The sequence below is a fragment of the Curtobacterium sp. PvP017 genome, from assembly GCF_054060195.1.
The window spans coordinates 340,143-391,094 of sequence record NZ_JBSSCY010000003.1 but is presented as its reverse complement, the minus strand read 5'-3'; the positions used below and the strand labels follow the sequence as shown (position 1 = coordinate 391,094).

48 protein-coding genes and 1 tRNA gene (1 of these 49 cut by a window edge) are annotated in these 50,952 nt (G+C 71.6%); 30 read left to right on the top strand and 19 right to left on the bottom strand.

Annotated elements, in window-relative coordinates:
- Positions 1–234: 234 nt before the first annotated feature.
- On the bottom strand, positions 235–834 hold the full coding sequence (locus ACVKXF_RS09410) for a biotin transporter BioY (protein ID WP_456795553.1): 600 nt from the start codon (positions 832–834) through the stop codon (positions 235–237).
- A gap of 115 nt (positions 835–949) precedes the next feature.
- On the opposite strand from ACVKXF_RS09410, the gene ACVKXF_RS09405 reads away from it, so the two are divergent.
- Positions 950–2,548, top strand: coding sequence for an ABC-F family ATP-binding cassette domain-containing protein (locus ACVKXF_RS09405; RefSeq protein ID WP_123312558.1), 1,599 nt, complete (start codon positions 950–952; stop codon positions 2,546–2,548).
- A 321-nt stretch (positions 2,549–2,869) separates the two neighbouring features.
- Here ACVKXF_RS09405 and ACVKXF_RS09400 read toward each other — a convergent pair whose 3' ends face one another.
- From ACVKXF_RS09400 to ACVKXF_RS09390, 3 genes are read right to left on the bottom strand one after another with little or no spacing between them, the layout of a single operon-like run.
- A complete protein-coding gene (locus tag ACVKXF_RS09400; protein WP_123312560.1) occupies positions 2,870–3,850 on the bottom strand; it encodes an SURF1 family cytochrome oxidase biogenesis protein in 981 nt (326 codons plus the stop codon).
- Positions 3,847–4,155, bottom strand: coding sequence for a hypothetical protein (locus tag ACVKXF_RS09395; RefSeq protein ID WP_374114431.1), 309 nt, complete (start codon positions 4,153–4,155; stop codon positions 3,847–3,849). The genes ACVKXF_RS09400 and ACVKXF_RS09395 overlap by 4 nt, the downstream gene beginning before the upstream one ends.
- Positions 4,155–4,577 carry a DUF3099 domain-containing protein gene (locus tag ACVKXF_RS09390; RefSeq protein ID WP_123312561.1) on the bottom strand — a complete coding sequence of 141 codons (423 nt, stop codon included), beginning with the start codon at positions 4,575–4,577 and terminating at the stop codon, positions 4,155–4,157. The genes ACVKXF_RS09395 and ACVKXF_RS09390 overlap by 1 nt, the downstream gene beginning before the upstream one ends.
- Before the next feature lie 165 nt (positions 4,578–4,742).
- On the opposite strand from ACVKXF_RS09390, the gene fabG reads away from it, so the two are divergent.
- Positions 4,743–5,456 carry a 3-oxoacyl-ACP reductase FabG gene (fabG, locus tag ACVKXF_RS09385; protein WP_027465673.1) on the top strand — a complete coding sequence of 238 codons (714 nt, stop codon included), beginning with the start codon at positions 4,743–4,745 and terminating at the stop codon, positions 5,454–5,456.
- Between the two features lie 13 nt (positions 5,457–5,469).
- On the opposite strand, the gene serB is transcribed toward fabG, so the two are convergent.
- Together serB and glgC are read right to left on the bottom strand one after the other, a co-directional pair.
- Positions 5,470–6,108, bottom strand: coding sequence for a phosphoserine phosphatase SerB (gene serB / locus ACVKXF_RS09380; RefSeq protein WP_456795552.1), 639 nt, complete (start codon positions 6,106–6,108; stop codon positions 5,470–5,472).
- 99 nt (positions 6,109–6,207) lie between these two features.
- On the bottom strand, positions 6,208–7,449 hold the full coding sequence (gene glgC, locus ACVKXF_RS09375) for a glucose-1-phosphate adenylyltransferase (protein WP_123313100.1): 1,242 nt from the start codon (positions 7,447–7,449) through the stop codon (positions 6,208–6,210).
- A gap of 47 nt (positions 7,450–7,496) precedes the next feature.
- Between glgC and glgA the strand changes: the two genes are divergently transcribed.
- The 3 genes from glgA to ACVKXF_RS09360 all read left to right on the top strand — a co-directional run bounded on the left by glgA (position 7,497) and on the right by ACVKXF_RS09360 (position 9,845).
- A complete protein-coding gene (glgA, locus tag ACVKXF_RS09370) occupies positions 7,497–8,696 on the top strand; it encodes a glycogen synthase (protein ID WP_456795551.1) in 1,200 nt (399 codons plus the stop codon).
- A gap of 9 nt (positions 8,697–8,705) precedes the next feature.
- Positions 8,706–9,488: an ABC transporter ATP-binding protein gene (locus ACVKXF_RS09365; protein ID WP_123312566.1), complete on the top strand. Its 783-nt coding sequence runs from the start codon at positions 8,706–8,708 to the stop codon at positions 9,486–9,488.
- Positions 9,489–9,596: 108 nt separating this feature from the next.
- Positions 9,597–9,845, top strand: a complete 249-nt coding sequence (locus tag ACVKXF_RS09360) for a type B 50S ribosomal protein L31 (RefSeq protein WP_017887280.1) — start codon at positions 9,597–9,599, stop codon at positions 9,843–9,845.
- A 64-nt stretch (positions 9,846–9,909) separates the two neighbouring features.
- Here ACVKXF_RS09360 and ACVKXF_RS09355 read toward each other — a convergent pair whose 3' ends face one another.
- Positions 9,910–10,653 (bottom strand): 3'-5' exonuclease, encoded by a 744-nt coding sequence (locus ACVKXF_RS09355; protein ID WP_123312570.1) that lies wholly within the window; start codon positions 10,651–10,653, stop codon positions 9,910–9,912.
- Positions 10,654–10,690: 37 nt separating this feature from the next.
- Positions 10,691–12,400: a maltose alpha-D-glucosyltransferase gene (gene treS / locus ACVKXF_RS09350; RefSeq protein ID WP_123312572.1), complete on the bottom strand. Its 1,710-nt coding sequence runs from the start codon at positions 12,398–12,400 to the stop codon at positions 10,691–10,693.
- A 115-nt stretch (positions 12,401–12,515) separates the two neighbouring features.
- Between treS and ACVKXF_RS09345 the strand changes: the two genes are divergently transcribed.
- Positions 12,516–13,517, top strand: a complete 1,002-nt coding sequence (locus ACVKXF_RS09345) for an alpha/beta fold hydrolase (RefSeq protein ID WP_456795550.1) — start codon at positions 12,516–12,518, stop codon at positions 13,515–13,517.
- A gap of 5 nt (positions 13,518–13,522) precedes the next feature.
- The gene (locus tag ACVKXF_RS09340; protein ID WP_456795555.1) at positions 13,523–14,596 is read left to right on the top strand and encodes a glycosyltransferase family 4 protein; all 1,074 of its coding nucleotides are present in this window, start codon (positions 13,523–13,525) and stop codon (positions 14,594–14,596) included.
- 104 nt (positions 14,597–14,700) lie between these two features.
- Here ACVKXF_RS09340 and ACVKXF_RS09335 read toward each other — a convergent pair whose 3' ends face one another.
- From ACVKXF_RS09335 to ACVKXF_RS09325, 3 genes are read right to left on the bottom strand one after another with little or no spacing between them, the layout of a single operon-like run.
- Entirely contained in the window at positions 14,701–15,441 is a 741-nt protein-coding gene (locus tag ACVKXF_RS09335) for a hypothetical protein (protein ID WP_456795549.1), read from the bottom strand.
- 57 nt (positions 15,442–15,498) lie between these two features.
- Positions 15,499–16,137, bottom strand: coding sequence for a histidine phosphatase family protein (locus tag ACVKXF_RS09330; protein WP_456795548.1), 639 nt, complete (start codon positions 16,135–16,137; stop codon positions 15,499–15,501).
- Positions 16,134–17,072 (bottom strand): Sir2 family NAD-dependent protein deacetylase, encoded by a 939-nt coding sequence (locus ACVKXF_RS09325; RefSeq protein ID WP_456795546.1) that lies wholly within the window; start codon positions 17,070–17,072, stop codon positions 16,134–16,136. The genes ACVKXF_RS09330 and ACVKXF_RS09325 overlap by 4 nt, the downstream gene beginning before the upstream one ends.
- 142 nt (positions 17,073–17,214) lie before the next feature.
- On the opposite strand from ACVKXF_RS09325, the gene ACVKXF_RS09320 reads away from it, so the two are divergent.
- Positions 17,215–18,033: a TrmH family RNA methyltransferase gene (locus tag ACVKXF_RS09320; RefSeq protein WP_456795545.1), complete on the top strand. Its 819-nt coding sequence runs from the start codon at positions 17,215–17,217 to the stop codon at positions 18,031–18,033.
- Between the two features lie 35 nt (positions 18,034–18,068).
- Here ACVKXF_RS09320 and ACVKXF_RS09315 read toward each other — a convergent pair whose 3' ends face one another.
- The 3 genes from ACVKXF_RS09315 to ACVKXF_RS09305 are packed head-to-tail and all read right to left on the bottom strand — an operon-like array spanning position 18,069 to position 21,450.
- On the bottom strand, positions 18,069–19,661 hold the full coding sequence (locus ACVKXF_RS09315; RefSeq protein ID WP_456795543.1) for an AtzH-like domain-containing protein: 1,593 nt from the start codon (positions 19,659–19,661) through the stop codon (positions 18,069–18,071).
- Entirely contained in the window at positions 19,658–20,752 is a 1,095-nt protein-coding gene (locus ACVKXF_RS09310) for an acetamidase/formamidase family protein (RefSeq protein ID WP_456795542.1), read from the bottom strand. Before ACVKXF_RS09310 ends, ACVKXF_RS09315 begins: the two co-directional genes overlap by 4 nt.
- Positions 20,753–20,757: 5 nt before the next feature.
- A complete protein-coding gene (locus ACVKXF_RS09305; RefSeq protein ID WP_396291118.1) occupies positions 20,758–21,450 on the bottom strand; it encodes a FadR/GntR family transcriptional regulator in 693 nt (230 codons plus the stop codon).
- A 146-nt stretch (positions 21,451–21,596) separates the two neighbouring features.
- Between ACVKXF_RS09305 and ACVKXF_RS09300 the strand changes: the two genes are divergently transcribed.
- The 4 genes from ACVKXF_RS09300 to ACVKXF_RS09285 are packed head-to-tail and all read left to right on the top strand — an operon-like array spanning position 21,597 to position 26,133.
- Complete coding sequence (locus ACVKXF_RS09300) at positions 21,597–22,886, top strand: amidohydrolase family protein (protein ID WP_456795541.1); 1,290 nt, start codon at positions 21,597–21,599, stop codon at positions 22,884–22,886.
- A complete protein-coding gene (locus tag ACVKXF_RS09295) occupies positions 22,879–23,445 on the top strand; it encodes a DUF1097 domain-containing protein (protein ID WP_456795540.1) in 567 nt (188 codons plus the stop codon). Before ACVKXF_RS09300 ends, ACVKXF_RS09295 begins: the two co-directional genes overlap by 8 nt.
- 25 nt (positions 23,446–23,470) lie before the next feature.
- Entirely contained in the window at positions 23,471–24,700 is a 1,230-nt protein-coding gene (locus tag ACVKXF_RS09290; protein ID WP_456795539.1) for a D-alanyl-D-alanine carboxypeptidase family protein, read from the top strand.
- A 50-nt stretch (positions 24,701–24,750) separates the two neighbouring features.
- Entirely contained in the window at positions 24,751–26,133 is a 1,383-nt protein-coding gene (locus ACVKXF_RS09285; protein ID WP_456795538.1) for a serine hydrolase domain-containing protein, read from the top strand.
- 132 nt (positions 26,134–26,265) lie between these two features.
- On the opposite strand, the gene ACVKXF_RS09280 is transcribed toward ACVKXF_RS09285, so the two are convergent.
- The gene (locus tag ACVKXF_RS09280; RefSeq protein WP_123312585.1) at positions 26,266–27,060 is read right to left on the bottom strand and encodes an SGNH/GDSL hydrolase family protein; all 795 of its coding nucleotides are present in this window, start codon (positions 27,058–27,060) and stop codon (positions 26,266–26,268) included.
- Positions 27,061–27,083: 23 nt separating this feature from the next.
- Here ACVKXF_RS09280 and ACVKXF_RS09275 point away from each other — a divergent pair, with 23 nt between their 5' ends.
- The 5 genes from ACVKXF_RS09275 (at position 27,084) to ACVKXF_RS09255 (ending at position 33,308) form a co-directional block, all read left to right on the top strand.
- A complete protein-coding gene (locus tag ACVKXF_RS09275) occupies positions 27,084–28,271 on the top strand; it encodes an acyl-CoA dehydrogenase family protein (RefSeq protein ID WP_456795537.1) in 1,188 nt (395 codons plus the stop codon).
- A gap of 214 nt (positions 28,272–28,485) precedes the next feature.
- Entirely contained in the window at positions 28,486–29,730 is a 1,245-nt protein-coding gene (gene dinB, locus ACVKXF_RS09270; protein ID WP_123312587.1) for a DNA polymerase IV, read from the top strand.
- Between the two features lie 188 nt (positions 29,731–29,918).
- Complete coding sequence (locus ACVKXF_RS09265; RefSeq protein WP_123313104.1) at positions 29,919–31,712, top strand: DEAD/DEAH box helicase; 1,794 nt, start codon at positions 29,919–29,921, stop codon at positions 31,710–31,712.
- Between the two features lie 25 nt (positions 31,713–31,737).
- Positions 31,738–31,947, top strand: a complete 210-nt coding sequence (locus ACVKXF_RS09260) for a hypothetical protein (RefSeq protein WP_222657741.1) — start codon at positions 31,738–31,740, stop codon at positions 31,945–31,947.
- 32 nt (positions 31,948–31,979) lie between these two features.
- Positions 31,980–33,308, top strand: coding sequence for an NAD(P)/FAD-dependent oxidoreductase (locus ACVKXF_RS09255; protein WP_123312589.1), 1,329 nt, complete (start codon positions 31,980–31,982; stop codon positions 33,306–33,308).
- Positions 33,309–33,437: 129 nt separating this feature from the next.
- On the opposite strand, the gene ACVKXF_RS09250 is transcribed toward ACVKXF_RS09255, so the two are convergent.
- A tRNA-Leu gene (locus ACVKXF_RS09250) sits at positions 33,438–33,523 on the bottom strand.
- A gap of 181 nt (positions 33,524–33,704) precedes the next feature.
- Between ACVKXF_RS09250 and ACVKXF_RS09245 the strand changes: the two genes are divergently transcribed.
- Genes ACVKXF_RS09245 through mshC form a run of 3 tightly spaced genes read left to right on the top strand, consistent with a single transcriptional unit; the run spans position 33,705 to position 37,153 of the window.
- Complete coding sequence (locus ACVKXF_RS09245; RefSeq protein WP_456795536.1) at positions 33,705–35,021, top strand: M20/M25/M40 family metallo-hydrolase; 1,317 nt, start codon at positions 33,705–33,707, stop codon at positions 35,019–35,021.
- Between the two features lie 60 nt (positions 35,022–35,081).
- Positions 35,082–35,912: an undecaprenyl-diphosphate phosphatase gene (locus tag ACVKXF_RS09240; RefSeq protein ID WP_456795535.1), complete on the top strand. Its 831-nt coding sequence runs from the start codon at positions 35,082–35,084 to the stop codon at positions 35,910–35,912.
- Positions 35,909–37,153 (top strand): cysteine--1-D-myo-inosityl 2-amino-2-deoxy-alpha-D-glucopyranoside ligase, encoded by a 1,245-nt coding sequence (mshC, locus tag ACVKXF_RS09235; RefSeq protein ID WP_456795534.1) that lies wholly within the window; start codon positions 35,909–35,911, stop codon positions 37,151–37,153. The genes ACVKXF_RS09240 and mshC overlap by 4 nt, the downstream gene beginning before the upstream one ends.
- A 420-nt stretch (positions 37,154–37,573) precedes the next feature.
- Here the strand turns inward: mshC and ACVKXF_RS09230 are convergent, their stop codons facing one another.
- Positions 37,574–38,509: a proteasome assembly chaperone family protein gene (locus ACVKXF_RS09230; protein WP_123312593.1), complete on the bottom strand. Its 936-nt coding sequence runs from the start codon at positions 38,507–38,509 to the stop codon at positions 37,574–37,576.
- A gap of 150 nt (positions 38,510–38,659) precedes the next feature.
- On the opposite strand from ACVKXF_RS09230, the gene ACVKXF_RS09225 reads away from it, so the two are divergent.
- The 9 genes from ACVKXF_RS09225 (at position 38,660) to ACVKXF_RS09185 (ending at position 48,997) form a co-directional block, all read left to right on the top strand.
- The gene (locus ACVKXF_RS09225; RefSeq protein ID WP_396288461.1) at positions 38,660–39,418 is read left to right on the top strand and encodes an HAD family hydrolase; all 759 of its coding nucleotides are present in this window, start codon (positions 38,660–38,662) and stop codon (positions 39,416–39,418) included.
- The gene (locus ACVKXF_RS09220; RefSeq protein ID WP_260233027.1) at positions 39,415–40,533 is read left to right on the top strand and encodes a tRNA (adenine-N1)-methyltransferase; all 1,119 of its coding nucleotides are present in this window, start codon (positions 39,415–39,417) and stop codon (positions 40,531–40,533) included. The genes ACVKXF_RS09225 and ACVKXF_RS09220 overlap by 4 nt, the downstream gene beginning before the upstream one ends.
- Before the next feature lie 43 nt (positions 40,534–40,576).
- A complete protein-coding gene (locus ACVKXF_RS09215; RefSeq protein WP_456795533.1) occupies positions 40,577–41,503 on the top strand; it encodes a hypothetical protein in 927 nt (308 codons plus the stop codon).
- A 71-nt stretch (positions 41,504–41,574) separates the two neighbouring features.
- Complete coding sequence (locus ACVKXF_RS09210) at positions 41,575–42,606, top strand: helix-turn-helix transcriptional regulator (RefSeq protein ID WP_456795532.1); 1,032 nt, start codon at positions 41,575–41,577, stop codon at positions 42,604–42,606.
- On the top strand, positions 42,599–43,570 hold the full coding sequence (locus tag ACVKXF_RS09205; RefSeq protein ID WP_111084002.1) for a helix-turn-helix transcriptional regulator: 972 nt from the start codon (positions 42,599–42,601) through the stop codon (positions 43,568–43,570). The genes ACVKXF_RS09210 and ACVKXF_RS09205 overlap by 8 nt, the downstream gene beginning before the upstream one ends.
- Positions 43,571–43,706: 136 nt before the next feature.
- Complete coding sequence (gene tatC, locus ACVKXF_RS09200; protein ID WP_123312597.1) at positions 43,707–44,459, top strand: twin-arginine translocase subunit TatC; 753 nt, start codon at positions 43,707–43,709, stop codon at positions 44,457–44,459.
- Positions 44,456–46,897 carry a DEAD/DEAH box helicase gene (locus tag ACVKXF_RS09195; protein WP_396288457.1) on the top strand — a complete coding sequence of 814 codons (2,442 nt, stop codon included), beginning with the start codon at positions 44,456–44,458 and terminating at the stop codon, positions 46,895–46,897. Before tatC ends, ACVKXF_RS09195 begins: the two co-directional genes overlap by 4 nt.
- Before the next feature lie 41 nt (positions 46,898–46,938).
- A complete protein-coding gene (gene lnt, locus ACVKXF_RS09190; protein ID WP_340196371.1) occupies positions 46,939–48,501 on the top strand; it encodes an apolipoprotein N-acyltransferase in 1,563 nt (520 codons plus the stop codon).
- Positions 48,502–48,646: 145 nt separating this feature from the next.
- Positions 48,647–48,997 carry an RNA polymerase-binding protein RbpA gene (locus ACVKXF_RS09185; RefSeq protein WP_111084006.1) on the top strand — a complete coding sequence of 117 codons (351 nt, stop codon included), beginning with the start codon at positions 48,647–48,649 and terminating at the stop codon, positions 48,995–48,997.
- Positions 48,998–49,070: 73 nt separating this feature from the next.
- Here ACVKXF_RS09185 and ACVKXF_RS09180 read toward each other — a convergent pair whose 3' ends face one another.
- Together ACVKXF_RS09180 and ACVKXF_RS09175 are read right to left on the bottom strand one after the other, a co-directional pair.
- Entirely contained in the window at positions 49,071–50,297 is a 1,227-nt protein-coding gene (locus tag ACVKXF_RS09180; protein WP_222657731.1) for an SPFH domain-containing protein, read from the bottom strand.
- A complete protein-coding gene (locus ACVKXF_RS09175) occupies positions 50,294–50,767 on the bottom strand; it encodes an NfeD family protein (RefSeq protein WP_235035827.1) in 474 nt (157 codons plus the stop codon). Before ACVKXF_RS09175 ends, ACVKXF_RS09180 begins: the two co-directional genes overlap by 4 nt.
- A 156-nt stretch (positions 50,768–50,923) precedes the next feature.
- On the opposite strand from ACVKXF_RS09175, the gene ACVKXF_RS09170 reads away from it, so the two are divergent.
- Positions 50,924–50,952: the beginning of an SDR family oxidoreductase gene (locus tag ACVKXF_RS09170; protein ID WP_456795531.1), read on the top strand. It continues 733 nt past the right edge of the window; only the first 29 of its 762 coding nucleotides appear in the window; it begins with the start codon at positions 50,924–50,926; the stop codon falls past the right edge of the window.

Sequence of the window (50,952 nt, the reverse complement as noted above, 5' to 3'; positions counted from 1 at the left end):
TGGGGGCGCGGCCGGGGGGGCGCGAGCGCCCCCCCCCCCCCGGCCGGCGGGGCGGCCGGGGGCCCGGGGCCCCGGGGCCTCCCGTCCGTCTGCGCGCAGGAAGCGCGCGGGGCGCGACACGCCGCTCACGTTCGCCGGGGTTCCACGAACGGACGCAGAAGCGGCCGGGGTTCCGAGATCTCGGAACCCCGGCCGCAGGAGCCGGGCGTGTCGACCGCAGCCGACGGGTGCGCGTCAGCGGCGGCCGACGGCCTTCCACGCGAGCGGCAGGATGCCCGCGGCGATGAGCGCCTTCGCGATCCCACCGACGACGAACGGGTACAGGCCGGCGGCGAGCACCGACTGCAGGTCGTTCGGGGCACCGAGCTGACCGAGCACGATCGCCAGGTAGGGCAGACCGGTCACGAACGGGATGGCGCTCGCGAGCAGCATCGCCACCGCGGCGCGTCCGACGTGACGGTCCCAGTTGCGGCGCGCCAGCCAGCCGACGACACCCGCGGCGGGGATGAACCCGATGACGTACCCGAAGCTCGGCACGGCCAGGGCCTGCAGGCCACCGGTCATGTCTGCGAAGAACGGTGCGCCCGCCAGGCCGGCGACGGCGTAGACGAGCAGCGCGAGCATGCCGCGGCGGGCACCCAGGGTCGCGCCGACGAGCACGACGGCGAGCGTCTGACCCGTGATCGGGACCGGCCACATCGGGACCTCGAGCTGTGCCATCGCAGCGGTCAACAGGGCTCCGCCGGCGACGAGGGCGGCGTTCGTGGCCAGCCCGTGCGTCCGCAGACGGTCGGCGAGGACTGCGCGGGGAGCGAACCCGGTGGCGTTCGTCATGGATTCTCCTAGAATGGACTGCTGGTCCCGTTCGGAACCATCGGTCCCGTCAGCGTAGCGGTGCACCTCACGCACACGTCGTTGTGCAAACCCACCAACTGATTGGACGTCCACTGTGCTTGCCGTGCACGAACTCGAGATCCGCGTCGGAGCTCGTCTCCTCATGGAGGACGTGTCCTTCCGTGTCGAGAAGGGTGACAAGATCGGACTCGTCGGCCGCAACGGCGCGGGGAAGACGACGATGACCAAGGCCCTCGCGGGCGAGACGCAGCCCACGGGCGGCAAGATCGACCGCGGTGGGGAGATCGGCTACCTGCCGCAGGACCCACGCTCGGGCGACCCGGAGGAGACGGCGCGGAAGCGCATCCTCGACGCCCGTGGGCTCGGCGAGCTGGTGGAGGGCATCCGCCTCGCCACGCTCGACATGGCGAGTGACGACCAGGCCGTCGCCGAGAAGGCGATGCGCCGGTACAGCCGGCTCGACGACCAGTTCAACGCGCTCGGCGGCTACGCGGCCGAGGCCGAGGCAGCCTCGATCGCGTCGAACCTCAAGCTGCCGGACCGCATCCTCGACCAGCAGCTGAAGACCCTGTCCGGTGGACAGCGGCGTCGCATCGAGCTCGCCCGGATCCTGTTCTCGGACGCCGAGACGATGATCCTCGACGAGCCCACGAACCACCTCGACGCCGACTCGGTCGTGTGGCTGCGCGAGCACCTGAAGACCTACCCCGGTGGCGTCATCATCATCTCCCACGACGTGGAGCTCGTCGACGAGGTCGTCAACCGCGTGTTCTACCTCGACGCGAACCGCCAGACCATCGACATCTACAACATGGGCTGGAAGCTGTACCAGCGCCAGCGCGTCGCCGACGAGGAGCGTCGCCGCAAGGAGCGCGCGGGCGCCGAGAAGAAGGCCGCGACGCTCAAGGACCAGGCCGCTCGCTTCGGTGCGAAGGCCTCGAAGGCCGCGGCTGCGCACCAGATGGTCGCGCGGGCGGACAAGCTGCTCGCCGGACTCGAGGACGAGCGCGTCGCCGACCGGGTCGCCAAGATCCGCTTCCCCACGCCGGCCCCGTGCGGCCGCACCCCGCTCATGGCGGAGGGGCTGTCGAAGTCCTACGGCTCGCTGGAGATCTTCGCGGGCGTCGACCTCGCGATCGACCGCGGTTCGCGCGTCGTGATCCTCGGGTTCAACGGTGCCGGCAAGACGACGCTGCTCCGGATCCTCGCGGGTGCCGACCTGCCCGACACGGGTGAGATCCAGCCCGGCCACGGTCTGCGTATCGGCTACTACGCGCAGGAGCACGAGAACATCGACATCAACCGCACGGTGATCGAGAACATGGTGTCGGCGTCGACCGACCTCAACGAGACCGAGGCCCGTCGGGTGCTCGGGTCGTTCCTGTTCACCGGCGACGACGGCTACAAGAAGGCCGGGGTCCTGTCCGGCGGTGAGAAGACGCGTCTGTCGCTCGCGATGATCGTCGTCTCGGGCGCGAACGTCCTGCTGCTCGACGAACCGACGAACAACCTGGACCCGGCATCGCGCGAGGAGATCCTCAACGCCCTGGCCGGCTTCGAGGGTGCCGTCGTCCTGGTGTCCCACGACGCCGGCGCGGTCGAGGCGCTCAACCCGGAGCGCGTCCTGCTGCTGCCGGACGGCACCGAGGACCACTGGAACAAGGACTACGCGGAGCTCATCGAGCTCGCCTGACGCCGGCCAGCCGGGCGGGCGGAGCCCGTCCGCACGGTGCCGGGTTCGCGGGCCGGTGCGGCGAAACGTGCTGGGTGCGCGCTTGTAGCGGGGCACAGTGCGCGGAAGTTCGCACGGGGTTGCGAGGTGCGCACGGTGCGGCCTGGAGGCGCGGTGCCGGTCGTGCACCGCGCCTCCCGTCCGCACGGTGCCGGGTTCGCGGTCCGGTGCGGCGTTGCGTGCACGGTGCGCGCTTGTAGCGGGGCACGGTGCGCGGAAGCCCGCACGGGGTTGCCCGGTGCGCCCGGTGCGCACGGTGCGCACGCACACGCGCGCCGGCCGTCAGCGACGGGACGCGATCAGGTCGTCCTCGATCTCGGCGTCGGTCTTCGGCTTGGCGTCCTTGCGGCGCTGCCGCTCCTGGGCGCGCTCGCGTTCCTCCGGGTCGTCCTGGTTGAGGTTCCGGTACTCCTGCACCATCACGTACGCCAGGAACCCGAAGCCGCCGGCCGCGAAGAGGAACCACTGGATGAAGTAGCTCAGGTGCAGGCCGGTGTCGGCGGTGGGGCGTTCCCAGCCGAGCGGGCGGGCCTCGGTCGGGGCGGGGGACTCGGACGCGAGTTCGCCGTACGCGCCCGTCCAGATCGGGGTGTCGACCTTCTTCGCGACGTCCGCCAGGGTGACCGACTGCACCTGGTCGGTGTGCGCGGGGTCGGTGCGGCCGGGGATTCGGGGCTCGCTCTGCTGCAGGCGGACGATCGCCGTCACCTCACCCGACGGGGGAGCGGGCACGTGGTCGGGGGCGTCCTGCGCGTTGCCGGTGGGGACCCAGCCGCGGTCCACGATGAACGCCCGGCCGTCGTCGGTGACCAGCGGGGTGAGGACCTCGAAGCCGGGTTGGCCGTTGTGCACGCGGTTGCGGACGAGCAGCTGCGCGTCGACGTCGTACCGGCCGGTCACGGCGACCCGGAGCCACTCCTGCTCGTCCTGCCAGCTCGAGGCCGTCGGCAGCGCCTGGTCGAGGGGCACGGGGGTGTGGTCGTAGTTCTGGGCGACCTGCTCGTTCTGGCGGACGGCCTCGTTCCGGCGGTCCCACTGCCACATGCCGAACAGCGCGCAGACGATCGCGAACGCCACGGCGATCGCGAAGTACCCGAGCCAGCGGCGACTGCGGACGAAGTGCCAGCCGACGAAGGGCTCGTCCGGGTCCTGGGCGGGACGGTCGTCGGCCGGCACGGACCGACGGGCGTGGTCGGCGGCGCGCTGCAGCTTGGCTGCGTGCTTCCGGCCGTACCGGGAGTGCGGGTCGAAGTCGTCGGTCATCGACCGGTGCCGGTGGAGCGCACCCCGACGTCGTTCTTCGGCGACGATGCCGGGTCGCGTTCGTCGTCGAGCCGGTCGACGTCCTCGTGCATGCCGGTGACACGCACCGGGAAGGTACGGGACCGCAGGTAGTCGGCGAGGAAGTCGCGGTGCTCCTCGCACGCCGCCCAGATCTTCACGCGGTCGGCGGAGTGGATCCGGGGGTTGCGCCAGTTGACCCGCCACGCAGCGGTGTTCGAGCAGCCGGCGCGCGAGCACACGGGGGTCGAGCCCGGCTCGGTGTGCAGGTCGAAGGTGGCCCCCATCAGCGGTGCCCCCACATCTTCGAGCGGTCGCCGTTGCGCTGCCACTCGTCCTGCGCGTGCTGCGCCTGCTGCCGGAGGCGGTCCTGCTCGTCGCGGTAGGCCTGGGCGCGGTCCTCTTCCTGCTGCTCCCGGAGACCGGGGTCGACCGCGTCGTAGAGCTGCATCGCACCGGCGGGGGAGATCATGTCGCTCTCGGTCCGGCTGCCGGCGTTCGCGACGATGACGGCGACCCAGGGGATCACGGCGGCGAGGACGATCGGCACGACGGCGATCCAGGAGTGCCAGATGGAGTAGACGAGCACGGCCACGACGAACAGGACGACGCGGATCGCCATCTGCCACACGTAGCGGGACAGGCGGTGCGCCCGGTCCAGCTCCGGCGAGTCCGGGAGCGTGGTGATGCTGGTGTGCGTGCTCTTCATACAGATGGTCTCCGTCTACCCGTGGTCAAGCCTAAGCCTCCCGGACCGATCGTGGGTGCGCCGCGCGCGAACGGGCTGTCGTGGTGGCTCCGGTACGCTCGTCCGGGCGTGTCCGCCGACCCGTCGGCACGACACGACCGCACACCACCACCGAACGGAGCGACCATGAGCACCCCCCGTACCGTCCTGATCACCGGCGGCAACCGCGGCATCGGCCACGCCCTCGCCGAGCGCTTCGTCGCCGCAGGGCACCGCGTCGCGGTCACGTCGCGGAGCGGACAGGGCGGACCCGAGGGTGCCCTCACCGTGCAGGCCGACATCACCGACACGGCGTCGGTGGACGCCGCCTTCACGCAGGTCGAGGCCGAGCTCGGCCCGATCGAGGTGCTCGTCGCGAACGCCGGCATCACGAACGACCAGCTGCTGCTCCGCATGTCCGAGGACGACTTCACGAGCGTCGTCGACACCAACCTGACCGGCACGTTCCGCGTCGTCAAGCGCGCCACCAAGGGCATGATGAAGGCGAAGTTCGGCCGCATCGTGCTCATGTCGAGCGTCGTCGGCGCCTACGGCCAGATCGGCCAGGTCAACTACGCGTCGTCGAAGGCCGCCCTGGTCGGCATGGCCCGCTCGATCACCCGCGAGCTCGGCTCGCGCGGCATCACCGCCAACGTCGTCGCGCCCGGGTTCATCCAGACCGACATGACGGCCGCGCTGTCCGACGAGCTGCAGGCCGAGTTCAAGAAGGCGATCCCGGCCGCCCGCTACGGCACGGTCGACGACGTCGCCGACGCCACGCTGTTCCTGGCGAGCGACGGGGCCGGGTACGTCTCCGGCGCGATCATCCCGGTCGACGGCGGCCTCGGGATGGGCCACTAGCCGCCCGACCGGGTCAGCCTCGCAGGCCGAGCGTCGCGAGCACGGCGGACAGGTCGCGGTCCACGACCGCGACGTCCGCCTGCTCCCGCACGCGCGGCTTCGCGTCGAACGCCACCGACAGGGCGGCGACGCGCATCATCTCGAGGTCGTTCGCGCCGTCGCCGACCGCGACCGTGCGGGACGCGTCGACGCCGTCCGCGGCCGCCCACTCGCGCAGGGCGACGGCCTTCGCGTGCGCGTCCACGACGTCGCCGAGGACGCGTCCGGTCAGCACGCCGTCGGTCACCTCGAGTCGGTTCGCCCGGCAGTGGTCGAGACCGAGCTGCTCGGCGAACGGGTCCAGGACCTCGTGGAACCCGCCCGACACGACACCGACGGTCCCGCCGGCGGCGTGCACGCCGCGGACGAGCTGGTCGGCCCCCCGCGTCACGCGGACCGCCTGCTGTGCGCGTCGGAAGACGTCGACCGGGAGGCCCGCCAGGGTCGCGACACGCTCCCGGAGGCTCTCGGCGAAGTCGATCTCCCCGCGCATGGCGCGCTCCGTGATCGCCGCGACCTGTGGCCGGGTCCCGGCGGTGTCCGCCAGGAGTTCGATCACCTCGTCCTCGAGGAGGGTGGAATCGGCATCGAGGACGACGAGGAAGCGGGGCACGCACCAACGGTACCGACAGCAGGAGGCACGGCCCGCGTCCGTGACGCGAGCCGTGCCTCCTGACCGTCCGTTCGTCGCTGTCGACGTGACCGGCCGACGCTACGCGTCGACCCGGACGCCCTTGCCGACCACCGTGATGCCCGACTCGGTCACGGTGAAGCCGCGGGCCTCGTCGGCCTCACGGTCGACGCCGACCTGCGCGCCCGGTGCGATGACGACGTCCTTGTCCAGGATCGCCCGGTTCACGACGGACCCCGCACCGATCGTCGCCCGCTCGAACACGATCGAGTCGAGGACCTTCGCACCGGAGTCGATCCCGCACCACGGGCCGATCATGCTGCGCTCGACCTGCGCGCCCGACACGAGGCAGCCGAGCGACACGAGCGAGTCGACCGTGGAGCCGGTGTTGCCGTTCGCGTCCCGCACGAACTTCGCCGGCGGCAGGTTCGTCTGCTGGTTGAAGATCGGCCAGTCCTGGTTGTACAGGTTGAACACCGGCACCGGCGCGATGAGGTCCATGTGGGCGTCGAAGAACGAGTCGATCGTCCCCACGTCGCGCCAGTAGTACTTGTCACGGTCGGTGGAACCGGGGACCTCGTTCCGCTGCAGGTCGTAGACGCCGGCGTCGCCGCGGTTCACGAAGTCGGGGACGATGTCGCCGCCCATGTCGTGGGCGGACGACTCGACCTGCCCGTCGCGGAGCACCGCGTCGACGAGGGCATCCGCGTTGAACACGTAGTTGCCCATCGACGCGAGGACCTCGCCGGGGGAGTCGGCGAGCCCGACCGGGTCCTTCGGCTTCTCGAGGAAGGCGTCAATCTTCGTCGGGTCGTCGGGGTCCACCTGGATGACGCCGAACTGGTCGGCCAGTTCGATGGGCTGCCGGATCGCCGCGACGGTGGCGCTGCGGCCCGAGGCGATGTGCGCCTCGACCATCTGGTGGAAGTCCATCCGGTACACGTGGTCGGCGCCGACCACGACGACGATGTCGGGGCGCTCGTCGCGGAGCAGGTTGAGCGACTGCAGGATCGCGTCGGCCGACCCGGCGAACCAGCGCTTGCCGAGCCGCTGCTGCGCGGGGACCGACGCCACGTAGGACCCGAGCAGGCCCTCCATGCGCCAGGTCTCGGCAACGTGCCGGTCCAGACTGTGCGACTTGTACTGGGTGAGGACGACGATCTTCTGCAGACCGGAGTTCACCAGGTTCGAGAGCGCGAAGTCGATGAGACGGAAGTTCCCGCCGAACGGGACTGCGGGCTTCGCCCGGTCGGCCGTGAGCGGCATGAGCCGTTTCCCCTCGCCGCCAGCGAGCACGATGCCGAAGACCTTCTTTGGAGCCATGCCGCTCACAGTAGGCGTCAGCACTGGGAACCGGTTACGTTGATCCAGTGCGAGTCGATCTGCTGACCAGGGAGTATCCGCCGGAGGTCTACGGCGGTGCGGGTGTCCACGTGTCCGAACTCACCGCTGCGCTGCGGTCGGGGACGGACACCGACGTCCGTGTCCGGGCGTTCGGGGCCTTCCGCGACGAAGCCGACGTCTGGGGGTACCGGACGCCGGCCGGGCTCGAGCAGGCGAACGGCGCGCTGCAGGCGCTCGGCACCGACGTGGCCATCGCTGCCGACGTCGAGGGTGCCGACCTCGTGCACTCGCACACCTGGTACGCGAACTCGGCGGGCCGGATCGCGCAGTTGACGTACGGCATCCCCCACGTCGTCACCGCGCACAGCCTCGAGCCGCTCCGTCCGTGGAAGGCCGAGCAGCTCGGTGGTGGCTACCGCCTGTCGAGCTGGATGGAACGCGAGGCGTTCGAGAACGCCGACGGTGTCATCGCGGTGTCGAAGGCCATGCGCGCCGACATCCTGCGCTCGTACCCGTCGATCGACCCGTCGAAGGTGCACGTCGTCTACAACGGCATCGACATCGACGCCTGGAAGCCGCAGGTCGACGAGGACGCCGTCCGTGCCCTCGGGATCGACCCGTCGCGTCCCAGCGTGGTGTTCGTCGGCCGGATCACCCGTCAGAAGGGGCTGCCCTACCTGCTCCGCGCCGTGGCCTCGCTCCCCGAGGACGTCCAGATCGTGCTCTGCGCCGGCGCGCCGGACACCCCCGAGATCCTCGCCGAGGTCACCGGGCTGGTCGAGGGCCTCCGCGAGCAGCGCGAGGGCGTCGTCTGGATCGACCGGATGCTCGCGCACCACGAGATCGTCAACGTGCTGTCCTCGGGCACCGTGTTCGTGTGCCCGTCGATCTACGAGCCGCTCGGCATCGTGAACCTCGAGGCCATGGCGTGCGGGATCCCCGTCGTGGGCACCGGCACCGGGGGCATCCCCGAGGTCGTCGCGGACGGGTTCACCGGCCGCATCGTCCCGATCGACCAGGCGCAGGACGGCACGGGCACCCCGACCGACCCCGACAAGTACGTGGCGGACCTGGCAGCGACCCTCAACGAGGTGCTCGCCGACGAGGGGCTCGCGAAGCTCATGGGCCGCGCCGGACGCCTGCGCGTCGAGTCGGAGTTCACCTGGGACGCGATCGCCACCAGGACACGGCAGGTCTACGACGAGGTGCTCGGCCGGAACCCGTAGGCTGGTCGCATGCCCTCGGTCGTGCGCTTGTCAGACGTCTCCGTGGTCCGCAACGGGGCCACCATCCTCGACTCGATCTCGTGGGAGGTGCAGGACGACGAACGCTGGGTCGTGCTCGGCGCGAACGGTGCCGGCAAGACCACGCTGCTGCAGGTCGCCGGCGCGCAGACGTTCCCGACCTCCGGTGACGTCGAGGTGCTCGGCACCGAGCTGGGCGGCGCCGACCTGTTCGAGCTCCGCCCGCGCATCGGCTTCGCGTCGACCGCCCTGGCCCGTCGCATCCCGGTGACCGAGAAGGTCATCGACGTCGTGCTGACGGCCGCGTACTCGGTCACGGGTCGCTGGAACGAGGAGTACGAGGAACTCGACGTCCGCCGTGCCCAGCGTGTGCTCGAGGAGTGGGGCCTGGGGTCCTTCACCGACCGCACCTTCGGCGAGCTGAGCGACGGCGAGCAGAAGCGCGTCCAGATCGCCCGTGCCGTCATGACCGACCCCGAGATCCTGTTCCTGGACGAGCCGGCCGCCTCGCTCGACCTCGGCGCACGCGAGAGCCTCGTCCGCACCCTCGGCGGCTACGCCCAGAGCGCCGATTCGCCGGCCATCGTGATCGTCACCCACCACGTCGAGGAGATCCCCGCCGGGTTCACCCACGCCCTGGTGCTCGCCGACGGCCACGTGCAGGCCGCCGGACCGATCGACGAGGTCCTGACCGACGAGACCCTGACCGAGGCGTTCGGCATCGCGCTGTCCGTCACGAAGGACGCCGGCCGCTACACGGCACGCGCGTCGTAGCGCTGCGATCGTGCCGTCCGTCTGGTAACGTTGACGGCTGGCGCAAGCCGATGACTTCCCGCGCATCTCGCGCAATCCCACCACCGCTACCGCTATCGAGGAAACTCCATGAAGACCGACACCCACCCCGAGTACCGCGCCATCGTCTTCCGTGACCTGGCCTCCGGTGAGACCTTCCTGACGCGTTCGACCGCGAACAGCGACAAGACGATCGAGCTCGACGGTGCCACCTACCCGGTGATCGACGTCGAGATCTCGTCCGCTTCGCACCCGTTCTACACGGGCAAGCAGCGCATCCTCGACTCGGCCGGTCGCGTCGAGAAGTTCAACCAGCGCTTCAAGGGCTTCTCCAAGTAAGCAGCCCCACAGCACGTCGGAACGGGCGGTCCTCCTTCGGGAGGGCCGCCCGTTCCGCGTTGCGTCAGCCGTTGCGGTGCGGCCACCGGCCGTCCGCGGTGAACGACGGATCGCGCTTCTTGCGCATGTACTCCTGGAACGAGGTGGCCTGCTCGGCGCACCACCCCACCTGCTTGCGGTGGAGCTCTTCGGCCGAGATGCCGAGTTCGTCCTGGTACTTGCCGGCGATGGCCTGGGCGACCCGACCGGCCGCGATCGCGTCCGCACCCGCGTCGTGCGCGTCGTCGAGGGTGACGCCGTACAGCTCGGACGCCGCCTCGAGCGTGCGCTTGCCCTTGCGGAAGGTGTCGAGGGCCTTGTCGATGACGAGCGGGTCGACGACGTTGCCGATGACGGGGGAGGCGAAGCCGTGCCGTTTGGCCTCGCGGTCGAGGACCGTCAGGTCGTACGGCGCGTTGTAGATCACCAGGGGGATCCCGCGGGCGAACACGGCCTCGATCGCAGCGATGATCTCGGCCACGACCTCGGCGGCGGGACGCCCCTCGGCCTGGGCCCGCTCCGTCGTGTAGCCGTGCACGGCCGCGGCGCCCTCGGGGATCGCGATGCCCGGGTCGGCGATCCACGCGCCCTCGGCGATGGAGGCTCCGGTCATGTCGATGAGGCCGACGTGCGCCGTGACGATCCGCGCCGTCTCGACGTCGACACCGGTGGTCTCGAGGTCGAAGACGCCGAGGGCGTGCCACCAGGGGCGTCCGGAGAGGTCCTGCGCCGGGGCGGGCGTTTCGAGCTGTGCTGTGGGGAACGTCACGCGGTCAGGCTAACGGGACGCACCGACACCACCCGCGCTACCCGACCGGCGCGCCGACGTGCAGCCAGTAGAACGACTGCGTCCCGAGGGTCAGGGTGACGGTGCCGTCCTCGTCGAACGCGGGGAACGAGCCGCCGCCGAACAGGTCGTAGAGCGGGCGACCGGCGAACTCCGGGGCCGACACCGTGACGGACGTCGGGTTCGTGGCGAACGAGAAGACGCACAGGACGTCCTCCGCCGACGGTCCGAACTGCTGCCCGGAGCCCTCCCACGAGCGCACGAACGCGAGCACCGACTCGTTCGAGGTCTCCTGCACGTGCAGCGTGCCCAGTCCGAACACCGGGTGGGCCTTCCGCACGTGGATGACGTTGCGGACCCAGTGCAGCAGGGAGCGCGACTGCGCGAGCTGCGCCTCGACGTTGACCTGCGCGTAGTTGTAGACGAGGGACTGCACGACGGGCAGGTAGAGCTTGCCCGGGTCCGCGGTCGAGAACCCGGCGTTGCGGTCGGGGGTCCACTGCATCGGCGTGCGGGACGAGTCGCGGTCGGGCAGCCAGATGTTGTCGCCCATACCGATCTCGTCGCCGTAGTACAGGAAGGGCGAGCCCGGCAGCGAGAACAGCAGCGCGTGGATGAGCTCGAGCTCGGCGCGCGAGTTGTCGAGCAGGGGAGCGAGGCGGCGCCGGATGCCGATGTTGGACCGCATCCGGGGGTCGTAGCCGTACCAGCCGTACATCGCCTGCCGGTACTCCTCGCTGACCATCTCGAGCGTGAGCTCGTCGTGGTTGCGCAGGAACACGCCCCACGCGGCCGCGGAGGGCACGTCGAGGGTCTCGGACAGGATCGCGGCGAGCTCCTTCGCGTGCTGCGCCCGGAGCGAGTAGAAGATGCGTGGCATGACCGGGAAGTCGAACGCCATGTGGCACTCGGGCTCCTCGTCGGTGCCGAAGAAGGCGGCGGTCTCGCGCGGCCACTGGTTCGCCTCGGCGAGCAGGACGCGGCCGGGGTACTCGTCGTCGACCATCGCGCGCATCTTCTTGATGAACTCGTGGGTTTCCGGCTCGCCCTCGCCGTTGCCGTCCTCGGACTCGAACAGGTACGGGATCGCGTCGAGCCGCAGCCCGTCGACGCCCAGGTCGAGCCAGTGCCGGACGACGTCGTACACGGCCTCGACGACCGCGGGGTTCTCGAAGTTCAGGTCGGGCTGGTGCGAGAAGAACCGGTGGAAGAAGAACTGACGGCGGACCGGGTCGAACGTCCAGTTCGACTCCTCGGTGTCGACGAAGATGATCCGGATGTTCGGGTACTCCTCGTCGGTGTCCCGCCAGACGTAGAAGTCGCCGAACGGGCCGTCGGGGTCTTCGCGCGACTGCTGGAACCACTCGTGCTGGTCGCTCGTGTGGTTGATCACCATGTCGATCACGATGCGCATGTTGCGCTCGTGCGACTTCGTGACGAGCTCGCGGAAGTCGTCGAGGGTGCCGAACTCCGGCAGGATCGCCTTGTAGTCGGCGATGTCGTAGCCGCCGTCGCGCATCGGGGACTGGAAGAACGGCGGCAGCCAGAGCGCGTCGACGCCGAGCCACTGCAAGTAGTCGAGCTTGCCGATCACGCCCTGCAGGTCACCGATGCCGTCGCCGTTCGAATCGACGAACGAGCGGATCATGCACTCGTAGAAGACCGAGCGCTTGTACCACTGCGGGTCGAGCGTCAGGCCGGGCAGCTGGATCGGGGCTGTGAAGGTCACCGTGCTCCTCGTCGAAGGTCCACGGGCCTCGTCGAGAGCCCGCCCCGGACACGATAGGCGCGCGATGCTCCGGGTGTCCGGGGTTTCGTGCGGATGTCTTCGTAGACTGGCGCCGATGCAACCGCCCGTGCTCTCCCCGTACCAGTCGCTCATGGCCGCCACGCCGGTGGTCCACCGGTCCGTGCAGGTCGACGGCCGCACCACGCACTACTGGGAGTACGGGCCGTCCGACGCGACGCAGACCGTCCTGGCGGTGCACGGCTTCCGTGGCGACCACCACGGCCTCGAGACCATCGCCGCGCACCTGGAAGGCGTGCGCGTGGTCGTGCCCGACCTGCCCGGCTTCGGCGTGTCCGACCCGTTGCCGGTGTCCGACATCGAGTCGTACGTCGCCTGGTTGACGGCGTTCCACGCCACGCTCGGACTCGGGCGCGACGCCGTCGTGCTCGGTCACTCGTTCGGCTCGATCGTGGTGTCCGCCACCGTCGCCGCGGGGCTCGACACCCGGCTGCTCGTCCTCGTGAACCCGATCGCCGCCCCCGCGCTGCAGGGACCCCGGGCGGTCGGCACCGGGATCGCGATCGGCTACTACCGGGCCGGCGCGGTGCTGCCGAAGCCGATCGGGCTCGGCATCCTGCGGAACGCCGCCATCGTGCGGGTGATGAGCATCGCGATGCTCAAGTCCCACGACCGCGGGATGCGCCGCTGGGTGCACGACCAGCACGACCGCTACTTCTCGGCCTTCGCGAACCGCACGAGCGTGCTCGAGGCGTTCCGCACCTCGGTCACCCACGACGTGTCCGAGTACGCGGACCGCATCGACGTGCCGGTCCTGATGATCGCCGCCGAGCACGACGACATCACGGCGGTGCCGGAGCAGCGCGCCCTGGCCGCACGCCTGCACGATGCCGAGCTGGTGGTCATCCCCGGGGTCGGGCACCTGGTCCACTACGAGACCCCGGCACCGGCCGCCGCCGCGGTGCTGCGCCGGATGGCGGACACACCCGCGCGCCCTGGACGCGGCCGCGCCGCCAAGGCGGGCCGACCGGCGGGCGCGGGACGGGCCTCCAGGGCGACCGCGACGAAGGCCAGCGCGACCGAGGAGACCGACGCGTGACGCGCCTGCGCATCGGCGTCGACTGCCGCTACGTCCGCATCGGCCGCCACGACGGCATCAGCCGGTTCACCGCCGGGGTCGCCTGGAACCTGCCCGACCGGCACGACTTCGTGCTGCTCGTCCACGACGAGCGCCAGCTCGAGTCCCTGCCGCGCGACCTGCCGTGGGAGCTGCTGCCGGCGCCGACGGACGCGGGGGAGCCGCTCGTCGCGCGACGGGTGAACCGGCTCGGCCTCGACGCGGTGTTCTCGCCGATGCAAACGATGGGCTCCCGGGGGCGCGACTACACGCTCGTGCTGACGCTGCACGACCTGATCTACTACCGGAACCGCACGCCGCCGCGGGAGTTCTCGTGGCCGCTCCGGCTCGGGTGGCGCGCGTTCCACCTGTCCTGGGCGCCGCAGCGGTTCCTGCTGAACGGTGCCGACGGGGTCGTCACCGTGTCGGAGACGACCGCCGGGCTCATCGCCGAGCACCGGCTGACGAAGCGTCCCGTGACGGTGGCGTACAACGCCGCCGACCCGGCGACACCGCGAGTGGCCGGCGCGCCGCGCGACCGCTCGCTCGTCTACATGGGTTCGTTCATGCCCTACAAGAACGTCGAGACACTGGCGGCTGCGCTGCCGCTGCTCGGGGCGGACTGGACCCTGCACTGCATGTCACGGGTGTCGGACGCCGACCGCGCACGGCTCGAGGCGCTCGCGCCGGCCGGGGCGATCGTGTTCCACGACGGTGCGACCGACGAGGAGTACCTGTCCGTGCTCCGATCGGCGACCGCCCTGGCGACGGCGTCGTTCGACGAGGGCTTCGGGATCCCGCTCGTCGAGGCGATGGGCGTCGGCACCCCGGTCGTGGTGAGCGACATCCCGATCTTCCGCGAGATCGGCGGCGGTGCGGCCGAGTACTTCGACCCGGCCTCGCCGTCAGCGGTCGCTGCTGCGGTGCGGCGGGTCGAGGAACGGTGGGACGAGGCCTCGGCGCAGTCGATCGAGCGGGCGGCGCGGTTCCGGTGGCAGGACTCGGCGGAGCAGGTGGTGCGGGCGGTCGAGCGGGCCGTGGCCGACCGGCGCGCGCGGTAGGCGGGGCGGGCGGGGTGGGGACGTGCGACGCGCGACGCGATGCGACATGGTCGACGTCGTACGACATCGGTTCCGTCGTTCCGCGTCGGCCAACCGCCCGGCACCTACTTCGCCGCGACAACCTCGACGCTCGCCCCGGGGAACACCTTGTGCGTCTCCTCGGTCACCCGCGCCACGATCGGTGGGACGGCAGCCCCTCGTCCCGGGGTCTCGACGGTGATCGACTGGTCGGTGGCGCGGTCCGACGGGGTGCCACCGCGTTCCCACGAGCAGCGGACGGCCGTGACCCCGCCGATGTGGTCGAGCGTGTCCGCCAGCACCAGGCGCTTCGCGGTGACCGCACGGGAGTCGGAGACGCCCACCTCGAGCGTGCCGAGGTCGGCGATCGCGACGACCCGGACGCCGTTGCCGCCAGCCGAGTCGGTCGCACGGCTCAGGGCGTCGACGAGGTCGGTCCGGGCAGCGGCGTCCAGCGACGGGTCGGCCGTGATCGTCGCGGTGGCGTCGTAGCTCGCGAAGCCGGTCTTCTCGGCCCGGTGGTGGCGGACCTCGGTGACGCCCGGCACGTCGGCGAGCCGGTCGTCGAGCCGGTCGAGGGCCATGTCCGGTCGGGGGAACACGCCGCCGATGCCGTTCTGCACGCTGCCGATGATGGTGCCGAGCACGAGGGCGATCACCCCGGCGACGAGGACGGTGCTGCCGCCGATGACGAGCCAGGTGCGGGCCCGTTGTCCCATCGTGCGGGTCTGCACGCTGGCGGTCTCGGGGCCGAAGGCACGGTCGAGGTCGTCGTCCTGCCGGTCGGCGGCTTGCCAGCCACCCGTGTCGGTTCCGTCGGTCACCATGTCGCCCCCTGGTTCGGGTGCGTCGGAGCCTAGTCGCAGGACGGCCGTGCCGTCCGCTCAGCCCCGGCGTTCCAGCGGGTTCTGGTAGTCGAAGGCGTACCGCCCGGGCCCGTCCGAGACGTCGTCGATCGGGTCGTCGAACCGGACGAGCTCCGCGTGGAAGCGCTCGGGGTCCCAGCGGAACGAGTGGATCGAGCCGTTGCGGATCGGGGTGGCGTGCCGATCGGCGGTGCCGGGCGCCGCCTCGTTCACCACGCTCCGGATCACCGCGCCGTGGGTGGCGACGACCACGACCCCGCCGTCGAAGCACACCGCGACCTCGCCGAGCGTCTCGGTGATGCGGGCGAGCAGCGCCGACCGGGACTCGCGCCCGGGGATGTCGTCGTGCGGGTACCGGGCCGTGACCTCGGTGTCGGTGAGTCCCTCGGCCTCGCCGTAGCAGCGTTCCGCCAACCCGGGGTACGTGGTGGGCGCTGCCAGTCCGAGGCGGTCGGCGATGATCGCCCCGGTCTCGGCGGCGCGGGACAGCGGTGAGGCGACGACGGCGTCGAACCGTCGGCGGGCGAGGAGCTCGGCGGCGTCGGCGGCCTGTCGCCGTCCGGTGTCGTTGAGCGGGATGTCGGTGGAACCCTGGATGCGGCGCTGCGCGTTCCAGTCGGTCTCACCGTGCCGGACCAGGTACAGGAGCGTCGTCACCCGTCGTTCATCCCAGACGGCTGAGCGGACCCCGCGGGCGCGGACCCGGCCGCCCCCAGCCGCTCGGCCAGGTGCACCAGCGTCTCGGTCGTCCCGCCGTCGAGCTTCACGGCTGCGCGGCGGTCGCTGCGGGTGGCACCGCGGTTCACGATGACCACGGGGTTCTTGCGGCGGGCAGCGTGGTCGACGAGCCGCACGCCGGAGTTCACCGTCAGCGACGACCCCACCACGAGCAGCGCTTCGGCGTCGGCGACGATCGACACGGCCTCGTGGAACTTCTCGGTCGGCACGAACTCGCCGAAGAATACGACGTCCGGTTTGAGCATCCCGCCGCACACGGAGCAGTCGGGCACCACGAAGCGTTCGACGTCGGTGATCTCGACGTCGCCGTCGGGCTGCAGCTGCACCGAGCCGGGCTCGTCGATCCACGGGTTGGCGCGGTCGATGGTCGTGGCGAGGTCGGCGCGCGAGAACACCTGCCCGCACGTCAGGCAGAGGGCGCGGTCCATCGACCCGTGGATCTCGACGACGCGGCGCGATCCGGCGCGGAGGTGCAGTCCGTCGACGTTCTGGGTGATGACCCCGGTGACTACACCCGCCTGCTCGAGCGCGGCGAGTGCCCGGTGTCCCTCGTTCGGCCGGGCAGCGGCGAAGCTCCGCCAGCCGAGGTGCGACCCGGCCCAGTACCGCTGCCGCTTGGCGCCGTCCGATCGGAACTCCTGGAACGTCATCGGCTTGCGCACGACGCGTCCGGCGCCGCGGTAGTCGGGGATGCCGGAGTCGGTGCTCAGGCCGGCGCCGGAGAGCACGGCGAAGCGTTTGCCCGCGAGCACCTCGACCACGCGGTCGAGGTCCGCTGCGGTCGGCGGACCGGTCGGCGGACCGGTCGGCGCCCCGGTGGGCGGTCCGGTCGTCGACGCAGCATCATCCAGCACCCTGTTCACGGTACCCTCAACAGCCGACCGTCCCGGTCGCTTCCCGACCGGCACGCCAGCCGCGACACCGACCGGCACGCCAGCCGCGACGCCAGCGCGTCACCGGCCGGCCCACCACCTGCGCCACACCGAAACGAGCCCCGTGCACCCCGTCCGCATCGACTCCCTCGACGACCCTCGCCTCGACGACTTCGCCCGTCTGACCGACGTGGCGCTCCGCCGGGTGAGCGAACCGGAGGGCGGCCTGTACATCGCCGAGTCGAACACGGTCATCGAGCGCGCGGTCCGTGCCGGGCACATCCCTCGGAGCATCCTGGTGCAGGAGAAGTGGCTCGACAGCGTCCTGCCGCTGGTCGCCGACCACGACGGTCCGGTCTTCGTCGGTCCCGATGCCCTGCTCGAGCAACTCAACGGCTTCCGCATGCACCGTGGCGCGATCGCCGCGGTGCAGCGCCCCGAGCTGCCGACGGTCGCCGAGGTGGTGCGGGACGCGAAGCTCGTCGTCGTGCTCGAGGACATCGTCGACCACACGAACGTCGGAGCCGTGTTCCGCAGCGTCGCCGGTCTGGGCGCCGACGCGGTCCTGGTCAGCCCGCGCTGCGCCGACCCGCTGTACCGCCGGAGCGTCCGGGTGAGCATGGGCACGGTCCTGCAGATCCCGTGGACCCGGATCGGCGAGTGGCCGGCGGCGGGCGAGGAACTGCGCGCGCAGGGCTTCCACCTCGCCGCGATGGCGCTCACCGACGAGTCCGTCGACCTCGCCGAGTTCGCCCGTGACGTCCCCGGCAAGGTCGCGCTCGTCATGGGTACCGAGGGGCAGGGGCTGACGCCCGCCGCGATCGCGTCGGCCGACACCACGGTGCGGATCCCGATGGCGCACGGGGTCGACTCGCTCAACATCGCCGCGGCGAGCGCCGTCGGACTGTGGGCGGTCACCCAGGCCCAGCGGCTCGCCTCCTAGCGCCGCGACGAGCGGACCGGGAGGCGCGGCTCGCGTCAGTGCTGCAGCATCCGTCCGGCACGGATCACCAGGGCACGGTCGGTGCCCGGTCCGCCGACCAGGCAGACGCCGACGGGTGCGCCGTCCACGGTGAGGGCGGGAGCGCTGACCGCCGGCAGGCCGCCCACGCTCGCGAGGCTCGTCATCGCCGTCGTCGCGGTCCGGGTGCGTTCGAGCGCCGTGGTGTCGGCGGCGATGAGCGGTGCGGGCCCCGGGACGGTCGGGAAGAGCAGGGTCCGGTCGGCGAGCGCCGTGCGGATCGTGGCCCGGACGTCGTCGAGCCGCGCGACGGCGTCGGCGGTGGCGGCGGGGTCGTTCGCCCGGGCGGCGGCGAACCGGTCGCCGACGACGGCGCTCAGGGCGCCGGGGTGGGCGTCGATCCAGGCACCGTGGGCGGCGACGGCCTCGGCGGCCTGCACGAGGCGCAGCAGTTCGCGCAGGTCGTCGAGCGGCGGGACCCCGAGGTCGGCGAGCCGCACAGGACCGATCGGTGCGTCCTGTCCGGCGACGAACGCTGCGAAGGCCTGAGCGACGGCGGGCTCGACGAGGTCCACGAGCTCAGCGGGCACGAGCAACTCGGTCGGCTCGTCCGACGCCGAGGCCGACGCCGATGCTGACGCGGTCGCCGACACCGACGGCATGCTGGCGTCGAGCGCCGCGAGCAGGACGTCGGCGCTCCGGGTGAGCCACCCCACCGTGTCGAAGGACGGCGCCAGCGCGAGCAGGCCCTGTCGGGAGACCGCGCCGTGGGTCGTCCGGAGGCCCCACAGCCCCTGGTACGAGGCGGGGACCCGCACCGATCCCGCGGTGTCCGTGCCGATCCCGATCTCGGCCATCCCGAGACGGACGGCCGATGCGGATCCGCTGGACGAGCCTCCCGGCAGTCGGGTCGGGACCGCCCCGTTGGGCGGGGTGCCGTGGTGTTCGTTGCGACCCGTCAGGTTGTACGCGAACTCGTCGGTGCGCGCGATGCCGCGGATCGACGCGCCGGCGTCGAGGAGCGCGGCGACGGCGGCGGCCGGCGAGGTCGCGACGGGGGACTCGCGCAGGTACGTGGGGTTGCCGGCGCCGACGGGCTGGCCGGGGACGGCGTAGAGGTCCTTCACCGCGACGGTGCGTCCGTCGAGCGGTCCGGACGCGGTGGGGGCGACCAGCGGGTCCCCGACGGCCCGCCAGACCGTGGTGTCGAACGCCTTGGGGCGGCCGGTGACGTGGGCGGCCTCGATGCGCCAGCGCGGACCGCCGGTGCCGGACCCCGTGTGGGTGCCCGTGTCGCCGTCGCGGCGCCACAGCTGGGTCTGGAGGCCCTGCCCACCCGCCGCGAACTCGGACACCGACACGACCAGGGCGAGTCCGTCGGCCAGGGGTCGGACCTCGACACGCGTCAGCGAGCGGGCCTGGACCCCACCCCGTGCCCCGCGGAACGCGCTGATCGCGTCGTGCCCGACGAGCAGGCCGCGGTCGTCCCCGCGCATCGTGCCGGGCACGTCGACGAACGCGGCGTCGAGGGCGTCGAGGTCGTTCGCGGCGAGGGCGGCCTCGTACGCGTCGAGGGCGTCGAGCAAGCCCTCCGGCGCTCCTGTGGTCATCGGGCGGGCTCCTCGAAGTCGGCCTTGCGGATGCGGGCGTGTGCGCCGGTGACCAGGTCGACCACCTGCGAGATGTTGAAGTCCGTCGCCGCCGACAGGTAGGCGTACGCCAGGTGCGGCTCCATGCCCCAGCGGGCACCGAGGATCGCGACCGCGTGCCGGACGCAGGCGCGGACGGCCTCGTCGAGGTCCGGGTCCATGCCGGTCGGCACGAGGAACTCGTGGGTCTCGACGAGCGGCCAGACCAGGTCACCGAACTGCTGCGCGGCCTCGGCGGCGGGCGTGACGTCGAACCGGACGGTCGCGCGGAGCGATGCCTCCATCGCGGTCAGGGCGACCTCACCGTCACCCTGCGCGAAGTGCGGGTCGCCGACGTAGGCGAGCGCCCCGGGCACCAGGACCGGCAGGTGCAGCTGCGCGCCGACCTGCAGCAGGTTCACGTCGACGTTGCCGCCGTGCCGGCCCGGTGGCACCGAGTGCAACCGCTCGCCGGGCGTCGCGACGCCCATGATGCCGAGAAAGGGGGCCAGCGGGAAGTGCGCGAAGCGGTCGCGGGCACCGGTCAGGGGGATGCGGCCCCGCCGGCCCTCGGCCGTGTCGACCACGTCGGCGAAGACGCTGACCGTGGTGCCGTCGACCGGGTACTCGCCGTGCAGGGCACCACGGCCGTGCCGGTTCGAGACGACGCCGTAGTGCACGCGCGGCAGCGTCTCAAGCACCGTCATGGTCAGGACGTCGCCCGGTTCGGCACCCTCGACGGCGATCGGGCCGGAGACCACGTGCGGACCGTCGGTGGACGGGTCACGACGAGCGGCGCGGGCGATCGCGTCGGCGTCGTCCAGCACGTGCTCCGGGGCGACCCCGTGCGACCCGAAGTACGCGCGCGGGTCGCTGCCCTGGTCGGGCAGGATCCCCTCGTGGCTGACGGTGTCGACCGTGACGTCCTCGCCGGACGCGATCGTGATCGCCGGGCGGTCGTCGCCGTTCGGCAGTCGACCCCAGAGGACCGTGTCGGGGTCGACGGGCAGGTAGCGCGCCGAGCGGACGGGGCCGGCACCGGGCTGCAGTGTCGGGATCGTGGGAGTCGTCATCGTGGTCATCGGTCGGCCTTCCGTTCGACGAGGTGGGCGACGTCGGCGAGGTGGTCGGTCATCGCGTCACGGGCGCCGTCCTCGTCGTGACGTCGGATGCAGTCGAGGATCCGTTCGTGCCAGACGAACGACGAGCGGCGACCCTCGCTGGTGCTGTGCGACCGGGCACGGACGTCCTGCACCCACCCGCTGCTGAGCTCGCACAGGGACACCAGCAGCGGGTTGCCGGAGGCGCGCGCGACCTGCACGTGGAACGCGACGTCCTGGGCCAGGGACTCCTCGGGGCTGAGCCCCGCGTGCGTGGCGGCGAGGACGCGTTCGAGGGCGAGCAGGTCCGCTTCGCCGGCACGGACCGCGGCGAGGCCGGCGACCCTCGGCTCGACCACCGTGCGGAACTCGGCGACGTGCTCGGCTCGTCGCGCCAGGTCGTCGCCGTGGGCCGCGCCCGTCTGCTGCTCGAGCAGGGCGGTCGCCTCCTCGGAGCGCGGCAGCACGACGGTGCCACGGCCGGGTGTCCGGGAGACGAGCCGACGGCGCTCGAGCTCCTGCATGGCCTCACGCACCGTGGTGCGTGACACGGCGAGGTCCTCGGCCAGGGTCCGCTCCGGCGGGAGCTTGTCGCCGGGTGCCAGGTCCTCGAGCACCAGGCGGGCCAGGTGCGCGGCGGTCGCGGCGCTCAGTGTGCGGCCTCTCTGCATGAGCACGAGCCTACGGTCCGTTGGTCCGATTGGTTCATTGGTACGACCAACGTTTACACGCTCGTCACACGACGAAACGGAGCCGGAAACACGGCGGGCGAAGGGTGGGTCACGTCCGATCCACCCCGATGCGAGGAAGAACCACCATGGACCTGATCCTGCGCACGGCCCGCCTGACCGACGGCCGCCTGGTCGACGTCCACGTCGCCGACGGCACCATCGTCCGGGTCGCCGAGGCGGGCACGGAGGACGAGCCGACCGGCGCGGCGCACGTCGTGGACTGTGCCGGTCGCGTCGTGATCCCCGGGCTCATCGAGACCCACCTGCACGTCGACAAGGCACTGCTCGACCGCGAACGACCGAACCCCGACGGCACCCTCGCCGGCGCGATCGCGGTGACGGGGGAGCTCAAGCGCGGCTTCACCCACGACACCGTCCGTGACCGCGCCCGGAACCTGCTCGACCAGGCGATCACCAACGGCACGACACTCGTCCGGGCACACCCCGACGTCGACCCCGTCGTCGGACTGACCGGCGTCGAGGTGCTCCTCGCACTGCGCGACGAGTACCGCGACGCCCTGGACCTGCAGATCGTCGCGTTCCCGCAGGAGGGCATCGCGAAGGCGCCGGGCACGCTCGCTCTGCTCCGCCGGGCGCTCGCCGCCGGGGCCGACGTGATCGGCGGCTGCACCTACAACGAGGCGACCCTGGCCGCGTGCCACGAGCACGTCGAGACCGTCCTCGACCTGGCCGAGGAGTTCGACGTGCCGGCCGACCTCCACGCCGACTTCGCCGACGACACGTCCGACCCGCGGTTCGCCCTCGCCGGGCACATCGCCGACCGCGTCGCCGCTCGCGGGCTGCAGGACCGGGTCGCCCTCGGACACGTGACCTCGCTCGCCAGCCTGCCGCCGGTCCCGCGCAGCGCGGTGCTCGCGAAGCTCGCCGCGGCCGGTGTCGCGGTGGTGCCGTTGCCCGCCACGGACCTGCACCTCGGCGGCCGCTCGGACGACCGGGACGTCCGCCGCGGGGTCGTCCCGGTGCGCGAGCTCTGGGACGCCGGCGTCACGACCGCCTACTCGTCGAACAACGTCCGCAACGCGTTCACGCCGTTCGGCAACGCGGACCTGCTCGACATCGGGTTGCTGCTCGCGCAGGTGGGGCACCTGTCCGGCCCCGACGACCTCGGGCGCGTGCTCGAGATGGCCACGTCGTCCGCGGCCCGCGTCGTCGGCGTCGCCGAGACCCACGGCATCCGGCCGGGGGCCGCCGCCGACCTCGTCGTCCTGTCGACGACCGACCCGGCGGGGGTCCTGCTCGACCGCCCCGACCGGAACCTCGTGTTCAAGCGCGGCCGCGTCGTCGCGGAGACCACCAGGACCACACGACTCGCCACCGGGTCCACCACTCGATCGAAGGAGCTCACCCATGCGTGAACGGATCCCGCACGAGATCGTCGCCTCGGTCCTCGCCGGCACCACGGCGTTCATCGGCGGCAACGCGCTGCACCTGCCCACCTGGGCGATCTTCATCAGCTGGGCGGGGATGTTCCTGCTCGGGGCGAAGCCCACGCTCCGGAACGCCACCCGGCTCTGGGCGGCGATGCCGATCGGGTCCGCCTTCGGCCTCGTGATCGTGCTGCTCGACCAGCGCTTCGGCACGGTGCTCGGCGAGGGTCAGGCCGCGCGGAACACGGTGCTCGCGCTGCTCATCCTGGTCGTCAACTGCGCCCTGATGTACACGGGTCGGACGCGGCTGTTCGGGCTCGTCCCCGGCATGTTCCTCGGGTTCGCCTCGTTCTTCGCGACGTGCTTCGGCGGCTTCGGCTTCGATCCGGGCAACGCCTGGGCGGCATGGGCCTCGGTCGTCGTGATGAACGCGCTCGGCCCGGTGTTCGCGTACCTGTCCCGGCGGCTGACGTTCGCGCGGCCGACCACGACCGGAGCGACGACGGACACGCCCGCCGCCGAGCAGCCGGTCGCAGCCCGGGTCTAGGGACCGACCGCTACGCTCGGTTCCCGTGTCACGAGTCGTCCGTCGCCCCCGCTCCGCCGTCCGGAGGCCCGTGACGATCTCCGTCGTGGCGGTCCTCGTGCTCGTCGCCGGGTACCTCGTGGCCGCGGCCGTCGTGCCGTTCGGCCCGGCGAGCGCCTCGACCACCACGTACTCGGCCCCGACGTCGAGCGTGCCGGCGCTGAGCTTCCCCGGCTACGGCGCCACCGCGGTCGAGGCCACCGACTTCCCGGAGAGCCTGCGCACCAGCGGCGACACGAAGCCGCGCTCGATCGCGAGCATCACCAAGATCGTCACGGCGCTCGTGGTGCTCGACGAGAAGCCGATGGCTGCGGGGGAGTCCGGTCCCGCGATCACCTTCACACCGAAGATGGAGTCGCTGTACGCCAAGTACGCGGCGATGAACGGCGAGGTCGCGCCGATGCCGGCGGGGCTGAAGCTCACCGAGCACCAGGCGTTCCAGGTGATGCTCATGAAGTCGGCGAACAACTACGCCGGCGCCCTCGCCATCTGGGCGTTCGGGTCGATCGCCGAGTACGAGCAGGCGGCGACGAAGTGGCTCGAGGAGCACGACCTCGACGACACCACGATCCACGAGCCGACCGGTCTCGACCCGCAGAACACGTCGACCGCCACCGACCTGGTCGACCTCGGCCAGCTCGCGCTCGCGGATCCGGTCGTCAAGGAGATCGTCGGCACGAAGGACGTCACGATCCCGACGGTCGGCGAGATCGAGAACTCGAACAAGCTCCTCGGTCTGGACGGCATCGAGGGCATCAAGACCGGCACCCTCGACGAAGCGGGCGCCTGCCTGCTGTTCGCGGCGACCTACGAGCGCGGCGGCCGCGACGTCACCGTCATCGGCGTGATGCTCGGCGGGGTCGACCACGACTCGCTCGACGTCGACGTGCAACGGCTGCTCCGGTCGGTCGCCGACAACTTCCAGGTCGTGCCCCTCACACACGCCGGGCAGACCTTCGGCACGTTCTCCACCCCCTGGCAGGACGAGGCCGACGCCGTCACCGCGGAGGCGGCCGAGGTCCTGGTCTGGGGGAAGACGAAGGTCCGGGCGACGGCGCACCTCGACGAGGTCACCCTCGGGACGAAGGGCGAGCGGGTCGGGAAGGTCCGCTTCACCGTCACGGACCACGACCCGGTGACGGTGCCGCTCGTGCTCGAGCGGACGATCGACGACCCCGGCGTCTGGTGGCGCTGGACGAACCCGTTCCAGGGCTGACGGTGCTCGCGCGCTGACGCGCACCACCCGGAGTCCGTACTGTCGGACGGGTGACGACGACGAAGACGTTCCCCCGGACCACCCCTTCCGCCCGCGACATCGACGCCCGCGGTGTGCTCGCGTTCGTCGACGCCCTCGAATCGACCCCCGGCGTCGAGCCGCACAGCCTGATGCTGCTCCGCCAGGGCCAGGTCGTCGCCCAGGGGTGGTGGCAGCCGTACACGGCCGACCGGGTGCACCTGCTCTACTCGCTGAGCAAGAGCTTCACCGCGGCGGCCGTCGGCATCGCCGTGCGCGAGAACCTCATCGACCTCGACGCCACCGCCCTGTCGTACTTCCCCGAGCTCGACGCCGAGATCACGGACGAACGCAGCCGCCGCATCCGGGTCCGGCACCTGCTCGCGATGGCGAGCGGCCACCGCGAGGAGACCCTCGACCGCGCTCGCGCCGCCGACCCGACGAACACCGTCCGGGGCTTCCTGCTCACCCCGCCGGACGAGGAGCCCGGCTCAGTCTTCGCCTACAACCAGCCGTGCACGTACACGCTCGCGAGCATCGTCCGACGGGTCAGCGGCGGGTCCCTCGTCGAGTACCTGCGGCCGCGGCTGCTCGACCCGCTCGGCATCGACGACCTCGCCTGGCGACGCGACGAGACGGGCGCCGAACTCGGGTACAGCGGGTGCTACGCCCCGACCTCGGCGATCGCCGCGCTCGGCCAGCTCTACCTACAGCGCGGGGCGTGGGACGGCGAGCGGATCCTCGACGAGGACTGGGTCGCCGCCGCCACGAGGACCCAGGTCGAGAACCCGGGCGAGGAGAACCCGGACTGGTCCCAGGGCTACGGCTTCCAGTTCTGGATGGCCCGCCACGGCTTCCGCGGCGACGGCGCCTACGGCCAGTTCTGCGTCGTCCTGCCCGAGCAGGACGTCGTCCTCGCGATCACGGGACAGAGCCTCGACATGCAGGCGGTCCTCGACGCGGCCTGGCAGCACCTGCTGCCCGCCGTCGACCGTCCGTCCGACGCCGACGCGGACACCGCCCTGGAGGCCCGACTCGCTTCCCTGGGGCTGCCCGCGGTGCGCGGCGCCTCGCTCCCCGAGCACGTGGCCGGTCGTGCACTCCGGCTGCTGCCCGGTGCGGCGCTCGACGCCGTGGGCTTCGACCGTGGGGCCCATGGGATCCGACTGACCGTGTCAGCCGATGGAGCTTCGGCGTCGGTGCCGGTCGGAGAGGGGAAGTGGGCCGTCGAGGGTGCCCTCGCAGCGAGCGCCGCGACCCGGTCGGACGGCGCCGTGCTCGTCGCGCTCCGTTTCGTGGAGACGCCGCACCTGCTGTGGCTCCGCGTCGACCTCGCTGCCGGCACGGTCGGCACGACGTGGGAGACCGAACCGCTGCACGACGGCGCGCTGACGCTGCACCGGCCCGCCGACTGACCTGCGCCCACCACAGGGGGCACGACCCGGTTCGCGCCCCCGCACGGTCATCGCGCCCTGGGGGGTCGGGGCGCGATGACCGTGGTGGGGCGCGGCTGGAGAGGCGTGCGGACTCGGATGCCCCTCGTTCCGCTACGGGGTGTCGGACCGGTGCTCGACGACGTCCTGCAGTTCGGGGCGCTTGGCCGAGACGCCGTCGCCCGACGACGTGTGCTTGATGCGCCGGACGACCCACGGCACCAGGTACTCCTTCGCCCAGCCGAGGTCCTCGGCACGGGCTTCGCGCCAGGGCCGCGCCTCGAGCGGATCCGGGTTGAACGGCTCCAGCCCGTGCGGCACCCCGAGGGCGTCGAGCACCGCCGCGGCGATCGTCGAGTGGCCCATCGGGGAGTGGTGCAGCCGGTCCGGCGCCCACATGCGCGGGTCGCGGAGCACCCGGAGCGCCCACATGTTCGCCACCAGCGCGCCGTGCTTCAGGGCGATGGCGTGCAGGTTCTCGTTGTAGATCGCCGTCTTGCCGCGCACCATGCCGAGCACCGGCGTCATGCCGACGTCGGGGCCGGTGAAGAGCACCACGGTGGCGCCGTCGCTCCGCAGTCGCGACACCATGGCGTCCACCCGTTCGGCGAGTTCGTCCGGATCGGAACCCGGCCGGATGATGTCGTTGCCACCGGCGGACACCGTGACCAGGTCCGGGCGGAGCGCGAGCGCCGGTTCGACCTGCTCGTCGATGATCTGCTGCAGGAGCCGCCCGCGGATCGCCAGGTTGGCGTACGCGAAGTCGTCGGACCCGTGCGCGAGCACCTCGGCGACACGGTCCGCCCACCCGCGGTTGCCCCCGGGGACCGTGGGGTCGGGGTCGCCGATCCCCTCGGTGAACGAGTCACCGATCGCGACGTACCTGGACCAAGGATGACGATCTGACACGCTCCGGACCCTAGTCTCGTGCCATGACGAAGGCCAACACGGACGCAGGCCCGGACGCCGGCACGGACGCGGCGCCCTGGACCGTGCCGGACGACCTGCTCGCCCGCATCACCGACCGTGCCCCCGGGTACGACGCCGCGAACGCCTTCTGCGCCGAGGACCTCGACGAGCTCCGCTCCGCCGGCTACCTGCGGATCGGGGTCCCGGTTGCCCAGGGCGGTTCCGGACTCGGCCTCCGCGCCACGGCCGCCGTCCAGCGGACCCTCGCCCAGGCCGCGCCGGCGACGGCACTCGGCCTCGGCATGCACCAGGTGTGGGTGCAGGCGGCGCGCGCCGTGCGTGCGCGGGGCGAGTCGTTCCTCCAGGCCGTCACCGACCACGCCGCGGACGACCAGCTGCTCGCATTCGGGGTGAGCGAACCCGGCAACGACGCTGTCCTGTTCGACTCGTCGACGACGGCGGAGCCGGACGGCGACGGCGGGTACCGCTTCACCGGCACCAAGGTGTTCACGTCCCTCGCGCCGGCGTGGGACGTGCTGAGCGTGTTCGGCAAGGACGAGACGGGGCCGGAACCGCGGCTCGTGCACGGCTTCGTGCTCCGGTCCGACGGCGACGTCGAGCACCTCGACGACTGGGACACCCTCGGCATGCGGGCGACGCAGAGCCGCACGACGAAACTGCACGGCGTGCACGTGCCCGCCGACCGCATCGTCCGGTCGCTGCCCGTCGGACCGAACCAGGACCCGCTCGTGTTCGGGGTCTTCGCGGCGTTCGAGCTGCTCATCGCGTCGGTGTACGTCGGCGTCGCCGAGCGGGCCATCGCGCTGGCGGTCGACGCCGTCGGGCGACGCGTGGCGGCCGACGGCTCGCCCCGGTCGCAGGACCCCGACGTCCGTCGTGCGCTCGCGGACCTGCGCGGTGCCGTCGACGCGATCACCCTGCAGGTCGACGCCCTCGCCCGCTCCGTGGACGAACGCGACGAGCTCGGCGCCCGGTGGTTCCCGCTGCTCGTCGGCACGAAGGCGCGGGCGGTGGACACGGCGCAGCACGTGGTGGACGAGGCGATGCGGGTCGTCGGGGGCTCGGCGTTCCGGTCGTCGAGCGAGCTGGCCCGCCTGGCGCGCGACGTCCGGGCCGGGCAGTACCATCCGTCGTCGCGCGACTCGGCGGCGCGCACCCTCGCGACGTCGTTGCTCGGCCCGCCCGCCTGACGCGGCACCCGCGCGCGCCGGGCGCCGGGCGCGCGAGCACGGTGCGGGACTTGTGGGCTGGTGCGAGGTTGCCCGCTCCGTGCGGCCTTGTAGCGCCGCACCGAGCGATCAACCCGGCACGGATCGACGAAGGTCGCACGGTGCTCTCGGCGCATAGCGACCTCCGCACGCCGAGCCGGGCGGCGATGTCGGTGGTGCCTGGCATCATCTCGGTGTGAGCAAGCAGGACGGTAGCAACCGGCTCGTCTCCGACGCCCCGGTGGACGACGTCTCGGCGACGGTGCTGCACGTCGACATGGACGCCTTCTTCGCGTCCGTCGAACTGCTCGACCGTCCCGACCTGGTGGGGCTGCCGGTCATCGTCGGCCACGACTCCGACCGGTCCGTGGTCACCGCGGCGACGTACGAGGCCCGCAAGTACGGGGTGAACTCCGCGATGCCGATGGCCATCGCCAAGCGCCGCTGCCCGAACGCGATCATCGTCGAGCCGCACTTCGAGAAGTACCGCGACAAGTCCGCCGCGGTGATGGCGATCTTCGACCGGTTCACCCCGCGGGTCGAGCGGCTCGGCATCGACGAGGCGTTCCTCGACGTCGCCGGTGCGCTCCGGCTCTACGGCACGCCGTGGGAGATCGGTCGGGCCATCCGACGCACGGTCCACGCCGAGACGGGCCTGCACTGTTCGGTCGGCGCCGCATCGACCAAGTTCGTGGCGAAGCTCGCGTCGAGCCGGTCCAAGCCGGACGGGCTGCTCGTCGTCCCCGGAGCCGACACCATCGCGTTCCTGCACCCGCAGCCGGTCTCGGCGCTCTGGGGCGTCGGCGGCAAGACGCAGGAGACCCTCGAGCGCCGTGGCATCCGGACCGTCGGCGACCTGGCGAACACGCCCCTCGGGTCGCTCGTGTCCGCCCTCGGGCCCGCCGGTGGCCAGCGCCTGCACGACCTGTCGTGGGGGCGCGATCCCCGCGTCGTCGACACCGGCGTCGGCGAGAAGTCCATCGGGCACGAAGTCACGTTCGGCCACGACCTGACCGAGCGGGACGACGTCGCGCGTGAACTCCTGCGTCTCGCCGACAAGGTCGCCGTCCGCCTGCGTCACGCCGACGTGCAGGCCCGCACCGTCGCGCTCAAGGTCCGCTACACCGACTTCACCACCCTGACCCGCTCGCGGACCCTCGCCGAGCCCACCGACGTCGCCAAGCGGCTGCACCGTGAAGCCGTCGAGCTGTACGACGTGCTGCACCGGCCGGGCAACCGGATCCGGCTCATCGGGGTCCGCGGCGAGAACCTCGTGCCGGCCGCGGCGAGCAACGCGCTCTGGGACGACGACGCGCCGTGGCGCGAGACCGAGACCACGGTGGACGCGGTCGCCGCGCGGTTCGGCGCAGGCGTGCTGCGACCGGCATCTCTGGTCCGCCGGACCCCCGACGGCCACGTCCCGCACGCCAGGCAGGACTGACGGTGGCGGTAGAATCAGGTCCAGTGAGCGCAGCGGAGTACGAACAGCAGCAGCCCGCCACGCTGTGGGCCGAGTCGGGGGACGACCGGGCCGGAGACGGCGCCGCGGAGTCGACCGACACGTCGTCGGGCGCATCGTCGTCCGCGCACGCCGACGCGGTGGCGCGCGACGAAGCCGACGCGGCCGCCCTGGCCGAGGCAGCCGGCAACTCGGCCGTCCAGCACCTGTCGCCGGCGTTCCCGGACCGCGCTGCGTGGGGGACCGCGTCGAAGCTCCGCGCCTGGCAGGTCGAAGCCCTCACGAAGTACTTCGAATCCGAGCCGCGCGACTTCCTCACGGCAGCGACGCCCGGCGCCGGCAAGACGACGTTCGCGCTGCGTCTGGCCACCGAGCTGCTCGCGCGCGGCACCGTCGACCGCATCGTGGTCGTCGCCCCCACCGAGCACCTCAAGCGGCAGTGGGCTGACTCCGCCGACCGCGTGGGCATCCGGATCGACCCGATGTTCAAGAACGGCGACGGCATGTTCGGCCGGCACTACCAGGGCGTCGCGATCACGTACGCCCAAGTCGGCATGAACCCCGAGGTGCACAAGAAGATCACTGAGGGCGGGCGCACCCTGGTCGTCCTCGACGAGGTCCACCACGGCGGCGACGCACTCACCTGGGGCGACGGCATCAGAGAAGCGTTCTCCGGCGCCACCCGACGACTCTCGCTGTCCGGCACGCCGTTCCGCTCCGACACCGCGCCGATCCCGTTCGTCCAGTACGCACCCGACGAGCAGGGCATCCGCACCTCGATCTCCGACTACAACTACGGCTACGGCCGCGCGCTGAAGGACGGCGTCGTCCGACCCGTGCTGTTCATGGCCTACGCCGGCCAGATGCGCTGGAAGACCCGGATGGGCGACGAGATGTCGGCCTCCCTCGGCGAACAGGTCACGAAGGACATCACCGCACAGGCGTGGCGCACCGCGCTGTCTCCCGAGGGCGAGTGGATGCCGGCCGTACTGTCCGCAGCTGACAAGCGCCTCACCGAGGTGCGCCGTGGTGTGCCCGACGCCGGCGGTCTGGTGATCGCGACGGACACCACCACGGCCCGCGCGTACGCTCGGATCCTGCAGCAGATCACCGGGGAGCGGCCGACCGTCGTCCTGTCCGACGAAGCCGCCGGGTCCAGCCGGATCAGTGCGTTCGCCGACGACACCTCGCGGTGGATGGTCGCCGTCCGCATGGTGTCCGAGGGGGTCGACGTCCCGCGGCTCTGCGTCGGGGTCTACGCCACGAGTGCCAGCACCCCGCTGTTCTTCGCCCAGGTGATCGGCCGCTTCGTGCGTGCTCGCCGCCGTGGGGAGACCGCGTCGGTGTTCCTGCCCAGCGTGCCCGGCCTGATGGCGCTGGCCGCGACCCTCGAGCTCGAACGCGACCACGCCCTCGACCGTCCCAAGGACGCCGACGACGGCATGTACAACCCCGAAGACGCGATGGTCGCCGAGGCCAACAAGGAAGACCGGGCGTCCGAGAGCCTGCTCGAGGTCCAGCCGTTCGAGGCGCTCGACTCGCAGGCGTCGTTCGACCGCGTCCTCTACGACGGCGGCGAGTTCGGCACCGGCGGCGAGGTCGGGTCGCTCGAGGAACTCGACTTCATCGGCATCCCCGGGCTGCTCGAACCCGACCAGGTGCGCGACCTGCTCCGGGCGCGCCAGGCGACCCAGGCGAAGCGCTCCAAGGGCCGCACCGTCAAGGACGGCCTGCCGAAGGCCGCCGAGCCCGAGAACCGCCCGATGTACATGACGATCAAGGAGCAGCGCACCGAGCTCGCCCGGCTCGTGTCCATCTGGTCGCGGCACTCGAACGAGCCGCACGGCGCCATCCACGCCGAACTCCGGCGGATCAGCGGTGGCCCGGCGGTGGCGCAGGCGAGCATCGAGCAGATCCAGAAGCGCATCGACGTCCTGCGCTCCCGTATCGGCGGGCGCAGGTGACGGGTGCGGTCCGGGCGGTCCGCCCGTGATCGAGTCCGTCGACGACCGCACCTGGTACGTCAAACGCGACGCGGAGTCCTCTCCCGAGGCGATCATCGACCGGTTCGGGGGCGGCTACCGGCTGCGACGGTTCTCGCTCACCGAGTCCCGACGGACCCCGCACGGCGTCTACACGGGTGTCGACCTGGCGGAGACGGCCTGGTGGCGGCTGCGCGACAGGCCGCGCAGCTCATGACGCGCCAAGCCAAAGTCCGGTAGACCGGAGGAATGGCAGACTCGATCCCTCACGTCCTCGTCCTCGGCGGCGGCTCCGCTGGCTACAGCACCGTCAAGCAGCTGCAGAAGCACGCAGCGACCGTGCCCATGCGCATCACGCTCGTGGACCAGAACACCTACTACACGTACCTGCCGTTCCTGCCCGAGGTCGCCGGCGGCCACATCGCCCCGAAGGACGTCACCGTCGAACTGCGCCGTGCGCTGCGCAAGACCCGCGTCATCCAGGGCAAGGTCACCGGGATCTCGTCGGCGGACAAGACCGTCTCGATCGCGACCGCCGGTGGCGACGACCGCACGCTCGGCTACGACCAGCTCGTCGTCGCGCTCGGCTCGGTCACCCGTACCTTCCCGACCCCCGGGCTCGAGGAGTACGGCGTCGGCTTCAAGAGCGTGGAAGAGGCCGCCTACGTGCGCGCCAAGCTCCTCGACAACATCGCGAAGGCCGCTGCCACGCGTGACGAGGACGAACGTCGTCGTCTGCTCACCAGCGTCTTCGTCGGCGGTGGCTACACCGGTGTCGAGGCGATCGGCGAGCTCTTCGACGTCTCGCAGGCCGCCATCAAGACGTACCCGTCGCTCGCGGGGGAGCAGCCCCGCTGGATCCTCATCGACGCACTCGACCGTGTCGCGCCCGAGGTCGGCCCCGAGCTGTCCAAGTGGACGCTCGAGTCGCTCCGCGCCCGTGGCATCGACGTGCGTCTGAAGACCACCATGCCGAGCGCCGAGGACGGCATCGTCAAGCTCTCCGACGGCGACGAGATCCCGACCGGGCTGCTCGTGTGGACCGCCGGCGTCAAGCCGAACCCGCTGCTCGACGCCTCCGACCTGCCCCGCGGACCGAAGGGGCACCTCGCCGCCAACGCGAAGCTCCAGGTCGAGGCAGAGGACACGCACGAGGTCGTCCCCGGTGTCTGGGGCCTCGGTGACGTCGCGCAGGTGCCCGACCTGACCGCCGACAAGCAGCCGGCGTTCTACCCGCCGAACGCGCAGAACGCCGTGCGCCAGGCCGTCGTGGCGGCGGACAACGTCGTCGCGACCATCACCGGCAAGCCCCTCGAGGAGTACCGCCACCCCTCGATCGGCACGGTCGCCTCGTACGGTGTCGCCAAGGGTGCCGCGAACATCAAGGGCATCAAGATGACGAACCTGTTGGCCTGGCTCGCCCACCGCGCGTACCACGTGTACGCGATGCCGACGCTGAACCGCAAGGCGCGCATCATCATCGGCTGGGTCACCGGCGCCGTCTCGGGCCGCGACGCGACCTCGCTCATCAAGGAGACGGATCCGCGTCGCAACTTCGTCGAGGCGTCGAAGAGCTAGGAGACGGAACGCGGCATCAGGCCGCAATTTCGTCGAGGCGTCGAAGAGCTCGACGCAACCACCTGACGGACGGGAGGCACAACAGAAAATGCCCCCGGACCGAAAGGTCAGGGGGCATTGCATGTTCTGTGTCCGAAGGGGGACTTGAACCCCCACGCCCTAATACGGGCACTAGCACCTCAAGCTAGCGCGTCTACCAATTCCGCCATCCGGACTGGATGTGTGGCGATTTCACCGAGTTTCCCCGGCGTCCCTGCCGAGAGAAAACACTAGCACGGGTCTGAACGCCCGATGAACACGGCCGCGCATCCCGGGCGCGTCCAGCCGCGGCGCCCCGCGGTGTCGCGCGGCGTCTCCGGGCCGAGCAGCGTCGGTGCGCACCGATACCGTGGTGGCATGACGAACCCGGAGCCGACCGCGACCGAGCTCGAGGCCACCGCGGCGATCGCGCGTGACCTCATCCGCATCGACACGACGAACTGGGGCGAGGGGAAGTCGCGCGGTGAGACCGAGGCGGCGCACTACGTCGAGGACAAGCTGCGCGGGTTGGACCTCGAGCCGCAGCTGTTCGAGTCCGAGCCGGACCGCGTGAGCGTCGTGGCACGCGTCCCTGGTCGGAACCGGGACAAGCCGGCGCTGGTGGTGCACGGACACCTCGACGTCGTGCCGGCCGACCCGGCGAACTGGTCGGTCGACCCGTTCGGCGGCGTGGTCAAGGACGGGTCGCTGTGGGGGCGGGGTGCCGTCGACATGAAGAACATGGACGCGATGATGCTCACGTCGCTGGCGGACGTCATCGAGCAGCACGGGGCTCCCGAGCGCGATCTCGTGATCGCGTACTTCGCCGATGAGGAAGCCGGGGGCGTCCTTGGTTCGCACCACGTCGTCGAGCACCACCCCGAGGTCTTCGCCGGGGCCAGCGCCGCCATCAGCGAGGTGGGCGGGTACTCGATCACCCTCGGCGACCGCCGCGCCTACCTGCTGCAGACGGGTGAGAAGGCGCTGATGTGGATCAAGCTCGTCGCGCGCGGCACGGCGGCACACGGTTCCCACGTCATCCGCGACAACGCGGTGACGAAGCTCGCCGCGGCCGTCGCCCGGATCGGCAGCGAGGAGTGGCCGGTGCGCCTGTCGGCCACGACGGACGCGATGGTCGCCGAGGTCGCTCGGTTCCTCGGTGTCGACCCGACGGTGACCGGCCCGGACGAGGTCGCGCTGGCGACGGGTTCGGCCTCGCGGTTCATCCACGCCGCCCTGCACACCACGACGAACCCGACGGTCCTGACCGCGGGCTACAAGCACAACGTGATCCCGGACACGGCCGAGGCGCTCGTCGACATCCGCTGCCTGCCCGGCGACGAGGAGTCGGTCCTCGCTCGCGTGCGGGAGCTCGCCGGCGACGAGGTCGAGGTCGTGATGTCCTTCCGCGACATCGGTCTCGAGCAGGACTTCGGCGGACCGCTCGTCGACGCCGTGCGCGACGTCCTCGGTCGGCACGACCCGGGCGCCCCTGTCCTGCCGTACCTGCTGTCCGGCGGCACGGACAACAAGGCGCTGTCGACGCTCGGGATCGCGGGGTACGGCTTCGTGCCGCTCCAGCTGCCCGCAGGGGTGGACTTCCCGGCGATGTTCCACGGTGTCGACGAGCGGGTGCCGCTCGACTCGCTGGCCTTCGGTCGGCGCGTCCTCGGCGACCTCCTGGCCACGTACTGATATTGTTCATGGTCGCCTCCGTGGCGGTGTCCTGACCGACCTCCCCCGAAAGGCCCGTGCGTGCACATCCTCGAGGCGATCTTCCTCGGCTTCGTCCAGGGACTCACCGAGTTCCTGCCGGTGTCCTCCAGCGCGCACCTGCGCATCGTCGGGCTGTTCCTGCCCGACGCGAAGGACCCGGGCGCGGCCTTCACCGCGGTGACGCAGCTCGGCACCGAGACCGCGGTGCTCATCTACTTCTGGAAGGACATCACCCGGATCATCGGACGGTGGTTCCGTTCGGTGTTCCGGCGCGACGTCCCGAAGGACGACCCCGACGTGCGGCTCGGGTGGCTCGTGATCCTCGGGACGATCCCGATCGGCATCGCGGGGCTCCTGTTGAAGGACTCCATCGAGACCACGTTCCGTTCGCTGTGGATCGTCGCGATCGTGCTCATCGTCTTCGGCATCGTGCTCGGCGTGCTCGACGTCGTCGGCCGCAAGGAGCGCCGGATCGAGCACATGACCTTCGGCGGCGGCATCCTGATCGGGCTCGCCCAGGTGCTCGCGCTCGTCCCCGGGGTGTCCCGCTCCGGCGCGACCGTGTCGATGGGGCTCGCGCTCGGGTACACCCGACCAGCTGCCGCGCGGTTCGCGTTCCTGCTGGCGGTGCCGGCCGTGTTCCTCTCCGGTCTGTACGAGGCCGCGACGAGCCTCGGCGACCACGGAGCACCGTTCGGACTCGCCGACACGCTCATCGCGACGGTCGTGGCGTTCATCGTCGGGTTCGTGGTGATCGCGGCGTTCATGAACTACATCAGCAAGCGCAGTTTCATGCCGTTCGTCGTCTACCGCATCGCACTCGGTATCGTTCTCATCGTGTTGTTGTCGCTCGGAGTGATCCAGCCGTGAGGGCCTGGCAGGCCCCGTCCGTCCCCGACGTCCCCGGCGCAGCGCCGCGGCCCGTCGTGCACGACACCGCCACCGGGAAGCCGGTCGACCCGACGCACGGCGACGAGCGCGCCGCGCTGTACGTGTGCGGGATCACCCCGTACGACGCCACGCACCTCGGCCACGCGGCGACGTACCTGGCGTTCGACACGCTGGGCCGCGCCTGGCGCGACGCCGGCCTCGACGTCGAGTACGCCCAGAACGTCACCGACGTCGACGACCCCCTGCTCGAGCGCGCCACCCGCGACGGCGTCGACTGGCGCGAGCTCGCCGCCTCGCAGATCGACCTGTTCCGCCGGGACATGGAGTCGCTCCGGATCCTGCCGCCCGACGACTTCGTGGCCGTCACGGACGAGGTCGACCGCGTTGCCGAGGCCGTCGCGTTCCTGCAGGAGACCGGTTCCGCCTACGAGGTCCCCACCCCGGACGCCGAGGGCGACGACCTCTACTTCGACGTGAACCACCCCACCGACGCGTGGTCGCTCGGCGACGAGAGCGGCCTGGACCGCGAGACCATGCTCACGCTCGCCGCCGAGCGCGGCGGCGACCCGGAGCGCCCCGGCAAGCGCGACCCCCTCGACCCGCTGCTCTGGCGTGCGGCCCGCGACGGTGAGCCGAGCTGGGACTCCGAGATCGGCCCCGGCCGGCCCGGCTGGCACATCGAGTGCAGCGTCATCGCCGGCGACCGTCTCGGCCTGCCGATCAGCGTGCAGGGCGGCGGTAGTGACCTCGTCTTCCCGCACCACGAGATGAGCGCGGGACACGCAGCCGCGCTGGCGCACCAGCCCCTCGCGCACGCGTTCGTTCACACCGGGATGATCGCGTACCAGGGCACGAAGATCTCGAAGTCGCTCGGCAACCTCGTCACGGTGCGTGGGCTGCTCGACGGCGGGGCGGACCCCCGGGCGATCCGGCTCGCACTGCTGTCGCACAAGTACTCCGACGACTGGGAGTGGTTCGAGGCCGAACTCACGAGTGCCACGACGCGGCTCGCGACCTGGGACGCATGGGCGTCGGGTGCACCTGCGGGGCACGCCGACGACGCGGCCGACGTCGCATCGCGGATCCGGGCGCGGGTGTCCGACGACCTCGACACGCCGGGTGCGGTCGCCGCGGTCGACACGGCCATCGCGGGCGGCACGGCGTGCACGCCGGAGCTCGCCGATCTGATCGACGCCCTGCTCGGCATCCGCCTGGGCTGACGCGGGCCGCGGGGCGGGGGCTGTCCCCACGCTCGGCCGCGTGCGCCTCGTCGAGGTTCCACGACATGCCGCGCGCGTGCCGCCGAGGTTCCACGAACGGCCGTGTGCGGCCGCGAGATGCCGAGATCTCGGAACCTCGGCGATCGCGGCCGGGCGCGTTGGGCGCGTTGGACGCGACCGTCGGGGGACGGGAGGCCCGTGGCGGGCTGGCACCGTGCCTCCCGTCCGCCGACCGGTCGTGACGAGGTCGGTGCTTGCGGCCGGCAGATGGCGACCGCTCGACGGGCGCGAGCCGCGCGACACGCCGTGGGCGTCGCGCGCAGGTTCCACAGACGGCAGCGTGCGGCGGCGACATGCCGAGATTTCGGAACCTCGGCGAACCGGGCCGGGCATGCCCGCCCCACCCGCCCCGCCCGCGCCCTACTGCTGGGGCGGCTGCGGGGGACGCCAGGGCCCCTCGCCACCGGCGGTGCCGCCGTCCTTGCCGTCCTTGTGCTCGCGGCGCCGCAGGTACTGCTCGAACTCCTGCGCGATCGCGTCGCCCGAGGCCTCGGGGGAGTCGACGGTGTCACGGGCCTGCTCGAGCTGCCCGATGTAGGACGCCATGTCCTCGTCGTCGGCGGCGAGGGCGTCGATGCCGTCCTCCCACTCGGTGGCGTCGTCGAGCAGCGTGCCGCGGGGCACGGTGACGTCGGTGAGCTCCTCGATCTTGTCGAGCAGCGAGAGCGTGGCCTTGGGCGACGGCGAGTTGTGCACGTAGTGCGGGACCGAAGCCCAGAGCGACAGCGTGGTCAGCCCGGCCTTGTCCATCGCGTCGGCCAGGACGCCGAGGATGCCCGTCGGACCCTCGTACGACGACTTGTCGACGTCGAACGCGGTGCGGACGCCGGCGTTCTCGCTCGACACGAAGACCGAGATCGGTCGGGTGTGCGGGACGTCGGCGAGCATCGCGCCCACGAAGACGACGGCGTCGATCGAGTACACGTCGGCGAGGTCGATGATCTCCGCGCAGAAGCCGCGCCAGGTGCGCGAGGGCTCCGGCCCGACGAGCACGAACACGTCGCGGTCGGTCGGGGAGCCGGTGGCGCCGATGACGGGCCGGCCCTCGGCGCCGGGGCCGTGCAGCACGATGCGGGGCCACTGCACCCCGCGGGCGCCGGTCTCGTCGGACCCCATGGTCGGACGGTTGAACTGGTAGTCGACGTACCGCTCCCCGTCGAGCTCACGCAGCTCGTCGAGCCCGAGCGACTCGACGATGCGTCGGGCGAGTCCGCTCGCGGCTTCGCCGGCGTCGTTCCAGCCCTCGAAGGCGACGACGAGCAACCGGCCGTCGCTGAAGGGGGAGTGCTGTGGCACGGAGCGGACCTCCTGGTGGTGGAGCGGAGCGGGGCGGGTGCGACGAGGCACCCGGCCGGACACGATTCAGGCATCCACTGTAGGCCCCGGCAGCGCTCCCGCACGTGCGCGTCCGCGCCCAGCGGAACGGCCCCGGTAGACTCGTCGCCCGTGACCGCGCATCCTCCTGCCCTCGTCCCGCCCGCAGCCGTGCTGTGGGACATGGACGGCACGATCATCGACACCGAGCCGATCTGGCAGCGCTCCCAGGTCGACCTGACGAACCGCTACGGCGCCGAGTGGACCCACGAGGACGGCCTGTCCCTGGTCGGTTCCGGTCTCGAGCGCTCCGGTGAGCTCCTGCGCGCCAAGGGCGTCGACATGGAGGTCGAGGAGATCATCCAGTGGATGACCGACTACGTGATGGAGCACCTGCGCGCCGGCGAGCTGCCGTGGCGTCCGGGTGCCCGCGAACTCGTCGAGGAGCTCCACGCCCGCGGGATCCCCACCGCCCTGGTCACCATGTCCCGCCGGAAGATGGCGCTCGTCGCCGCCGAGGCACTGGGCGAGCGCGGGTTCCGCGTCGTCGTGGCCGGTGACGACGTCGACCGTCCGAAGCCGTTCCCGGACGCCTACCTGTCCGCCGCGGCCCAGCTCGGCGTCGAGCCCACCGCGTGCGTCGCGATCGAGGACTCCGCCACCGGCGTCGCGTCGGCCGTCGCCTCGGGCGCCGTCACGATCGCCGTCGAGCACATCGTCCCGCTGTCCGAGATCGCCGGCGGCGACGTGCACCTGACCACCCTGTCGGGTGTCGACGTCGACCGCCTGGTCGAGTTGACGACGCCGGCACTGGCTGCGCGCGTTCTCGGCACGGGAGGCGCGGTGCCGGACCCGGCACACGCGGCGGACACCGAGGGGGTCACCCGATGAACCACACCGACGACCCGACCGCAGCGCTCCCGCACACCGCCGGTGGCGCACCGCACACGCCGCCGCGCGGCCCGTTCCGGGCCGGCGACCGCGTGCAGCTGACGGGTCCGAAGGGCAAGCTCACGACGCTGTCCCTCGAGACCGCCGGCGAGTACCACACGCACCGCGGGGTGCTCCGGCACGACGACGTCATCGGTCAGCCGGACGGCTCGGTGATCCGTGCCAGCACGGGTGACGAGTACCTCGCGCTCCGTCCGCTGCTCAACGACTACGTGATGTCGATGCCGCGCGGCGCCGCGATCGTCTACCCGAAGGACGCCGCCCAGATCGTGGCGTTCGCGGACGTCTTCCCGGGCGCCAGGGTGGTCGAGGCCGGTGTCGGTTCCGGCGCCCTCTCGCTGTTCCTGCTGCGGGCGATCGGCCCGACCGGGCAGCTGCAGTCCTTCGAACGTCGCGAGGAGTTCGCCGCGATCGCGCAGGGCAACGTCGGCACGTTCCTCGGCGCGGTCCCGGACAACTGGTCCGTGACCGTCGGCGACCTGGTCGAGGAGCTGCCCGGCGCCGTCCAGGAGCAGAGCGTCGATCGCGTCGTCCTCGACATGCTCGCGCCCTGGGAGTGCGTCGACGCCGCAGCGGACGCCCTCGTGCCCGGCGGGCTCATCGTCTGCTACGTCGCCACCGTCACCCAGCTGTCCCGCACGGCCGAGGCCCTGCGCGACACCGGGCGCTTCACCGACCCGATGCCGAGCGAGACGCTGGTGCGCACCTGGCACGTCGAGGGCCTCGCCGTCCGCCCGGACCACCGCATGGTCGGGCACACCGGGTTCCTCATCACGGCCCGTCGACTGGCCGACGGCACGGTCCTGCCGAACCTGAAGCGCCGAGCGGGCAAGGTCGAGTTCTCCGACGAGGACATCGAGGCCTGGACCCCGGGCGCCGTCGGCGAACGGGCGACGAGCGACAAGAAGCTCCGCAAGGTCGCACGGCAGTCGGCGGCGCAGGCCCGCAAGGTCGCCGCAGCCGAGGCCGGGTCCGCAGCCGCCGTCGCCGAGGGGTCCGGGGCACCGTCCGAGCCCGTCGGCGACGCGTCCGAGCCAGCCGACGGCGACCGGTAGGCTGACGGTCGTGCCCGTCCTGCATCGAACGGAAAGAGGGTCCGTGCGCACCATCCCCGCACTCCTGGTCACCATCGGTCTCGTGGCGTCGCTCACGGCGTGCGCCTCGAACGGCGCCGGCACCACCCCCTCGAGCTGTGCCGCACCCGGCAAGGCGTCCGAGGCGGTGACCGCGACCGGCGCGTTCGGCAAGGAGCCGAAGGTGTCGATCCCGAGCGGGCTCACCACGAAGGGCACGCAGGTCTCCGTCCTGCAGCAGGGCGACGGCCGCACCATCGAGGACGGCACCCCCGTCCTGATCGAGTACACGCTCGTCGACGGCGCCACCGGCGAGGTCGCGCAGACGAGCGGCTACTCCGGGCAGACGGCCCCGATCACCGCCGGCGCGAGCAACTACGGTGCCCTCGGCGAATCGCTCGAGTGCGCGCAGGTCGGCGACCGCCTGGCCGTCGCGCTGCCGAAGAGCGCCCTCAGCAGCTCGGACGCGAGCGCCACCACCGACAGCGGCTCGTCGACGAAGACCGAGGACGCCGTCATCGCCGTCGTCGACGTCAAGCGCGCCTTCGACGCCCGTGCGACCGGTACGCCGCAGCTCGCCGGCGACAAGATGCCCGCCGTCGTGCTCGCACCGTCCGGTGCCCCCGGCATCACGATCCCGTCGTGGAACGCGCCGAAGTCGAACCAGACGCACCTGCTCCGCAAGGGGGCCGGTCGCGTGCTCACCGCGAAGGACACCGCGGTCATCAAGTACACCGCCGTGACGTGGGGCGCGGACCCGTCCGTGGCCGGTTCCAGCTGGACCGACGGCTCGGGTGCGCAGACCGTGCCGCTCGCCAAGGGCCAGGTCGACGAGGGCGTTCGCACCGCCATCGTCGGGCACCGTGTCGGCGACCAGGTCCTGGCCGTCGTGAACCAGCAGGGCACCGCCTACGCGTACGTCATCGACGTGCTCGGAGCGATGTCGAGCTGACGCTCACATACCGTCCACCGACCGCGGCGCGGGTGCACTCCGGTGCACCCGCGCTGCCGTAGGATCGGCTCGTGCCAGCGACCCGTGTGCCCCGTGTGCCCGCAGAGGAGCGGCTGTTCAGCCTCGTGCTCGCGCTGCTCTCGACGGAGTCCGGGCTGACCAAGGCGGAGATCCTGACCAACGTGCAGGGCTACCGTCAGCGGTTCACGCCGGGCGGGGACAACGCCTCGCTCGAGCGGCAGTTCGAACGTGACAAGGACGACGTCCGCGAGCTCGGCATCCCGCTCGAGACCATCGAGACACCGGGCGCCGCCGGCAACAACCAGACGCTGCGTTACCGGATCCCGAAGGGCGAGTACGACCTGCCCGTCGACGTCCGCTTCACCCCGGACGAATCGGCGCTGCTGTCGCTGGCCGCCATGGCCTGGCGCGAAGGAGCCCTGTCGGCCGACTCGCGCCGCGGGCTGCTCAAGGTCCGGTCCGCGGGCTCGGAAGACGACGACGGCGCACTCCAGCTCGGCGTCGACGCGTACGCCCCGCGGCTCCGGGCACGTGACGCGGCGTTCGAACCGCTCCGCTCCGCCCTCGACCGCGGTGCCGCCGTCCGGTTCGACTACATCACCCCCGGGCAGCACGAGGCCCGCCGTCGCGAGGTCGCCCCGCTCGCCCTCGTCCAGCACGGCGGCCGCTGGATGCTCGCGGCCCACGAGTTCGCCACGGACTCGGACAAGAACTACCTCCTGTCCCGCATCGTCGGGACGGTCACGCAGTACGAGGTCGGGCAGCACACCGCACCGGTGGGCGCGGGGGAGCGCACGCTCGCCGAGCTCGAGCGGATCTGGTCCGCCCGCACGGCGCGCATCGCGGTGACCCCGGGCTCCGACGCCGAACGACGGCTCACCCGGCGCCGAGACACCGAGACCGACGCCGACGGCGCACTCGTGCTGCACCACGTCGACCCGCAGATCCTGGCCGAGGAACTCGCCGCGTTCGGACCCGAGGTCCGGGTGCTCGAGCCGGAGGACCTGCGGCTGCGGGTCGTCGAGCGGCTCCGGGCGCTCGTGCGGGACCACGGCGACGGAGAGGAGCCCGCCCGTGGCTGACGCCCAGCCCCTGCAGGCGCAGGACAAACTCGCGTTCCTGCTCGCCCTGGTGCCGTACCTGATCGACCGCGAGCGCGTCTCGGTGGCCGAGGCCGCACGACACTTCGGCGTCCCCGAGGCCCGTATCCGCCGCGCCGTGGAACTCATCGCGGTGTCGGGTGTCCCCGGCGAGACGATGCAGTACCAGCACGGCGACCTGTTCGACATCGCCTGGGACGACTTCGACCAGAACGAGATGATCGTCCTGACGAACCTCGTCGCCATCGACGACTCGCCCCGGCTGTCCGCGCGTGAGGCCTCGGCGCTCATCGCAGGGTTGCAGTACCTCTCCGCGCTGCCCGAGGCCGCCGACCGCGACGCCATCCGCGCGCTCATGGCGAAGCTGTCGCGCGGTGCCGGTGGTGCCGCCTCGACGGTCGCCGTCGGACAGGACCTGCACGACGTCGCCCTCGCCACGATCCGTCGCGCGATGGCCGACGGCCGCGGACTCTCCTTCGAGTACGCCGGCCCGCGCACCCAGGGTGGCACCCGCCGGGTCGACCCGCTGCGCGTCGAGTCGATCGACACGGACTGGTACCTCCGCGCCTGGGACCTCGACCGGCAGGCGCTCCGGACCTTCCGGCTCGACCGGATGTCCGGCGCACGCGTCGACGACCGTGCGGTGGAGAAGTCGGCCGACCAGGTGGTGATCCCGGACACGCTGTTCCAGCAGTCCGCGGAGGACGTCATCGTCACCGTGGAGCTCGACTCGTCGTCGCTGCCGCTCGTGGCCGACTTCCTCGCCGACACCGCCGACGCCCCCGATGCCGAGGCGCGCGTGCGCATCCGGCTCGCGGCGTCGAACGGGTTCGACGGCGTGGTCCGGCTCGTCGCGGGGCTGCCCGGCCGTGCCGTGGTGCTCGACCCGCCGGCGGCACGGGACGCGGTGCGCGACTTCGCAGCCGCCGCCCTCGCTGCGGGCTGACGAGTCCTGCATGTGCGTTCGCACGGAGCGCGCCGAACTGTCGGTCCCCACCCCGTAGGATCGACCCATGGCTTCGACGACCGCGCGCGGGCGAGCGAGGCGGCAAGGGCGCCAGGACAACGACGCCGAAGGCCGCATGTCGCTCGGGCAGCACCTCATCGAGCTGCGCAACCGCCTGTTCCGCGCAGTGCTCGCCGTGGTCATCGCCGCGGTCGGTGGATGGTTCCTCACCCCGTTCGTGCTCGACTCGCTCCGGCAACCGGTGGCCGAGCTCGCCAAGGTCGGCGGGCACACGGCCGAGCTGAACTTCCCGATGATCACGGGGGCGTTCGACCTCAAACTGCAGATCGCGATCACCATCGGCATCGTCATCTCGAGCCCGGTCTGGCTCTACCAGATCTGGGCGTTCATCGTGCCCGCCCTGGTGCGGCGCGAGAAGCAGTACGTGTGGGGCTTCCTCGGCACCGCGATCCCGCTGTTCTTCGCCGGCTGCTACTTCGGGTGGTACATCCTGCCCCACGTGGTCGGCATCCTCGGCAGCTTCGTGTCGAGCCAGGACACCTCGATCGTCGACGCGAAGGCCTACTACGACTTCGTCATCAAGCTCATCGTCGCGGTCGGCATCGCCTTCGTGCTGCCGGTGTTCATCGTCCTGCTGAACTTCGTGGGGGTCCTGTCGGCGTCGGCGATCATCAAGTCGTGGCGCATCGCGATCCTGTGCATCCTGGTCTTCTGCGCGATCGTCACCCCGAGCGCCGACGTCATCTCGATGTTCCTGCTGGCGGTCCCGATGGTCGTGCTCTACATCGCAGCGTGCTTCGTCGCGTGGCTGCACGACCGCAGGGTGGCGAAGAAGCAGGCCAAGCTCGACGAAGAGTACGGCCTGTGACCGCGGACCTCAGCGCGGCCGAGCGCTTCGCCGCCGCCAAGGTCCGGAACCGCTCCCGCAACCTGGAGCTGTTCCGTTCCGACCTGCGCTTCGACCTCGACCCGTTCCAGTTCGCCGCCTGCGACGCGCTCGACCAGGGCCGCAGCGTCCTCGTCGCCGCGCCGACCGGTGCCGGCAAGACGATCGTCGCCGAGTTCGCGATCTGGCTGGCGATGCGGCAGCCCACGGCGAAGGTGTTCTACACGACGCCGATGAAGGCGCTGAGCAACCAGAAGTACGCCGAGCTGGTCGAGGTCTACGGCGAGTCCGAGGTGGGCCTGCTCACCGGTGACACGAACGTGAACCCGCGGGCGCGGGTCGTCGTGATGACGACCGAGGTCCTGCGGAACATGATCTACGCGGACTCCGACCTGCTCGACGACCTGGCCTGGGTGGTCCTCGACGAGGTCCACTACCTGGCCGACCGCTTCCGCGGGGCCGTGTGGGAAGAAGTGATCCTGCACCTCCCGACCGAGGTCCGGCTCGTCTCGCTGAGCGCCACGGTCTCCAACGCCGAGGAGTTCGGCGACTGGCTGCAGACCGTCCGCGGCGACACGGACGTCATCGTGTCCGAGGACCGCCCGGTCCCGCTCGAGCAGCACGTCCTGGTCGGGTCGAAGATGGTCGACCTGTTCGACTCCAGCGGTGCGGCGGCGACGAACCGCGTCAACCCGGAGCTGCTCCGCATGGTCGGTGGTGCGTCGCGCAGCGAACGGCACGGCGGCGGACACCGCGGTGGACGCGGACGCGGCGGGTACCACGACCGCCGTGGGCCGCGCACCGAGAAGCTGCACCGCGAGCGCATCGCGCACATGCTCGACGAGCGGATGTTGCTGCCCGCGATCTTCTTCGTGTTCAGCCGTGCCGGGTGCGACCAGGGCGTCCGGAACGTCCTGCGGTCCGGGCTGTCGCTCACGACGGTGCCGGAGCGCAACGAGATCCGTGAGACCGCGGAGTACCACTGCCGCACCCTGCCGGACGAGGACCTCGCCGTCCTCGGTTACTGGGAGTTCCTCGAGGGGCTCGAGCGCGGGGTCGCCGCGCACCACGCGGGCATGCTGCCTGCGTTCAAGGAAGTGGTGGAGAACCTATTCCAGCGCAAGCTGCTCAAGGTCGTGTTCGCCACCGAGACCCTGGCGCTCGGCGTGAACATGCCGGCCCGCACGGTGGTGCTCGAGAAGCTCGAGAAGTTCAACGGCGAGGCCCGTGTCCCGATCACCCCGGGGGAGTACACCCAGCTCACCGGTCGAGCCGGGCGCCGTGGCATCGACGTCGAGGGACACTCGGTGATCCAGTGGACCGACGGGCTCGACCCGCAGGCCGTCGCCTCACTCGCCAGCCGTCGCACGTACCCGCTGAACTCGTCGTTCAAGCCGACGTACAACATGGCCGTCAACCTGATCGACCAGTTCGGCCGGCAGCGCACGCGCGAGGTCCTCGAGACGTCGTTCGCGCAGTTCCAGGCCGACCGGTCCGTGGTCGACCTGGCCCGCAAGGTCCGCTCGCAGCAGGAATCGCTCGAGGGGTACCGCGAGGCGATGCAGTGCCACCTCGGCGACTTCACCGAGTACGCGGCGCTCCGCCGGGAGCTCTCCGACCTGGAGCGCACGAACGTGCCCGGTGGACGCGAGGCCTCGCACGGCGCACGGCAGGAACGGCAGGCCGCGATCACGGCGGTCCGTCGCCAGATGCAGCGTCACCCCTGCCACGCCTGCCCCGACCGCGAGGCGCACGCCCGCTGGGCGGAGCGCTGGTGGAAGCTCAAGCGCGTCAACGACAAGCTGGTCCAGCAGATCCGGTCCCGCACCGGTGCCGTGGCGACCACGTTCGACCGGGTCACCGACGTGCTCCTGCAGCTCGGGTACCTGGTCGATGCCGGCAACGGCGAGGCCACCGTGGCCGCCGGGGGCCGTCGTCTGCAGCGCATCTACGGCGACCGCGACCTGCTCGTCGCCGAGTGTCTCGAGGCGGGGGTCTGGAAGGACCTCACGCCGGCGCAGCTCGCCGCGATGGCCGCCACGATCATCTACCAGCCCCGTCGCGACGACGCCCCCGGGACCGAGCACGCACTGCCCCGCGGTGCGTTCCGCCCGGCCCTCGACGAGACCCTGACGATCTGGTCGCGCCTCGACGACATCGAGCGCGACGCCCGCCTGGCCGGTTCGCTGCCGCCCACCCCGGCGATGGCGGTCGGCATGTTCCGCTGGGCGTCCGGCTCGGCGCTGGACGACGTCCTGCGCACCCTCGACCTGCCCGCCGGTGACTTCGTCCGCTGGTCGAAGCAGGTCATCGACCTGCTCGACCAGATCCGGAACGCCGGCGACGACGACCTCGCCCAGACCGCCCGACGTGCGACGGACGCGGTCCGCCGCGGCATCGTCGCCTACGCAGCGGTCTGACGGGAGGCACGGTGCGGGTTCCGGAGACCGGTGTGCGTGGGGTGCCCGCGCGCGTGGGCCGCGGTGCGGTCGCGGACGGCCCGTTCGCGGCGCTCCCGCTGGGCACCGCGCTGCCCCTTGCCGTCATCGGCGGGGTGCTGTTCGCGCTCGCGTTCCCGTCGCCCGGGTGGTGGTTCCTGGCCTTCCCGGCGCTGGCGTGCATGCTCCTCGCGGTGATGGGGCAGCGCGCCCGCAGGGCCGCGTGGGTGGGCTACGTGGCCGGTGCCGCGTTCTGGATCCCCGCCATCTCGTGGGCTGGGCGCTACCTGGGCCCCGTCCCGTGGTTCGCACTGGCGTTGTTGGAGGCGGCGTTCTTCGCCCTCGGCAGCGTCGCGATCGCCCTCGCGTACCGGTGGGTGGCGCGCGTGGTGCCCTCGACTGCCGGACGCGTGTGGGGCCTCCCGGCCGTCGTCGCCGCACTGTGGACCGGACGCGAGTGGTTCTCGGGGAGCTGGCCGTACGGCGGCTTCGCCTGGGGGCGCGTCGGCCTGTCGCAGTCGCAGGGGCCGTTCACGCACCTCGCCGCGTACGTGGGCGTGCTCGGCGTGACGTTCGTGGTCGTCTACTGCGTGGCGGTGGTCGTGTCGCTCGCCCTGGTGTCCCCGCGGGCACCGGGCGCGACCCTGCGGCTGCCGGTCCGGGTCGCGACCGCCGGTCTGCTCGTCGCCGCGGTGCTCGCGGTGCCGGCCTGGCCGACCGCGACCTCCGGAACCATCCGCGTCGAGTCCGTGCAGGGCAACGGGCCGGCCGGGTACTTCGACCGCGCTGCTCCGGGCGAGGTCCTGGCGGCACAGGTCGCGGCGACCGACGTCGAGGCGAAGGACGTCGACCTCGTCGTCTGGCCCGAGGCCTCCGCGGAGTTCGACCCGCGCCAGCAGCCCGTGATCGCTTCGTCCCTCGACGCCGTCGTCGACTCGGTCGGTGCGCCGCTGGTCGCCGGAGCCATCACGCAGACCCCGTCCGGCGTGCTGCACAACACCTCGTTCGTGTGGACGGCCGATGGCTGGCAGTCGTCCTACGACAAGAAGCGACCGGTGCCCTTCGGCGAGTACGTGCCGGACCGCTGGTTCTTCTCGAAGCTCGCGCCGTCGCTGATCGGCTTGCTGCAGCGCGACTACACGCCGGGGACGAAGCCGAACGTCCTGCCGGTGGCGGGGATCCGGGCGGGCATCGCGATCTGCTTCGACATCGTCGACGACGGGCTGACCCGCGACATGGTGCGTGGGGGAGCGCAGGTGATCCTCGCGCAGACGAACAACGCAGACTTCTCCGGCACTGACGAGAACCTGCAGCAGCTCGAGATCGCACGGATGCGGGCGATCGAGACTGGCCGGTCCCTCGTCAACATCTCGACCGTCGGCGCTTCCCAGGTCATCGACCCGTCCGGCCGCACGATCGACCGGGTCCCGGAGTACACCGCGACCTCGATGGTGACCGACGTGCCGCTCGGCACCTCGACCACGCCGGCGTCGCTGGCGTCGGGATCGATCGTCCTCGTGCTCACGCTCGGTGGGCTGCTCGTGCTGCTGGCCTGCGCGCCGTGGGGACGCCGGAACCGCTCCTGAACCGCCGCCGCGTCCCGGTGCTCCCGACGCCGTGATCCGGTGCAGCAGGGGCACGCACTGGGAACGGACTGTGAATGCGCCCAGTCGGGAACGACGGCGCGTGGGACAGTGTTGTGGAGGGCAGACGAGCGAGAGGAGCACACACATGGCTGATCGGAGTCTCCGCGGCATGCGGCTCGGGAGTCAGAGCCTCCAGAGCGAAGAGGGCGTCGAGCTCTCGGACCGCAAGCGCGCGGTCTACCAGACCGATTCGGGGGAGACCTTCGACATCGTCTTCTCCGCTGACGCAGACGTGCCCCAGACCTGGTCGGAGCCACGCTCCGGCCGCGAAGGACGTCTGCTCGGTGACGACGGCATCCCCGTCGAGGTCGCAGCAGAGGACGTCAAGGCGCCCCGAACCCACTGGGACATGCTGCTCGAGCGTCGCTCGCGCGAGGAACTCGAGGAGCTCCTCGAGGAGCGCCTGCAGGTCCTCCGTGCACGACGCGGTGCCTGACACCACCACCTGACGAACGACGATGCCCGCCCCGGTTCCCCGGGGCGGGCATCGTCATTCGTGGTGGTGCCGGTCAGCGCCGTCCGGAGCCGTCGCTGGTGCGGTGCCCCGACGCTTCGTCGTTCGGGTGCTGCGCGGTGTCGACGACCGGCGCCGGTGCATCGTCGACCTGCTGTGCGGTCGCGTCGTCGGCGGCTGCGAGGTGCGCGTCGACGCTCCGGTTCGACTCGGCCAGCCGGGCGTCGAGGTCGGACTCGGGGACGATGTCCGCCGCGGTGGCGTCCGCGCGCGGCATCGAGGCGCCGGCCGAGTCGGCGGCCGCGGTGTTCGCCAGGCTCTCGTTCGCGAGCTTGGAGATGCGGGAGAGGAAGTCCCCACCCGTGCCGGCGCCGGCGACCGGCCCGCTGCCGTTCCGTCCGCCCGAGAAGCCCTTCGCGATGCCGGACAGTGCCTCGGTGAACTCGCTCGGGATCATCCAGAGCTTGTTCGCGGTGCCCTCGGCGATCTTGGGCAGCATCTGCAGGTACTGGTACGACAGCAGCTTGTCGTCCGGATCGCCGGTGTGGATGGCCTCGAACACGGTGGCGATCGCGGACGCCTCACCCTCGGCGCGGAGCACCTGGGCCTTCGCGTCACCCTCTGCGGCGAGGATGGCGGCCTGCCGCTGCCCCTCGGCCTCGAGGATCTGGGACTGCTTGGTGCCCTCGGCCTGGAGGATCGCGGCACGACGGCTCCGCTCGGCACGCAGCTGCTGCTCCATGGCGTCCTGGATGGACACGGGCGGCTCGATCGCCTTGAGCTCGACACGGCCGACGCGGATGCCCCACTTGCCGGTCGCCTCGTCGAGGACGACACGGAGCTGACCGTTGATGTTGTCGCGGCTGGTCAGGGCCTCTTCGAGGTTGAGGCCACCGACGACGTTGCGGAGCGTGGTGGTGGTGAGCTGTTCGACCGCGCCCAGGTAATTGGCGATCTCGTAGGTCGCCGCACGGGCGTCGGTGACCTGGAAGTAGACCACGGTGTCGATGGAGACCACGAGGTTGTCCTCGGTGATCACCGGCTGCGGCGGGAAGGACACGACCTGCTCGCGCATGTCGAGCAGCGGACGCAGACGGTCGATGAACGGCACGAGCAGGTTCAGTCCCGGCGAGAGCGTCTTGTGGTACTTGCCGAGGCGTTCGACGATGCCGGCGGTGGCCTGCGGGACGATGCGGATCGCCTTCGCCAGGACGACGATCACGAAGATGACGACGACGAGGATCAGGACGAGCAGTGCGATCGTCCCGGGTGTGATGGTCACGAGGTGGCCCTTTCTGCGAGGCGCACGACCGCGGTCGACCCCTCGATCGACTCGACGACCACGGGGGTGCCGAGTGGCGGTGTGCGGTCGATGGCGCCCACGGCGAACCGTGCGCTCCAGGTCTCGCCGTTGGCCAGGCGGACCTGGCCGGGAGCAGAGGATGTGAACGCGACGGCGACGGTACCGGGGAGCCCGATGAGCCCCTCGATGTTCGTGCGGTGCGGGTCGGCGCCGCGTCCGAGCATCAGCAGCAGACGCGGTCGGACGAGCGAGAGCAGCACGAGCGCGAGCACGGCCGAGATGATGGCCGACAGCCACCACGGGGCGCCGAGCAGTGCGGCGATCAACCCGCCGGCGGCTCCGGCCGCGAGCATGATGAAGATGAAGTCGAGGGTGAAGATCTCGACCACTCCCAGCAGCAACACCAGTCCGATCCAGACGATGGTCTGGATCCAATCGATTCCGTTCACGCGATCTCCCTCCCTCGGTCGCGCGCCGTGGCTCGCAGCGTCGCGACGGCCGGTACAACTCCGTTCAACATATCAGGAGGGTCCGACGGTCGTGCAGGCGATTGGTAGGCTCGGTGCGGCCGACCGGCCGGAACCCGACCTGGAGAACACACGACTGTGAGCAACCCCCTCGCCCCCGGATCCCT

Excerpts from the sequence above, each read along its gene's own strand:
- ACVKXF_RS09410 (WP_456795553.1), bottom strand. The coding sequence starts at position 834 with ATGACGAACGCCACCGGGTTCGCTCCCCGCGCAGTCCTCGCCGACCGT.
- ACVKXF_RS09400 (WP_123312560.1), bottom strand. The coding sequence starts at position 3,850 with ATGACCGACGACTTCGACCCGCACTCCCGGTACGGCCGGAAGCACGCA.
- ACVKXF_RS09395 (WP_374114431.1), bottom strand. The coding sequence starts at position 4,155 with ATGGGGGCCACCTTCGACCTGCACACCGAGCCGGGCTCGACCCCCGTG.
- ACVKXF_RS09390 (WP_123312561.1), bottom strand. The coding sequence starts at position 4,577 with ATGAAGAGCACGCACACCAGCATCACCACGCTCCCGGACTCGCCGGAG.
- fabG (WP_027465673.1), top strand. The coding sequence starts at position 4,743 with ATGAGCACCCCCCGTACCGTCCTGATCACCGGCGGCAACCGCGGCATC.
- glgC (WP_123313100.1), bottom strand. The coding sequence starts at position 7,449 with ATGGCTCCAAAGAAGGTCTTCGGCATCGTGCTCGCTGGCGGCGAGGGG.
- ACVKXF_RS09365 (WP_123312566.1), top strand. The coding sequence starts at position 8,706 with ATGCCCTCGGTCGTGCGCTTGTCAGACGTCTCCGTGGTCCGCAACGGG.
- ACVKXF_RS09360 (WP_017887280.1), top strand. The coding sequence starts at position 9,597 with ATGAAGACCGACACCCACCCCGAGTACCGCGCCATCGTCTTCCGTGAC.
- ACVKXF_RS09345 (WP_456795550.1), top strand. The coding sequence starts at position 12,516 with ATGCAACCGCCCGTGCTCTCCCCGTACCAGTCGCTCATGGCCGCCACG.
- ACVKXF_RS09335 (WP_456795549.1), bottom strand. The coding sequence starts at position 15,441 with ATGGTGACCGACGGAACCGACACGGGTGGCTGGCAAGCCGCCGACCGG.
- ACVKXF_RS09315 (WP_456795543.1), bottom strand. The coding sequence starts at position 19,661 with ATGACCACAGGAGCGCCGGAGGGCTTGCTCGACGCCCTCGACGCGTAC.
- ACVKXF_RS09310 (WP_456795542.1), bottom strand. The coding sequence starts at position 20,752 with ATGACGACTCCCACGATCCCGACACTGCAGCCCGGTGCCGGCCCCGTC.
- ACVKXF_RS09305 (WP_396291118.1), bottom strand. The coding sequence starts at position 21,450 with ATGCAGAGAGGCCGCACACTGAGCGCCGCGACCGCCGCGCACCTGGCC.
- ACVKXF_RS09300 (WP_456795541.1), top strand. The coding sequence starts at position 21,597 with ATGGACCTGATCCTGCGCACGGCCCGCCTGACCGACGGCCGCCTGGTC.
- ACVKXF_RS09295 (WP_456795540.1), top strand. The coding sequence starts at position 22,879 with ATGCGTGAACGGATCCCGCACGAGATCGTCGCCTCGGTCCTCGCCGGC.
- ACVKXF_RS09275 (WP_456795537.1), top strand. The coding sequence starts at position 27,084 with ATGACGAAGGCCAACACGGACGCAGGCCCGGACGCCGGCACGGACGCG.
- ACVKXF_RS09255 (WP_123312589.1), top strand. The coding sequence starts at position 31,980 with ATGGCAGACTCGATCCCTCACGTCCTCGTCCTCGGCGGCGGCTCCGCT.
- ACVKXF_RS09245 (WP_456795536.1), top strand. The coding sequence starts at position 33,705 with ATGACGAACCCGGAGCCGACCGCGACCGAGCTCGAGGCCACCGCGGCG.
- ACVKXF_RS09220 (WP_260233027.1), top strand. The coding sequence starts at position 39,415 with ATGAACCACACCGACGACCCGACCGCAGCGCTCCCGCACACCGCCGGT.
- tatC (WP_123312597.1), top strand. The coding sequence starts at position 43,707 with ATGTCGCTCGGGCAGCACCTCATCGAGCTGCGCAACCGCCTGTTCCGC.
- ACVKXF_RS09185 (WP_111084006.1), top strand. The coding sequence starts at position 48,647 with ATGGCTGATCGGAGTCTCCGCGGCATGCGGCTCGGGAGTCAGAGCCTC.